This is a genomic window from Stenotrophomonas sp. STEN008 (assembly GCF_056760435.1).
The window spans coordinates 1-57101 of the sequence record NZ_JBRRET010000005.1; the positions used below are offsets into that span (position 1 = coordinate 1).

Annotated in this window: 50 protein-coding genes and 1 riboswitch (1 of these 51 running past the window's edge); of the genes, 26 read left to right on the plus strand and 24 right to left on the minus strand. The window is 67.6% G+C overall.

All coding sequences use genetic code 11. From position 1 onward, the window contains the following. Nucleotides 1-389: 389 nt before the first annotated feature. Nucleotides 390-3122 (plus strand): preprotein translocase subunit SecA, encoded by a 2733-nt coding sequence (gene secA, locus ACVOME_RS03775; RefSeq protein WP_481504756.1) that lies wholly within the window; start codon nt 390-392, stop codon nt 3120-3122. 102 nt (nt 3123-3224) lie between these two features. Further along, on the plus strand, nt 3225-4178 hold the full coding sequence (locus ACVOME_RS03780) for a Nudix family hydrolase (protein WP_053516444.1): 954 nt from the start codon (nt 3225-3227) through the stop codon (nt 4176-4178). Nucleotides 4179-4248: 70 nt separating this feature from the next. Here ACVOME_RS03780 and ACVOME_RS03785 read toward each other — a convergent pair whose 3' ends face one another. Both ACVOME_RS03785 and metF read right to left on the minus strand, forming a co-directional pair. Beyond that, complete coding sequence (locus ACVOME_RS03785) at nt 4249-4827, minus strand: DUF4124 domain-containing protein (protein WP_111186308.1); 579 nt, start codon at nt 4825-4827, stop codon at nt 4249-4251. A gap of 40 nt (nt 4828-4867) precedes the next feature. Then, the gene (gene metF / locus ACVOME_RS03790; RefSeq protein ID WP_461288018.1) at nt 4868-5695 is read right to left on the minus strand and encodes a methylenetetrahydrofolate reductase [NAD(P)H]; all 828 of its coding nucleotides are present in this window, start codon (nt 5693-5695) and stop codon (nt 4868-4870) included. 138 nt (nt 5696-5833) lie between these two features. Between metF and ACVOME_RS03795 the strand changes: the two genes are divergently transcribed. Further along, nucleotides 5834-6391, plus strand: coding sequence for a DUF3228 family protein (locus ACVOME_RS03795; RefSeq protein WP_065175850.1), 558 nt, complete (start codon nt 5834-5836; stop codon nt 6389-6391). 26 nt (nt 6392-6417) lie between these two features. On the opposite strand, the gene ACVOME_RS03800 is transcribed toward ACVOME_RS03795, so the two are convergent. From ACVOME_RS03800 to ahcY, 3 genes are all read right to left on the minus strand, one after another. Beyond that, nucleotides 6418-6903 (minus strand): hypothetical protein, encoded by a 486-nt coding sequence (locus tag ACVOME_RS03800; RefSeq protein WP_481504757.1) that lies wholly within the window; start codon nt 6901-6903, stop codon nt 6418-6420. Further along, complete coding sequence (gene ybaK, locus ACVOME_RS03805; RefSeq protein ID WP_481504758.1) at nt 6903-7376, minus strand: Cys-tRNA(Pro) deacylase; 474 nt, start codon at nt 7374-7376, stop codon at nt 6903-6905. The genes ACVOME_RS03800 and ybaK overlap by 1 nt, the downstream gene beginning before the upstream one ends. 286 nt (nt 7377-7662) lie before the next feature. Next, nucleotides 7663-9108, minus strand: coding sequence for an adenosylhomocysteinase (gene ahcY, locus ACVOME_RS03810; protein ID WP_053516439.1), 1446 nt, complete (start codon nt 9106-9108; stop codon nt 7663-7665). 36 nt (nt 9109-9144) lie between these two features. Then, nucleotides 9145-9228: riboswitch (S-adenosyl-L-homocysteine riboswitch) on the minus strand. Between the two features lie 118 nt (nt 9229-9346). On the opposite strand from ahcY, the gene ACVOME_RS03815 reads away from it, so the two are divergent. After that, nucleotides 9347-11863: a S9 family peptidase gene (locus ACVOME_RS03815; protein WP_481504759.1), complete on the plus strand. Its 2517-nt coding sequence runs from the start codon at nt 9347-9349 to the stop codon at nt 11861-11863. 169 nt (nt 11864-12032) lie between these two features. Further along, nucleotides 12033-14744, plus strand: a complete 2712-nt coding sequence (ppc, locus tag ACVOME_RS03820; RefSeq protein WP_481504783.1) for a phosphoenolpyruvate carboxylase — start codon at nt 12033-12035, stop codon at nt 14742-14744. Between the two features lie 67 nt (nt 14745-14811). Here the strand turns inward: ppc and ACVOME_RS03825 are convergent, their stop codons facing one another. Then, nucleotides 14812-15318: an acyl-CoA thioesterase gene (locus tag ACVOME_RS03825; RefSeq protein ID WP_053516435.1), complete on the minus strand. Its 507-nt coding sequence runs from the start codon at nt 15316-15318 to the stop codon at nt 14812-14814. A 139-nt stretch (nt 15319-15457) separates the two neighbouring features. Then, nucleotides 15458-16669, minus strand: a complete 1212-nt coding sequence (gene metK, locus ACVOME_RS03830) for a methionine adenosyltransferase (RefSeq protein ID WP_053516433.1) — start codon at nt 16667-16669, stop codon at nt 15458-15460. Nucleotides 16670-17005: 336 nt separating this feature from the next. On the opposite strand from metK, the gene olsF reads away from it, so the two are divergent. The 3 genes from olsF (at nt 17006) to ACVOME_RS03845 (ending at nt 20656) form a co-directional block, all read left to right on the plus strand. Further along, complete coding sequence (olsF, locus tag ACVOME_RS03835; RefSeq protein ID WP_253119391.1) at nt 17006-18715, plus strand: bifunctional ornithine lipid synthase OlsF; 1710 nt, start codon at nt 17006-17008, stop codon at nt 18713-18715. After that, entirely contained in the window at nt 18712-19515 is an 804-nt protein-coding gene (locus ACVOME_RS03840; protein WP_053516431.1) for a UDP-2,3-diacylglucosamine diphosphatase, read from the plus strand. The genes olsF and ACVOME_RS03840 overlap by 4 nt, the downstream gene beginning before the upstream one ends. Nucleotides 19516-19579: 64 nt before the next feature. Next, complete coding sequence (locus ACVOME_RS03845) at nt 19580-20656, plus strand: metal-dependent hydrolase (protein ID WP_481504760.1); 1077 nt, start codon at nt 19580-19582, stop codon at nt 20654-20656. Between the two features lie 27 nt (nt 20657-20683). On the opposite strand, the gene ACVOME_RS03850 is transcribed toward ACVOME_RS03845, so the two are convergent. The 6 genes from ACVOME_RS03850 to ACVOME_RS03875 all read right to left on the minus strand — a co-directional run bounded on the left by ACVOME_RS03850 (nt 20684) and on the right by ACVOME_RS03875 (nt 28128). Then, complete coding sequence (locus tag ACVOME_RS03850) at nt 20684-21688, minus strand: glycosyltransferase (RefSeq protein WP_111186341.1); 1005 nt, start codon at nt 21686-21688, stop codon at nt 20684-20686. An 11-nt stretch (nt 21689-21699) separates the two neighbouring features. Next, nucleotides 21700-23559, minus strand: coding sequence for a DUF7657 domain-containing protein (locus tag ACVOME_RS03855; RefSeq protein ID WP_481504761.1), 1860 nt, complete (start codon nt 23557-23559; stop codon nt 21700-21702). A gap of 163 nt (nt 23560-23722) precedes the next feature. After that, nucleotides 23723-24550, minus strand: coding sequence for a methyltransferase domain-containing protein (locus ACVOME_RS03860; RefSeq protein WP_053516428.1), 828 nt, complete (start codon nt 24548-24550; stop codon nt 23723-23725). 51 nt (nt 24551-24601) lie between these two features. Further along, entirely contained in the window at nt 24602-25597 is a 996-nt protein-coding gene (gene dusB / locus ACVOME_RS03865) for a tRNA dihydrouridine synthase DusB (RefSeq protein ID WP_053516426.1), read from the minus strand. A gap of 241 nt (nt 25598-25838) precedes the next feature. Then, nucleotides 25839-26804, minus strand: coding sequence for a ribokinase (locus ACVOME_RS03870; protein WP_053516425.1), 966 nt, complete (start codon nt 26802-26804; stop codon nt 25839-25841). 25 nt (nt 26805-26829) lie between these two features. Beyond that, entirely contained in the window at nt 26830-28128 is a 1299-nt protein-coding gene (locus ACVOME_RS03875) for a NupC/NupG family nucleoside CNT transporter (RefSeq protein WP_053516424.1), read from the minus strand. A 192-nt stretch (nt 28129-28320) separates the two neighbouring features. On the opposite strand from ACVOME_RS03875, the gene ACVOME_RS03880 reads away from it, so the two are divergent. The 5 genes from ACVOME_RS03880 to ACVOME_RS03900 all read left to right on the plus strand — a co-directional run bounded on the left by ACVOME_RS03880 (nt 28321) and on the right by ACVOME_RS03900 (nt 33627). Further along, entirely contained in the window at nt 28321-29292 is a 972-nt protein-coding gene (locus ACVOME_RS03880; RefSeq protein ID WP_053516475.1) for a potassium channel beta subunit family protein, read from the plus strand. Between the two features lie 193 nt (nt 29293-29485). After that, a complete protein-coding gene (gene hemP / locus ACVOME_RS03885; protein WP_005412278.1) occupies nt 29486-29680 on the plus strand; it encodes a hemin uptake protein HemP in 195 nt (64 codons plus the stop codon). Between the two features lie 150 nt (nt 29681-29830). Continuing rightward, on the plus strand, nt 29831-32023 hold the full coding sequence (locus ACVOME_RS03890) for a TonB-dependent hemoglobin/transferrin/lactoferrin family receptor (protein WP_481504762.1): 2193 nt from the start codon (nt 29831-29833) through the stop codon (nt 32021-32023). A 4-nt stretch (nt 32024-32027) separates the two neighbouring features. Further along, on the plus strand, nt 32028-32627 hold the full coding sequence (locus tag ACVOME_RS03895; RefSeq protein ID WP_065175798.1) for a ChuX/HutX family heme-like substrate-binding protein: 600 nt from the start codon (nt 32028-32030) through the stop codon (nt 32625-32627). Between the two features lie 73 nt (nt 32628-32700). Further along, entirely contained in the window at nt 32701-33627 is a 927-nt protein-coding gene (locus ACVOME_RS03900) for a DUF6607 family protein (protein ID WP_065182789.1), read from the plus strand. Between the two features lie 104 nt (nt 33628-33731). Here the strand turns inward: ACVOME_RS03900 and ACVOME_RS03905 are convergent, their stop codons facing one another. Together ACVOME_RS03905 and ACVOME_RS03910 are read right to left on the minus strand one after the other, a co-directional pair. Beyond that, a complete protein-coding gene (locus tag ACVOME_RS03905; protein WP_481504763.1) occupies nt 33732-36239 on the minus strand; it encodes an ABC transporter permease in 2508 nt (835 codons plus the stop codon). Further along, entirely contained in the window at nt 36236-36883 is a 648-nt protein-coding gene (locus tag ACVOME_RS03910) for an ABC transporter ATP-binding protein (RefSeq protein ID WP_080375229.1), read from the minus strand. Before ACVOME_RS03910 ends, ACVOME_RS03905 begins: the two co-directional genes overlap by 4 nt. Nucleotides 36884-36958: 75 nt before the next feature. On the opposite strand from ACVOME_RS03910, the gene ACVOME_RS03915 reads away from it, so the two are divergent. The 3 genes from ACVOME_RS03915 (at nt 36959) to ACVOME_RS03925 (ending at nt 39833) form a co-directional block, all read left to right on the plus strand. Next, nucleotides 36959-37603, plus strand: a complete 645-nt coding sequence (locus tag ACVOME_RS03915; RefSeq protein ID WP_053516417.1) for an arylesterase — start codon at nt 36959-36961, stop codon at nt 37601-37603. Between the two features lie 88 nt (nt 37604-37691). Continuing rightward, entirely contained in the window at nt 37692-38405 is a 714-nt protein-coding gene (locus ACVOME_RS03920; protein ID WP_002811889.1) for a response regulator transcription factor, read from the plus strand. Between the two features lie 156 nt (nt 38406-38561). Then, nucleotides 38562-39833, plus strand: coding sequence for a sensor histidine kinase (locus tag ACVOME_RS03925; protein WP_053516416.1), 1272 nt, complete (start codon nt 38562-38564; stop codon nt 39831-39833). An 80-nt stretch (nt 39834-39913) separates the two neighbouring features. Here the strand turns inward: ACVOME_RS03925 and ACVOME_RS03930 are convergent, their stop codons facing one another. Further along, nucleotides 39914-40615: an SGNH/GDSL hydrolase family protein gene (locus ACVOME_RS03930; RefSeq protein ID WP_065182787.1), complete on the minus strand. Its 702-nt coding sequence runs from the start codon at nt 40613-40615 to the stop codon at nt 39914-39916. A gap of 212 nt (nt 40616-40827) precedes the next feature. On the opposite strand from ACVOME_RS03930, the gene ACVOME_RS03935 reads away from it, so the two are divergent. From ACVOME_RS03935 to ACVOME_RS03980, 10 genes are all read left to right on the plus strand, one after another. Next, nucleotides 40828-41223 carry a diacylglycerol kinase gene (locus ACVOME_RS03935; protein WP_053516413.1) on the plus strand — a complete coding sequence of 132 codons (396 nt, stop codon included), beginning with the start codon at nt 40828-40830 and terminating at the stop codon, nt 41221-41223. Between the two features lie 33 nt (nt 41224-41256). Continuing rightward, a complete protein-coding gene (locus tag ACVOME_RS03940) occupies nt 41257-42006 on the plus strand; it encodes a TerC family protein (protein WP_481504764.1) in 750 nt (249 codons plus the stop codon). Between the two features lie 264 nt (nt 42007-42270). After that, nucleotides 42271-43431, plus strand: coding sequence for an MFS transporter (locus tag ACVOME_RS03945; protein WP_481504765.1), 1161 nt, complete (start codon nt 42271-42273; stop codon nt 43429-43431). Between the two features lie 508 nt (nt 43432-43939). Further along, nucleotides 43940-44560 (plus strand): LemA family protein, encoded by a 621-nt coding sequence (locus ACVOME_RS03950; RefSeq protein WP_100471327.1) that lies wholly within the window; start codon nt 43940-43942, stop codon nt 44558-44560. Nucleotides 44561-44563: 3 nt separating this feature from the next. Further along, nucleotides 44564-45451, plus strand: a complete 888-nt coding sequence (locus ACVOME_RS03955; RefSeq protein ID WP_414488135.1) for a TPM domain-containing protein — start codon at nt 44564-44566, stop codon at nt 45449-45451. Then, on the plus strand, nt 45451-45945 hold the full coding sequence (locus tag ACVOME_RS03960; protein WP_065182836.1) for a TPM domain-containing protein: 495 nt from the start codon (nt 45451-45453) through the stop codon (nt 45943-45945). Before ACVOME_RS03955 ends, ACVOME_RS03960 begins: the two co-directional genes overlap by 1 nt. A gap of 60 nt (nt 45946-46005) precedes the next feature. Next, a complete protein-coding gene (lgt, locus tag ACVOME_RS03965; protein WP_065182837.1) occupies nt 46006-46890 on the plus strand; it encodes a prolipoprotein diacylglyceryl transferase in 885 nt (294 codons plus the stop codon). Then, a complete protein-coding gene (locus tag ACVOME_RS03970) occupies nt 46887-47681 on the plus strand; it encodes a thymidylate synthase (protein ID WP_065182838.1) in 795 nt (264 codons plus the stop codon). Before lgt ends, ACVOME_RS03970 begins: the two co-directional genes overlap by 4 nt. Beyond that, nucleotides 47678-48241 carry a hypothetical protein gene (locus ACVOME_RS03975; protein ID WP_241686021.1) on the plus strand — a complete coding sequence of 188 codons (564 nt, stop codon included), beginning with the start codon at nt 47678-47680 and terminating at the stop codon, nt 48239-48241. Before ACVOME_RS03970 ends, ACVOME_RS03975 begins: the two co-directional genes overlap by 4 nt. A 13-nt stretch (nt 48242-48254) precedes the next feature. After that, a complete protein-coding gene (locus tag ACVOME_RS03980) occupies nt 48255-48746 on the plus strand; it encodes a dihydrofolate reductase (protein WP_481504766.1) in 492 nt (163 codons plus the stop codon). Nucleotides 48747-48805: 59 nt separating this feature from the next. Here ACVOME_RS03980 and ACVOME_RS03985 read toward each other — a convergent pair whose 3' ends face one another. From ACVOME_RS03985 to ACVOME_RS04020, 8 genes are all read right to left on the minus strand, one after another. After that, nucleotides 48806-49453 (minus strand): DUF1287 domain-containing protein, encoded by a 648-nt coding sequence (locus ACVOME_RS03985; RefSeq protein ID WP_164153075.1) that lies wholly within the window; start codon nt 49451-49453, stop codon nt 48806-48808. Beyond that, nucleotides 49450-50472, minus strand: a complete 1023-nt coding sequence (locus ACVOME_RS03990; protein WP_128990584.1) for a symmetrical bis(5'-nucleosyl)-tetraphosphatase — start codon at nt 50470-50472, stop codon at nt 49450-49452. The genes ACVOME_RS03985 and ACVOME_RS03990 overlap by 4 nt, the downstream gene beginning before the upstream one ends. 15 nt (nt 50473-50487) lie before the next feature. Continuing rightward, nucleotides 50488-50871 (minus strand): Co2+/Mg2+ efflux protein ApaG, encoded by a 384-nt coding sequence (gene apaG / locus ACVOME_RS03995; RefSeq protein WP_481504767.1) that lies wholly within the window; start codon nt 50869-50871, stop codon nt 50488-50490. A 13-nt stretch (nt 50872-50884) separates the two neighbouring features. Beyond that, nucleotides 50885-51688, minus strand: a complete 804-nt coding sequence (gene rsmA / locus ACVOME_RS04000; protein ID WP_065182841.1) for a 16S rRNA (adenine(1518)-N(6)/adenine(1519)-N(6))-dimethyltransferase RsmA — start codon at nt 51686-51688, stop codon at nt 50885-50887. Continuing rightward, a complete protein-coding gene (gene pdxA, locus ACVOME_RS04005) occupies nt 51685-52665 on the minus strand; it encodes a 4-hydroxythreonine-4-phosphate dehydrogenase PdxA (protein ID WP_065176229.1) in 981 nt (326 codons plus the stop codon). Before pdxA ends, rsmA begins: the two co-directional genes overlap by 4 nt. Before the next feature lie 3 nt (nt 52666-52668). After that, a complete protein-coding gene (locus tag ACVOME_RS04010) occupies nt 52669-54012 on the minus strand; it encodes a peptidylprolyl isomerase (protein WP_053519673.1) in 1344 nt (447 codons plus the stop codon). Further along, the gene (gene lptD / locus ACVOME_RS04015) at nt 54009-56465 is read right to left on the minus strand and encodes an LPS-assembly protein LptD (RefSeq protein WP_080375337.1); all 2457 of its coding nucleotides are present in this window, start codon (nt 56463-56465) and stop codon (nt 54009-54011) included. The genes ACVOME_RS04010 and lptD overlap by 4 nt, the downstream gene beginning before the upstream one ends. Nucleotides 56466-56554: 89 nt before the next feature. After that, a protein-coding gene (locus tag ACVOME_RS04020) for a histone deacetylase family protein (RefSeq protein ID WP_065176230.1) crosses the window boundary here: on the minus strand, nt 56555-57101 show its 3' portion. Its footprint extends 392 nt past the window's final position; 547 of the gene's 939 nt are visible here — the last part of the coding sequence; its start codon lies beyond the right edge, outside the window; its stop codon occupies nt 56555-56557.

Sequence of the window (57101 nt, forward strand, 5' to 3'; positions counted from 1 at the left end):
GCATGATGCAGTGGCGTGGGCGGCAGGAAGCGGCGCCGGCGCGCCCGCGCGGCCCCGCCAAACGCGCCCCGGAAAGCCGCCCCCCCAAAATGGATTGGGGGTTAAAGCGCCCGCCGCGGGCCCCCCCCCCCGGGGGGCGCCCCCCCCCCCCCACCCTCCTTGGGGTCAGATCCTTTCGCCACGGCGAAAGGGATCTGACCCCTTTGCTCAACCCCGGTTTGCCGGATCCGGGCCGATCACGCCGCACGGGACGCTTGAAACCCCTCCCGGCCGTCCCAAGCTACAATGGGTGTTGCCATCGACAGGGCGCCAAGCGCCCTGTTTCGTTTGCGGCGGACGGATTCCCCAGGGAAGGCCGGGCGTCGTGTCCATCCAACCCGGTTCCTTCAATGATCAACAGCCTGCTTACCCGCGTATTTGGCAGTCGTAACGAACGACAGCTGCGCCAGTTCAACCGCATCGTCGCCAAGATCAATGCGCTGGAGCCGGAGATCGAGAAGCTTTCCGACGAGCAGCTGCAGGCCAAGACGCCGGAGTTCAAGCAGCGCATCGCCGGCGGTGAGGCCCTGGACAAGGTCCTGCCGGAAGCATTCGCGGTCTGCCGCGAAGCCGGTCGCCGCGTGCTCGGCATGCGCCACTACGACGTGCAGCTGATCGGCGGCATGGTCCTGCACCTGGGCAAGATCGCCGAAATGCGTACCGGTGAAGGCAAGACCCTGGTGGCCACGCTGCCGGTGTACCTCAACGCGCTGGAAGGCAAGGGCGTGCACGTGGTCACCGTGAACGACTACCTGGCCCGCCGCGATGCCGCGCAGATGGGCAAGCTGTACAACTGGCTGGGCCTGAGCGTGGGCGTGGTGTATCCGGGCATGCCGCACAGCGACAAGCGCGAAGCCTATTCCGCCGACATCACCTACGGCACCAACAACGAATTCGGTTTCGACTACCTGCGCGACAACATGGCGCTGTCCAAGGCCGATCGCTACCAGCGCGGCCTGCATTACGCCATCGTCGACGAAGTCGACTCCATCCTGATCGACGAAGCACGCACCCCGCTGATCATCTCCGGCCCGGCCGACGATTCCCCGGAGCTGTACATCCGCGTCAACCGCATCGTGCCGAACCTGGTCAAGCAGGAAGTGGAAGACGGCGAGGGCGACTTCTGGGTCGACGAGAAGGGCAAGCAGGTGCACCTGTCCGAAGCGGGCATGGAGCACGCCGAACAGCTGCTGGTCGAGGCCGGCATCCTCAACGGCGACACCGAAGGCCTGTACGCGGCGCAGAACCTGACCGTGGTCCACCACCTCAACGCCGCCCTGCGCGCGCACGCCATCTACCAGCGTGACGTGGACTACATCGTGCGCGATGGTGAAGTGGTGATCGTGGACGAGTTCACCGGCCGTACCCTGGCCGGTCGCCGCTGGTCCGACGGCCTGCACCAGGCGGTGGAGGCGAAGGAAGGCGTGCCGGTGCAGCGTGAGAACCAGACGCTGGCCAGCATTACCTTCCAGAACCTGTTCCGCATGTACAAGAAGCTGTCCGGCATGACCGGTACGGCCGATACCGAAGCATTCGAGTTCCAGAGCATCTACGGCCTGGAAGTGGTGGTGATCCCGACCAACCGCCCGACCATCCGCAAGGACAGCCCGGACCAGGTGTTCCTCAACCGCAAGGGCAAGTTCAACGCGGTGCTGGCCGACATCGAGGAATGCGCCAAGCGCGGCCAGCCGGTGCTGGTCGGTACCACCTCGATCGAAACCTCGGAAATGCTGTCCGAGCACCTGCGCAAGGCGGGCGTGAAGCACGAAGTGCTCAACGCCAAGCAGCACGACCGCGAAGCGACCATCGTCGCCAATGCCGGTCGTCCCGGCGCGGTGACCATCGCCACCAACATGGCCGGTCGTGGTACCGACATCGTGCTCGGTGGTTCGCTGGAAGCCGAGTTGCATGCGCTGGGCGAAGATGCCACCGATGAACAGAAGGCGGCGATCAAGGCCGACTGGCAGCAGCGCCACGAAGCAGTGAAGGCGGCAGGCGGCCTGCACATCGTCGGCACCGAGCGCCATGAATCGCGTCGTATCGACAACCAGCTGCGTGGCCGTTCGGGCCGCCAGGGCGACCCGGGTTCGTCCCGCTTCTACCTGTCGCTGGAAGACAACCTGATGCGCATCTTCGCCTCCGACTGGGTGCAGAAGGCCATGCGCATGATGGGCATGAAGGAAGACGACGTCATCGAAGACCGCCTGGTCAGCCGCCAGATCGAGAAGGCGCAGCGCAAGGTCGAGGCCCACAACTTCGACATCCGCAAGAACCTGCTGGACTTCGACGACGTCAACAACGACCAGCGCAAGGTCATCTACGCCCAGCGCGATGAACTGCTGGACGCCGAATCGGTGAAGGAGAACGTCGATGGCATCCGCGACGATGTCGTCTTCGACATCGTTGCGCGCTTCGTGCCGCCGAACTCGGTGGACGAGCAGTGGGACCTGCGTGGCCTGGAAGCGACCCTGGAGTCGGAGTTCGGCCTGCAGATGTCGCTGACCGACCTGGTCAAGTCGCACGAGGAACTGGACGCCGAAACCATCGCCGCCAAGGTGCAGGAGCGCGTCAACCAGCACTTCGCCGAGAAGGAAGCCAGCGTCGGCGACGAGACCATGCGCGCGCTGGAAAAGCACGTGATGCTGACTGTGCTGGACCAGAGCTGGAAGGAGCACCTGGCACGCATGGACTACCTGCGCCAGGGCATCTACCTGCGGGGTTACGCGCAGAAGCAGCCGAAGCAGGAGTACAAGAAGGAAGCCTTCGAGCTGTTCTCGGACATGCTGGAGAACGTCAAGCGCGAAGTGGTGACCCTGCTCGCCCGCGTGCGCATCCGCAGCGACGAGGAAGTGCAGGCACTGGAAGCGGCCGAGCGCCAGCAGGTCGAGGCACGCCTGCGCCAGTCGCAGTTCCAGCACCAGGACGCCGGCGGCTACAGCGCCGACGAGGAAGCGGCGCAGGTGCAGGCCGCGCAGCAGGGCGTGGCCCAGGTGCAGCGCGAAGAAGCCAAGATCGGCCGCAACGATCCGTGCCCGTGCGGCAGTGGCAAGAAGTACAAGCACTGCCACGGCCAGCTGAGCTGACCGGCCAGAGAGCCCCGCGAAAGCGGGGCTCTCCCGTTCTGGGGCAGGAAAGTACGCGATCCGCGATTGCGCCGGTCCCCCTGTTGTAGGCATGCTCCCTGCATGCCTTCCCCCACCCGATCGATCCATGTCGTGGCGGCCGTCATCACCGACGCCCGTGGCCGCGTGCTGCTCAACCGTCGTACCGAGAACCGCGACATGGCCGGCCTGTGGGAGTTCCCCGGCGGCAAGCGCGAAGCGGGCGAAACCTCCGCGCAGGCCCTCGTGCGTGAACTGCGCGAGGAACTGGGCATCGAAGCCGAGGTCGGCGACTGGATCATGGACGTGCCACAGCGGTACCCGGACAAGCACCTGACGCTGGAGGTGCGGCACGTCCGCAGTTGGAAGGGCACGCCGCGCGGTCGCGAAGGCCAGGCCATCACCTGGGTCGCGCAGGACAAGCTCGGACGCTACTCGATGCCGCCGGCCGACCTGCCGGTGGTGGCGGCACTGCGCGAGCCCGACTGCTATCTGGTCACCCCTGCGCCGGGTGAGGACGAGGCCGGTCAACGGCAGTGGCAGGAACGGCTGCAGCGCGCGGTCAGTGGCGGCCAGCAGCGCATCCAGCTGCGCCTGCCGCTGCAGCATCCTCGCCGTCAGGCCCTGATCGAGCAGGCGCTGCGCGCGCACCGGCGCGGGGTGCAGTGGCTGCTGAACCGCGATATCGAACTGGCGCGCTCGCTGGGTGTCGGCGTGCATCTGGGCAGCGAACAGCTGTTGTCCCTGCAGGCGCGACCATTGCCGGATGGGCAGCTGGTGGGAGCCTCCTGCCACGATCTTGAGCAGCTGCAGGCCGCACAACGGCTGGGATGCGACTTCGCCGTGCTTGGGCCGGTGCAGGCGACCGCCAGCCATCCCGAGGCAACGCCGCTGGGCTGGGATGCGTTTGCCGCCCTGCGTGCACAGGTATCGCTGCCCATCTACGCACTGGGTGGGATGGCACGCGGCCAGGTCGCTGAGGCGCGCCGCCATGGTGGGCAGGGCATCGCCGCCATCCGCAGCCTGTGGCCGGAGTAGAGCACGCTCGCGGGGTCAGATCCCCGCGCAGCCGGGCTCTGACCCCATTGCCGGGATCGGACCCCACCGGTCACAAGGTGATCCAGAAACAGCCGTACTGACGTCGCAGTCCCAGCACCGTCGCGGCGCGGGTGGCGCTGCCAGGCAGCGTCTGCTCAAGCCGCAGGCCTACGGGATGGCGCGACGTGGAGGGCTCGGTCGCGGATCCGGCCAGTGCAGGATCCTCGTCCTGGAGAAGGGCCTGTGCCTGCTGCGGATAGACCGGCACGACGTCCACCAGTGGCCGCCGCGCCAGCGACTCCAGCTGGCCGAGGATGCGCTGCGCGCCCGCGTCGGACACCGCCCCCCAGAGATAGAGTGAGGACAAGCGGTTCACGTCGTTGCCGGTGATGCCGGTGCGCAGGGCCTGTACCAGCTCGCTCAGGCGGCGCGGGCAGCGCGCCCCCAGCGAGTCCTGCGGCAGGTGGTTGCCGGCAGGAGCGGGAGGTGGCAGCCGTGATCGCGCGCCGATGCTGTCGCAGGGCCGGTCGGTGTAGACGCTCTGGCCTTGTGCATCGGTGCAGCGGTTCAGGCGCGAGGCCTGGCCGTGGGCAACGCCGGGCGCAGCGGACAGCAGCAGCGGCAGCAGCAGGAGTGAAATGGATCTCATCGACGCAGGGTAGCGCCGAATGCACGCGTGCAGCGTGCTTTCAGCCCTGCAGCAGTTTCAACACGGCCGTTGTCGGCTTGGCCAGGTTCAGTGTGTAGAAGTGCAGGCCCGGCGCGCCGCCTTCGATCAGGCGCTGGCACAGCTTGGCCACCACTTCGGCGCCGAATGAACGCACCGATGCCGCGTCATCGCCGTAGGCCTGCATCTTGCGGCCGATCCAGCGCGGGATCTCGGCGCCGCATTGCTCGGAGAAGCGGCGCAGCTGGCTGAAGTTGGCGATCGGCATGATGCCGGGCGTGATCGGCACGTCCACGCCAAGCCGGCGCACTTCATCCACGAAGTGGAAGTAGGCGTCGGGGTTGAAGAAGTACTGGGTGATCGCCGCGTCGGCGCCGGCATCGATCTTGGCCTTGAAGTGCTTCAGGTCGGCCAGGGCATCGGAGGCCTGCGGATGTGTTTCGGGGTAGGCACCGACCTCGATGCGGAAGGCATTGCCATGTTCGGCACGGATGAAGGCGATCAGTTCGGCGGCGTAGCGCAGGTCGCCAGGAAAGCCCATGCCCGAGGGCAGGTCACCCCGCAGTGCGACCAGCCGGCGGCAGCCGATGGCGCGGTACAGCTTGAGCAGCTCGCGGATTTCCTGGCGGGTGCCGCCGACACAGGAGAGATGAGGCGCCGCCTCGAAGCCGTGGTGCTGGTTGAGATGGCGCACGGTCTCGGAGGTGTAGCTCAGGGTCGAGCCACCGGCGCCGAACGTACAGGACACGTACTCGGGCGTGTAGTCCTTCAGCTTCGCCGCGGCACGGTCGAGCTGGCTGCGCTGTTCGTCGGTCTTGGGCGGATAGAACTCGAAGCTGATGGCGGTCATGGCACGGGCGATGGCGGCGGGTGCGAACCAGTATATCGCTTCATCAAGATGGATGTGCAATGAATGTGTGAAGCGCCTGCCGCGAAGGGGGAAGGGCGGGTACCCTGTGCCACTGAATTCCTGATCACGCCGCACACCATGTCCATCGTCCTTACCGATTTCGCCCGTCCCCGCCTGTTCCCGCGCGTGCCGCGCGGCAACACCATTCAGGACTGCACTGCCGAGCAGTTCGAGGCGTATCTCAACGCACACGCACCGCTGAAGGTGCTCGACGGCTACGCGCCGTTCTGCAAGCTGTTCGTCTACGAGAACTGGACCAGCACGCGCTGCCTGACCGTGCCGGTCACCGATGCCAACCGCCACCTGCTGCGCAGCGGCTACGAAGCGCGCAACCGCGATGAGCTGCCGGTGCTGGTGCGTTGGTTCGAAGGCGTCGAATCGCCGCGTGCGAACTACCTGGTGGTGATCCTGTACAGCGCTGAGCAGCTGGCCAAAGAGGGCTCACCGATCGATGCGGACTGGGGCATCGTCGGTTGCATCTACACCGCCGAACCGGAAGAAGTGCCGATGGCGCCGATCACGATGATGCGCAATGCGCTCGGTGTGGAGGAGGGGGGTTCCGGCGTGCCGCTGGACCGTGAGGCCTACCAGCGTTCGGTGGCGTTCTGGGAGAACAACGCCAACTGGCGGCCGTAGGCCCGGTCAGGTGCATCCGGCCGCGCTCAACCGGAAAGCCATTCCCACCACGGGTAATGGTATTCGCGGTCGATTGCCTGCCAGTGCTGGCCGCAGTGTGCACAGGCGACCGTGTGGCAATCGCCCCAACCATCTTCGGCCTCCTGCAACGAGAGCAGCTGCATGTGGCCCTGTTCAATCAGGCGCCGGGGATCGAAGAACGGGTAGGTGGGGTTGAGCGCGCACAGGCAACCCTCGTGCGCCTTCCAGTAGCGCAATCGTCGCAGCGCCGCCTTCAGGTGCGCCTGGTTGCTGACCAGCATGCCGCCGAGTTCGACGGGCTGGCAGTGTCGCTCGATCAGGTCGGCGTGCGATGCCAGAGCTTCCAGCGAGGAGGGGGTGAACAACCGCGCAACCGTGCGCGCGGCGTCGGTGATGCGGCTGGCGTCGCGCGACAGCAGATCCTGCAGCAGCACGTCGGCCTGTGCATCGTCGAGCCGGGGTATCGGCGCTGCGGACCACGGCCAGCGCATCAGCGGGCCGTGCCGATGGCGGCGTAATGTCCGGCAGTAAGGCGCAGCAGGTCGGCCGGCGCCAGTTCCACTTCCAGTCCACGACGCCCGGCGCTGACATGCAGGCTGGGCAATACCTGCGCACTGGCATCCAGGAACGTGCGCAGGCGCTTCTTCTGCCCGAGCGGGCTGATGCCACCGACCACGTAGCCGGTGGCGCGCTGGGCGGCGTCGGCAGCGGCCATCTCACACTTCCGGCAGCCGGCTGCTTCCGCCAACGCCTTCAGGTCCAACTGGCCGGCCACCGGCACGATCGCCACCAGCAGCTCGTGGGTTTCGGTGCTGGCCAGCAGGGTCTTGAATACCTGTGCCGGGTCGAGGCCCAGCTTGTCGATGGCCTCGCCACCATACGATTCGGCGTGGGCATCGTGCACGTAGCTGCGCACGGTGTGGGCGATCTTCTCGCGCTTGAGCAGGGTGATGGCCGGAGTCATGGGCGCATCGTAGCGTGGGGCGACGCGGCTGCCTTGACCGAGGCTGTTGCCATGATCTGGTAGCGCCGGACCATGCCCGGTGGCGTGGAGATCGTATTGCCTGCGTGTCGATGAGCAGGCGCCTTGTACCCGCCGGGCATGGCCCGGCGCTACCGGGATGCTCGTGGGCTGGCGCTAGCGGCGTGCCTGACGCAGAACGGGCGCCCGAAGGCGCCCGTTCTTTCTGCTTCCGCTGCTGGGGCCGGGGCCCTTTCCTGCGGAAAGGGAACCGACCCCGGGCGCGGCATCAGTAGCGGTAGTGGTCCGGCTTGAACGGGCCTTCCACCGGCACGCCGATGTAGTCGGCCTGTTCCTGGGTCAGGGTGGTCAGCTTCACACCGATCTTCTCGAGGTGCAGGCGTGCCACTTCCTCGTCCAGCTTCTTCGGCAGCAGGTAGACCTTCTTCTCGTAGTTGTCCTTGTTCGCCCACAGGTCGATCTGTGCCAGGGTCTGGTTGGCGAAGCTGTTGGACATCACGAAGCTCGGGTGGCCGGTGGCACAGCCCAGGTTCACCAGGCGGCCCTCGGCCAGCAGGAAGATCGCATTGCCGTTCGGGAAGACGTACTTGTCGACCTGCGGCTTGATGTTGACGTGCTTGATGCCCGGGTAGGACACCAGCGCATCGACCTGGATCTCGTTGTCGAAGTGGCCGATGTTGCAGACGATGGCCTGGTCCTTCATCGCGCTCAGGTGCTCGATGCGGATGATGTCCTTGTTGCCGGTGGTGGTGACGTACAGGTCGGCGCGGCCCAGGGTCGATTCGATGGTGTTGACTTCATAGCCTTCCATCGCTGCCTGCAGGGCGCAGATCGGATCGATTTCGGTCACGACCACGCGTGCGCCGTAGGCACGCAGCGAGGCGGCGCAGCCCTTGCCGACGTCACCGTAACCGCAGACCACGGCCAGCTTGCCGGCCAGCATCACGTCCATGGCACGCTTCAGGCCATCGGCCAGCGACTCGCGGCAGCCGTACAGGTTGTCGAACTTGCTCTTGGTGACCGAATCGTTGACGTTGATCGCCGGAATCAGCAGGGTGCCGGCCTGGGCCAGCTGGTACAGGCGGTGCACGCCGGTGGTGGTCTCTTCGGAGACGCCCTTCCAGTCCTTGACCACGCGGCCCCAGTAACCCGGGCGCTCCTTGGCCACACGCTTGAGCAGGTTCTTGATGACCTGTTCCTCGTGCGAGGAGGAGGCGGTGTTGACCCAGTCACTGCCGTTTTCCAGCTCGTAGCCCTTGTGGATCAGCAGGGTGACGTCGCCACCGTCATCGACCACCAGCTCCGGACCGGTCAGGGTGCCGTCGGCCAGGGTGAAGGTGAGCGCGTCCAGGGTGCAGTCCCAGTACTCTTCCAGGGTCTCGCCCTTCCAGGCGAACACCGGGGTGCCGGTGGCGGCGATGGCCGCAGCCGCATGGTCCTGGGTCGAGAAGATGTTGCACGAGGCCCAGCGCACGTCGGCGCCGATGTCCTTCAGCGTTTCGATCAGCACCGCGGTCTGGATGGTCATGTGCAGCGAGCCGGTCACACGCACGCCCTTCAGCGGCAGCTCGGCCTGGTACTTGCGGCGGATCGACATCAGGCCCGGCATTTCATGCTCGGCGATGTCCAGTTCCTTGCGGCCCCAGTCGGCCAGGGTGATGTCGCGGATCTTGTAATCGCCTTCGGTGGAGAAGGTCTTGGCAACAGCGTTCATGCAGTAGCTCCGGTTGTGGGCGAGCGGGTGCTCGCATCTAGCCGGGCGCCGTTGTTACAGAGCCACCTCACCGAGCCTGGCCGGCCTCATGGGGGTCCGGTCGCAGCGCCCCTCGGGAGGGGAGAACGGCCATTATATCGCGCGCCCGGTGTTTCATCGGCGTGACCCAACCATCGGCAGATGGGCGCCTGTGCACGGACTGTTAAGGTCGGGTTTTAACGCACCCTCAGGTGGAACGATGAGCACGCATGTACGCCGCAACCGGCGCTTGACCGGCCTGGTCCTGTCCATGGCCCTGTTGGCGGTGGCCCCGCTGGCCTGGGCGGCAGCGCCGCAGCCTGCGGCGGCCCAGGCCCAGGGGGCAAACGGCTACGAGCTGCCCTCGGCCGAGCTGCAGGCGGTGGTCGACGCCCCGCGTGCGCCCTCGCTGTACCTGTCGCCGCGCCGCGATGTGGCCGCGCTGATGCAGATGCCGTCGCTGCCGTCGATCCAGGTGGTGGCCCAGCCGGAACTGAAGCTGGCAGGGCTGCGCATCAACCCGCGCACGTTCTCCGACAGCCGTTTCAGCTTCGGCGAGAAGCTGTGGCTGATGAGCGTGGCCGACGGCAGGGAGCGGCAGATCAGCGGCCTGCCGGGCACGCTGTCGATTGCCAGCCTGGCATGGTCGCCGGACCAGAAGTGGCTGGCCTTCAATCAGGTCGACGCCGCCAGTGGCGCCAATGAACTGTGGCTGGTGGATGTGGCCGCCGGCAGCGCCCGTCGCCTGGTCGCCGGCCTGAACACGGTGATCGGCAGCGGCTACCAGTGGCTGCCGGACAGCCGTGGTCTGGTGGTGTTCACCCGCCCGGCCAACCTCGGCGCCGCCCCGGCCGCCGACGGCATTCCCACCGGCCCCGCCGTGCAGCAGACCAGCCAGGGCGGCGGCGTGGTGTCGATCCGTACCTATCAGGACCTGCTGAAGAACGAGGCCGACGCGCGCCAGTTCGACTACTACGCCACCACCCAGCCGATGGAAGTCAGCCTGGATGGCCGCACCCGCGCGATCGGCGCGGCGGGCATCTTCATGGGCTTCTCGGTATCGCCGGATGGCCGCTTCGTGCTGCGCCAGCCGGTGCAGCGGCCTTACTCCTATGTGGTGCCGGTCAGCAGCTTCCCGCGCCGCATTGAAGTGATCGACCGTGCCAGCGGCCAACTGGTGCACACCGTGGCCGTGCGCCCGCTGGTGGAAGGCCTGCCGACCGGCAACGACGCCGAAGTGACCGGCGTACGCGACATCATCTGGCGCGGCGATGCCGATGCCACGCTGGTCTGGGCCGAGGCCCAGGACGGTGGTGATCCGAACCGCGACGCCAAGGTGCGCGACGCCGTGCTGATGCAGGCCGCCCCGTTCGACAGGCCGCCGGTGACGCTGGCCCAGCTCGGCAGCCGTCTGGCCGGCATCAGCTGGGGCCGTGGCGACCTGGCCCTGCTCACCGAGTCGTGGTGGAAGACCCGCAGGACCAAGACCTGGTTGATTGCCCCGGACAACGCCGGTACCGAGCCGCGCCTGCTGTGGGATCGTGATGCGCAGGACCGCTATTCCGATCCGGGCCGGCCCCAGCTGTCCAGCGACGATCGCGGCCGCTCGCTGCTGCAGACCAGCCCCGATGGTGGCAGCCTGTATCTGGTCGGTGCCGGTGCTTCGCCGGAAGGTGACCGTCCGTTCGTGGACCGCTTCGACATCGCCAGCGGAAAGGCCTCCCGCCTGTTCCACTCGCAGGCGCCGAACTATTCGGTGCCGGTGGCATTGCTGGACAATCAGGGCAGCTCGCTGCTGCTGAGCCGTGAAAGCCCGGACGAGCCGACCAACTTCCATGTGCAGTCGCTCACCGATGCCGGCGCGGCACCGCGCGCGCTGACCCACTTCCCGCATCCGCTGCCGCAGCTCAAAGGCGTGCAGAAGGAGCAGATCCGCTACAAGCGTGCCGACGGCGTGGACCTCACGGCCACGCTGCTGCTGCCGCCGGGCTACGATCCCACGCGCGACGGCCCGCGCCCGCTGCTGATGTGGGCCTACCCGGGCGAGTTCAAGAGCGCCGCGGCCGCCAGCCAGGTCACCGATTCGCCGTACCGTTTCAACGCGATCAGCTACTGGGGCCCGCAGGCCTTCCTGGCCAAGGGCTATGTGGTGCTGGCAAGTCCTTCGATGCCGATCATCGGCGAGGGCGACAAGGAACCCAACGACACCTATATCGAACAGCTGGTGGCCAATGCCCAGGCTGCGGTGGACGAAGTGGTGCGCCGTGGCGTGACCGACCGCGACCATGTCGCCATCGGCGGCCATTCCTACGGTGCGTTCATGACCGCGAACCTGCTTGCGCATACGCGCCTGTTCAAGGCCGGCATCGCCCGCAGTGGTGCCTACAACCGTACGCTGACGCCGTTCGGCTTCCAGGCCGAAGAGCGCAACTACTGGCAGGCGCAGGACGTGTATCAGAAGATGGCGCCGTTCAACTATGCGGACCGGATCAAGGATCCGATCCTGTTCATTCACGGCGTGGATGACAACAATTCCGGCACCTTCCCGATGCAGAGCGAGCGCATGTTCGCTGCGGTGAAGGGACTCGGAGGGACGGCGCGCCTGGTGATGCTGCCGAACGAATCGCACGCCTATCGTGCACGCGAATCGATCATGACCATGCTGGCCGAGAGCGAGCGCTGGCTGGAGCAGACCATCGGCCCGGCAGCCTCGGGCAAGGCGAAGAAGAAGCGCTGACACGTGCATGCCGGCGGCCCCTGCGAGGGGGCCGCCCCGACGCGGTTGCATTCCACATCGGCAGCGCTGGCGTTGCATGCAGATGAAACCATTTCTGCATCGCAGCACAGCCCCCGATCTGGGATAGGCTTGGATCCAGGATCCGTTGACCGAGGCCCGTGCGTCGCCGATGAACGAGTACCGCAGCAGCATCGAGTTTGCTTCTCCCGATCTTCCGCTCCGCGATGACGTGCGCCGGCTCGGCGCGCTGGTCGGCGACCTGCTGGTCGAGCAGGTTTCGGCAACCTTCCTCGACGATGTCGAGGATGTGCGCACGCGGGCCATCGCCCGCCGCGAAAACCAGGCGCCGCTGTCGGAGCTGGCCAATGGCCTGGCCGGTCGTGCGCCGCAGCAGGCCGAGACGATGGTGCGGGCATTCAGCACCTACTTCCAGGTGGTCAACATTGCCGAGCGCGTGCACCGCATCCGCCGCCGCCGCGACTACCAGCGCGCCGGTACTGCCGCGCCGCAGCCGGATGGCCTGCAGGATGCGCTGCAGCACCTGAAGGCGCAGGGCGTGACGCTGGATGAGTTGGCGCAGTGGCTGCCGCGCATCGATATCGAACCGGTGTTCACTGCGCATCCGACCGAAGCCGTGCGCCGCGCACTGCTGGAGAAAGAGCAGCTGATGGTGGCCAGCCTGGTCGACAACCTCGACGGCCAGCGCACGCCGGGCGAGGCGGCAGCGGATGCTGCACGCTTCCGCATGGCGCTGACCGCTTCCTGGCAGACCACCGACTCCTCGCCGGTGCGGCCGACGGTCGATGACGAGCGCGAGCATGTCGGCTTCTATCTGGTGCAGGTGCTGTACCGGGTGATACCCGTGCTGTACGAATCCCTGCAGCAGGCGCTGCGTGATACCTATGGCGAAGAACTGGCGCTGCCGCGCCTGCTGCGTTTCGGCACATGGGTGGGCGGCGACATGGACGGCAACCCGAACGTGGACGCCCGCACCATCCGCAGCACGCTCGATGCCCAGCGACAGGCAGTGCTGGGGCGCTACCAGAAGGAACTGCTGCAGCTGGCCAGCCTGCTCAGCCAGTCCACCGAGCGGGTGGGCGTGAGCGATGCGCTGCAGGCGCGCGTGTCGCACTACCAGCAGCTGTTGCCGAAGGTGCAGTCGCGCCCGCGGCACGCCGACATGCCGTACCGGCTGCTCAACGACCGCATGCGTGCGCGCCTGCAGGCCACCCTGGACGATGCAGAGGGAGCCTATGCAGGCCCGGACGAGCTGATCGACGATCTGCAGCTGATCCTCGACAGCCTGCGTGCCAACCGTGGCGAGCATGCCGGCGGATTCGCCGTGCAGCGACTGTTGTGGCGGGTGAAGACGTTCGGCTTCCATCTGGCGCGGCTGGACGTGCGGCAGGAATCGAGCGTGCATGCGCGCGCGCTGGCGGCGGTGCTGGGCGGCGAAGCGGCCTGGGAAGGATTGGATCCATTGGCCCGCGCCGGCCTGCTCGGCCCACACGCCAGCGGCGAGCAGCCGCTGCCGGTGGGTGACGACGAGGGCAACCAGCGACTGGATGCGGTGTTCGCGGCGCTGGCCGACGCGCGCGCGCGGCATGGCAGCGAGGCGCTGGGCAGCTACATCATCTCGATGGCACATGATCGCAGCGATGTGCTGGCCGTGCTGGCGCTGGCGCGCCGTGGCGGATTGGCTGACGAGGACGGCGCGGTGCCGCTGGACATCGCACCGCTGTTCGAGACGGTGGACGATCTCAAGCGCGGTACTGCGACGCTGCGTGACCTGCTGGCCGATCCGGTCTATCGCGCTCATCTGCGGGCACGCGGTGATGTGCAGATGGTGATGCTGGGTTATTCCGACAGCAGCAAGGACGGCGGCATCGCCGCTTCGCGCTGGGGCCTGCAGCGTGCGCAGGTGGAACTGCTGGACGTGGCGGCCGAGGCCGGCATCCGCCTGACCTTCTTCCACGGCCGTGGTGGTTCGATCAGCCGGGGCGGTGGCAAGACCACGCACGCGGTGGACGCGTCGCCACGTGGCAGCATCGATGGTCGCCTGCGCGTGACCGAGCAGGGCGAGGTGATCCACCGCAAGTACGGCATCCGCGCGCTGGCGCTGCGATCGCTGGAGCAGGCCACCGGTGCGGTGCTGCGGGCCAGTCTGCGTCCGCGTGCCGCGGAACCTCGCGAGGAGGGCTGGCGACCGGTGATGGACGTGGTCGCCGCCGCCAGCAGCGAGGTCTATCGCGTCTTCGTCGGCCAGGCCGGTTTCATGGATTACTTCCGTACGGCGACGCCGATCGATGTGATCGAGCGGATGACGCTGGGTTCACGGCCGTCGCGTCGTCTCGGCCAGGATGCGGCACTGGGCAATCTGCGTGCGATCCCGTGGGTATTCGCCTGGAGCCAGGCCCGCGCGGTGATTCCCGGCTGGTATGGCGTGGGCAGCGGCCTGCAGGCGGCGGTGGATGCCGGCCATGAACCTGTCCTGCGCGACATGGCGCGCGACTGGCCGTTCTTCCGCACCTTCCTGGACGACATCGCAATGGTGCTGTCCAAGGGCGATATCACCATCGCCGAACAGTTCTCGCGTCTCTCCGGTGACCTGCACGGGCGCTTTTTCCCGCAGATCCAGCACGAACTGGCGCTGACCCGCCGCTGGCTGCTGGCACTGATGGACCAGCAGACCTTGCTGGAGCACGATGCGCGACTGGCGCTGTCGATCCGCCTGCGCAATCCCTACGTCGATCCGATCAGCGTGCTGCAGGTGGACCTGCTGCAGCGCTGGCGCGAAAGCGGGCGGGAGGACGAAGAACTGCTGCGCGCGCTGGTGGCCTGCGTGAATGGTGTTTCGCAGGGCGTGCAGAACACCGGGTGATCCGCATCCGCCGGGCATGGCCCGGCGCTACCCGCCTCGGTGGGTGCGGGGCTTGCCCCGCACGCTCTCACTCTTCAGGCGAAGGCGGATTGGACGCCAGCAGTTCCAGGTGCCGTTGCTCCATTTCCTGCCGCAGCTGGCGCCGGATCAGCGCGGCGGCCTGCCGGCGCTTTTCGTCCGAACTGGCGGGCTGCAGCGGGGGGACAGGCGTTGGCCGCCCCTCTTCGTCCACCGCCACCATGGTGAAGAAACAACTGTTGGCGTGGCGCACGCTGCGCTTGAGGATGTCCTCGGCCACCACCTTGATGCCGATCTCCATCGACGAGGTGCCGGTGTAGTTCACCGAGGCCAGGAACGTCACCAGTTCGCCCACCGCGATCGGCTGGCGGAACATCACCTGGTCCACCGACAGGGTGACCACGTAGCTGCCGGCGTAGCGGCTGGCGCAGGCGTAGGCAACCTGGTCGAGCAGGCGCAGGATGGCGCCGCCGTGGACCTTGCCGGAGAAGTTGGCCATCTCCGGCGACATCAGCACGGTCATGGACAGCTGGTGGGTTTTGAGTTCGGTCGACATGCAGCGATTGTATCGGCGTGGCGCAGCTCGTGTAGAGCCGGGCCGTGCTCGGCTGCTCTCGGCGTAGGCAAAAGAAAGCCGAGCATGGGCTCGGCTCTACAGAAAGCAGAAGGGCCGCTTGCGCGGCCCTTCGTCTGTCTTACTTCAGCTTCGCATCGGCGCGCAGGGCGGCGGCACGATCGGTCTTCTCCCAGGAGAAGGCCGTGGCGTTGACCGTCTCGCCGGCACCGTTGAGGTAGCTGAACTCCTTCGGCTTGCGGCCGAAGTGGCCATAGGCCGCAGTCTGCTGGTACATCGGGTGGATCAGGTCCAGCATCTTGATGATGCCGTACGGGCGCAGGTCGAAGTGCTTGCGGATCAGCTTCTCGATCTTGTCGTCGCTGATCTTGCCCGTGCCGAAGGTGGTGACCGAGATCGAGGTCGGCTCGGCCACGCCGATGGCGTAGGAGACCTGCACTTCGCAGCGGTCGGCCAGGCCGGCGGCGACCACGTTCTTGGCGACGTAGCGGGCAGCGTAGGCGGCCGAGCGGTCAACCTTGGACGGATCCTTGCCGGAGAACGCGCCGCCACCGTGACGGGCCCAGCCGCCGTAGGTGTCGACGATGATCTTGCGGCCGGTCAGGCCGCAGTCGCCCACCGGGCCGCCGATCTCGAACTTGCCGGTCGGGTTGATGTGGAACTTGGTGCCCTTGTGCAGCCACTTGGCCGGCAGCACCGGCTTGATGATCTCTTCGCGGACGGCCTCGATCAGGTCCTTCTGCTTGATGCCCGGGGCGTGCTGGGTGGACAGCACCACCGCGTCGATGGCGGCCACTTCGCCGTTCTCGTAGCGCAGGGTGACCTGGCTCTTGGCGTCCGGGCGCAGCCACGACAGCGGCGAGTTCTTCTTCTTGCGGATCTTGGCCTGCTGCTCGACCAGGCGGTGCGACAGGTGGATCGCGGCCGGCATGTAGCTGTCGGTCTCGTTGGTGGCGTAGCCGAACATCAGGCCCTGGTCGCCCGCGCCCATTTCTTCCGGCTTCTTGCGGTCCACGCCCTGGGCGATGTGCGGCGACTGCTTGCCGATCAGGTTCAGCACGCCGCAGGTGGCGCCGTCGAAGCCGACGTCGGAGCTGTCATAGCCGATGTCCAGGATGACCTTGCGGGTCAGCGCTTCGAGGTCGATCCAGGCGCTGGTGGTGATCTCACCGGCAACAATGGCCACACCGGTCTTGACCATGGTCTCGCAGGCCACGCGGGCGCGCTGGTCCTGGGTCAGGATCGCGTCCAGCACCGCGTCGGAGATCTGGTCGGCAATCTTGTCCGGATGGCCTTCGGAGACCGATTCGGAGGTGAACAGGTAGCTGGACATCAGGCTTAATATCCCTTGATTCGGATGGAAAGATGGGCGCGCATCATACACGGGGTGCGCCGCCTGTGCATTGTGAACCCGTACGGGTTGCCGGTGGTTAAGGTGACGTGCCCTCTGGCACAAGGCCTGGCGGGCGTCTGCAGGACACGGTGCGCAGGCAGTGTTCCACTGGCGTGACCATTGCCGCAAGGCCGTGTTGCGGGGGGGAAGGGGCGGTTCCGGCGTTGCCGGAGCGGGGCCGGCCGTCATCGTTCTGCCCCGAAACCGCCATTTGCTTGCCGCGTGCCAGGCGCAGGCTGTCGGCCAATCCGGCCGCCGGGTATCAGTGAGCACGCCATGCAGGAACTCGAACAGCGTCTGCAGCAACGCTTTCCGGAGTGGTTCCACGGCCGCCGCGGCCAGCTCGCGCGGCCACTGCTGCGCAGTGTCGGTCGCTGGTCGCGGCTGGACCGGGTGGAGGACTTCCTGCGGCGCAACGCTGACGTGCGCGGATTCGGCTTCGTGGCCGCCGGACTGGAGTTCCTGGACGGCCAGTACCAGGTGGATCCGGCCGCCCTGGCTCGCATTCCGGCCACGGGCCGTCTGCTGATCGTGGCCAATCATCCTTCCGGTGCACTCGACGCGCTGGCGCTGCTGGACGCGGTCGGCCGCATCCGCCGCGATGTGCGGATCGTGGCCAACGATCTGCTGGGCGCCATCGGCCCCCTGCAGGACCTGCTGCTGCCGGTCCGCATCCTCGGCGGCAAGGTCCAGCGCGGCAGCCTGCAGGCGGTGGAGCAGGCGCTGGCCGCCGAGCAGTGCGTGATCGTGTTTCCGGCCGGCGAGGTATCCCGGCTGTCGTTGCGCGGCATCCGTGATGGTCGCTGGCAGCGCGGGTTCGTCAGGTTCGCCCGGGCCGCCGGCGCCCCGGTGTTGCCGGTGAGGGTGGAGGCACGCAATTCGGCCCTGTTCTACGGCGCCTCGACCCTGTTCAAGCCAGCCGGCACCGCGCTGCTGGCGCGCGAGATGTTCGCGCGGCGTGGTCGGCCGCTGCGGTTGCGCGTCGGTGAACCGATGCAGCTGGGACAGGGCGACCCGGGCGAACAGCTGCTGGCGGTACGGCGCGCGGTGTATGCGCTGGGCCGCGACCTGCGCCCCGGCGAGACTGCCGGTGCCGGCCCCGAACCACTGGCCGCACCGGTGCCGCCGTCGCAGGTGGCGGCCGCCATCGCTGGCGCTGTCCGGCTTGGACAGACCGCCGACGGCAAGCAGATCCTGCTGGCCAGCTGCAGCGCCGACTCGCCGCTGCTGCTGGAACTGGGACGCCTGCGCGAGCTGACGTTCCGCCAGGTGGGCGAGGGTACCGGCCACAGCCGCGACCTGGACGCCTTCGATCCGCAGTACGAGCACATCGTGATCTGGGACGCTGCCGCGCAGCGCATCGCGGGCGCGTACCGTATCATGCGGGGCGCGCACGCCCTGGCCCGGCGCGGACTGGCAGGGCTCTACAGCGCGTCGCTGTTCCGCTATTCCGACGATGCCATCACCCATATCGCCGAGGGGCTGGAGCTGGGCCGCAGCTTCGTAGTGCCCGATTACTGGGGCAGCCGCAGCCTGGACTACCTGTGGCAGGGAATCGGCGCCTACCTGCAGTGCCGGCCCGGCATCCGCTACCTGTTCGGTGCGGTATCGATCAGTGCGGCGCTGCCGCGCGATGCGCGCGAGCAACTGGTGGCCTACTACCAGCGCTACTACGGCGGCATCGCCGGCCTGGCCGAGTCGAACCGGCCCTTCCAGTACTTCGCGGCACCGCCCAGTTTCGGCGAACTGGATGCGGGCGCAGCCTTCGATGTCCTGAAGGCCAACCTGGCCGCACTCGGGACCGGCGTGCCGACCCTGTACCGCCAGTACACCGACCTGTGCGAGCCCGGTGGCGCGCGCTTCCTTGCGTTCGGCGTCGACCCGGCGTTCAGCGACTCGATCGACGGTCTGATCGAGGTGGACCTGTGCGCGATCCGACCACACAAGCGCAAGCGCTACCTGCGTGATGCCGGAGCGCAGGCATGAGCGCGCTGGCGACGTTGTCGCCACACCGTCGCGCCGTGTTCGTCTCCGACGTGCATCTGGGGTCGCGCCATTGCCATGCGGCCGAACTGGCCGTGTTTCTCACCCAGCTGCGCTGTGAACGGTTGTACCTGGTCGGTGACATCATCGACCTGTGGTGGATGGCGCATCATCGCGCCAACTGGCGGCAGTCGCACAGCGACGTCATCCAGGCGCTGCATGCACTGCGTCGCAACGGTACCGAGATCATCTACATCCCCGGCAATCACGATGCCTCGCTGCGCCATGTCTGCGGGTTGATGCTGCCGGCGATGCAGGTGCGCCGTCGTGCGATCCATGTGACCGCCGATGGGCGACGGTTGCTGGTCGCCCATGGCGACGACTACGACGGTGTCACCCATTTCGGCGGCCTGCAGGAAAAGTTCGGCGATTGGCTGTACTACCGCATCCTGACCGGCAACCAGGCGCTCAACGCCGTACGCCGCCGGCTGGGCATGCGCTACTGGTCGCTGTCGGAATTCCTCAAGAAGCGCAGTGGAGCGGCCGAGCGCTACATCGAGCGCTTCGTGCAGGCCGGGTTGGACGACGTGCGCCGGCGCGGCCTGGACGGCATCATCTGCGGGCACATCCACCGTGCGGCGCTGGTCGAGCGCGACGGCCTGGTCTACGCCAACGACGGCGACTGGGTGGAGAGCCTGACCGCGCTGGCCGAAGATCATGACGGCGCGCTGCGCCTGCTCGATCACCATGGGCGGACGCTGGTGGAGCTGCCCGGCGCAGCCCGGCGCGCGGCGGCTGCCTGACCCCAGCGGCACCGGCCACCGTCCGGGCTCTGCTGTCGCCCGGCAAAGCCGTTAGCATCGGGCCATGGATTCCTTGACCCAGATCGTTCTCGGCGGCGCCGTAGCCGCTGCCATCGCCCCGCCCGGACATCGCCGCGCGGCCCTGCTGGCCGGTGCCGCACTCGGCACCCTGCCGGATCTGGATGCCTTGTGGCTGGGCTTCACTGCCGAGGATCCCGTAGCGGTGATGGTCGACCACCGCAGCTTCAGCCATTCGCTGCTGGTGCTGCCCTGGGTGGCGGCGCTGATCTGGTGGCTGTTCAAGCGCTACGGCGGGGGGCGGGTGGCGCAGTCGCCGCTGCGCTGGTTCTGGGCCATCCAGCTGGCGCTGGTCACCCATCCGCTGCTGGATGCGCTCACCGTCTACGGCACCCAGCTGTGGTGGCCACTGCGGCCACACCCGACCATGGGCTCAAGTGTTTTCATCATCGATCCGGCGTACACGGTATGGCTGCTGCTGGGCTGCGTGGTGGCGTGGTTCGGGCGCGCGCGGCCGTGGGCCGGCAAGGTGCTCGGGCTCGCCCTGGTGCTCAGTACCGGCTACCTGGGATGGGGCCTGCTGGCCAAGGCTCAGGTCGACCGTGCCGCCCAGCAGAGCCTTGCGGCCATGGGGCTGGGCGATGCACCACGATTCTCGGTGCCGATGCCGTTCAACACCCTGCTGTGGCGGGTGGTGGCGATGACCCCGAACGGTTACGTGGTCGGCGATCGCTCGCTGGTGGCCGACCGCGGCCCGATGCAGTTCGAAGGCCACCCGTCCAATGTGCAGGCCCTGCGTGAAGCGCAGTCGATTCCGGCGGTTCAACGCCTGCAGTGGTTCAACCGTGGCTTCATGCGTGCGCAGATAGTGGACGGAATGCTGGTGCTGAGTGATCTGCGCATGGGCCTGGAGCCGGATTACACCTTCAACTTCGCGGTGGCACGGCAGGCCGATGGGCGCTGGCAGGCGATCGTGCCCGAGCAGCGGCGCACGGATTACAGCAGCCCAGCGGCGCGCGCCGATGTCGGCGTCAGGCTGGCCGCGATGTGGCAGCGGATCTGGCATGCGCCGGCAGCGACGGGCGCCACCGGCGGTGGTGCCCCGGTGCACGCGGGCGATTGATCGGCAGGCGGAGATGCTGTGCCGGCGTCAGGCCGGCGGTGCTGTGCGGTTGAGCTGGATCGAGCGATGCAGGACCTGGCGCGGCGCATTGGCGATGTCGAAGCCGACGAATGCCAGCAGGAACTGCAGACCTGAAATCAGCGAAACCATGACGATCATGAGCGTACCGACCGGCGTCGCAACCTCCGCCGATGCCGATGCGATCCAGTGGTACGCGCCGAACACGCCACCGAAGGCAAGCAGTCCCAGCCCGGCGATCAGCTCCAGCGAGGCGATGGTCAGGTCGCGCAGGAAATAGTTGTAGCCGACACGCTTGAGCGTGTTGCGCACGTGCTTGAAGGCGAACTCGCCCAGTACCCGGCTGATGCGCAGGTTGCTGGTCTCGTCGGCATAGCGCGCGTCCATCGCCACGTCCTGCACCACGGCACGCACCGTGTTGAGGCGGAACAGCATGTCGGTCTCGAAGAAGTAGCGGTCGCTGATCGCATCCAGGGGCAGGTGACTGGCAACGCGCGCGTGGATGGCGGTGTAGCCGTTGGTCGGGTCGAACACCTGCCAGTAGCCGGACGACGCCTTGCTCATGAACGACAGCGCGAGGTTGCCGATCCGCCGCAACAGCGGCATGCGACGGATGTGGCTGAGGTTCCAGAAGCGGTTGCCCTTGGTGTAGTCGGCGTTGCCCTCGGCGATGGGAGCGACGAAGTCCATCAGCAGTGTGGGATCCATCTGGCCGTCGCCATCGACCTTCACCAGGATGTCCATGCCCTCGGCGATGGCCGCGCGGTAGCCGGTCTTGATCGCACCACCGACGCCGCGGTTCTGCGCATGGAACAGCACCCTGACCCGGGGATCGCGCGTGCTGTCCTGGACCATCCGGCCGCTGCCATCCGGGCAGGCATCATCAACGCAGTAGATCGCGGTGACCGCATCGTCGATCGCTGCGAGCACGCCGAGCACGTGGCGGGTCACCCGGTAGCAGGGAATGATGACGGCGATCTTCGGTGGCGTGGCCGGGCGCGCGTGGGCGTTCATCTGCATCGTCCTCAGGGCTGCGGCGGTGCCGGCGGCTGCGCGGGCGCGGCCAGCATCGCGGCTGCGGGCACTTCCACCAGGTCGGCGTACATCGAACGGGGTTCGGCGACGTCGCTGACCATCACATGGTGATAGCGGTTGAACGTGGTGTTGAAGCGGTCTTCGGGCATGTCCGGGAAGCGCGCGCGGAAGTACGCCAGCTGCGGGAAATACAGCGTGTGGTTGACTGCCGGGATACCGACGCCGGACAGCAGCGCACCGTAGCGCCCTTCCACCACCAGCGCTCCGTCCGCAGCCTGCCGTGCACCGCGCGCCTGCATCGACGCCAGCACGGCGCTGCGGTCCATGTCGAAGATCGGCCGGGCCGACTGCACAGGATTGAACAGCCCGTTGGTCAGCACGTTGCCGAGCGCGGCCACCGCCAGCACCAGCGCCACCGGATGCGCGGCGAACCGCGGGCGGCGCGCGGCGAAGGCCAGCACGCCCACGCACAGCAGTGGCCATGCATCGGCCCTGGCATGCAGCCGGCTGAAACTGCCCTGGCCGAAGGCGAACTTGAGCAGGCATCCCGCCAGCAGCAGGGCCGCGAGCAGCAGCAGGCGGCCGCGTCCCAGGCGCACCCCGCCGCGCACCAGCACGATCGCGCAGCCGATGTTCAGCAGCAGGCCCAATGCCAGCAACGCACGGGTGGGCGGCACCATCGACAGTCCGGTCAGCTGGCCGATCCGCAGCGGCACCGGCAGGAAGATCCAGCAGGCGACCAGCGCGATGCCGGCGGCCAGCACCCCCAGCGACAGCCGGTGGCCGCGCGCCCAGCGCAGCACCTGCGTCCAGTCGGCGAGGACGGCGGTGAACAGCGGCAGCAGGCTGCTGAACACTGCGATCTCACAGGCGTTGGACGGCTCGAACGCAGGCAGCGGATAGAACCCGCGCGTCATCAGGTTGGGGAACCCGTGGGTGAGCAGCGCGACCGGGCTGACCCCGCCGCCGGCGCTCTCGCGCTGGCCGGGATAGACGGTGTTGCGGACGATCTCGATCGCTTCGTGGAAATAGCCCAGGAACGCCAGCAACGCCAGGCCGCCGGCGACCGCCGCATCGAGCAGGCGTGCCACTGTCAACGCATCGCGGCGGAAGGCCAGCACCAGCACGCCCATGGCCAGCAGCGCTGAAATGATGAAGGGCGGGTAGGCCACGGCCAGCAGCCAGACCACCAGTGCGTAGGCGCTGGCGAGGATGCGCAGCCAGCGTTTGCCGATCCGCAGCCAGGCCACGGCTACCCACGGGGCCAGCGCGAACGCGCCCCAGTTGGTCGTCCACCACACCTGCACGTAGGGCGAGAAGTACAGGGTCAGCGCGACCAGCACGGCCGCCAGCGGCGGAACCCGCAGCTGGCGCAGGAACAGCGCCCAGCCGCACAGGAACGCCATCGCCATGAACATGAAGAAGAACGAGTAGGCGTTGGCCGGTGGCAGGATGAAGAAGGCCCAGTGGTACGGCTTGAACAGCAGGCCCCAGTCCAGCAGCGGAAGCGCCTGGAACGAGCGCAGCGTCTCGTGGTACGGCGAAAACGCGTTGGTCGCGCCGAAGTCGTTGGCCACCGCGATCTGCACGTAAGGGGTGTAGACCATCCACTCGTCCATGCGGATGCCCCGCGCCTTGCCGAGCAGGGGCTCGATCGGCGCCAGCCCCAGGTACTGGCTGGCCATCGCATACGACGAGGGCGTCAGTGCAAATGCGACATACAGCAGGCACAGCACCGCCACGATGCCCAGGCACAGACGGGCCTGGCGGGAGTCGAGGCCATCCAGCAGGCCGCCTTCCCGGGCGGCGAGGGGCAGCGTGCTACCCGGAGTCGTTGCGCGTGCTGTCATCAGGAATCCCTTCAGGCGCGGAGCTCGGTGGTCCCGTTGCCGCGCATGCGGAAGGGGCCGGGTCCAGCGCGCGCCCGTCCTCGACGCCAGCCCGCGACGATTCTAGCGGGTTGCCAGCCATGCGGCGCGTGGCACTGCCGCAGCGCAGCGGTGCAGGCGCCGGTCAATACACCGTCGCGCGGCCCTGCACGAACGAGAAGAAGAACACGGCATTGGGATCGTTCTGCACCAACCGGAACTCGCGACGCATGCCCTCCACCGTATCCTCGTCCACGGTGCCGGCCTGCAGCAGCTGCTCGGCGGCCGACAGCAGCAGCTGCTCCCAGAACGCGATCATCGTCTTGCGCCGCGCCGGCTCGCGGTTGTCCAGGTGGATCGTCTTGATCTCGGTATGCACATCGCGGAAACCACCGGCCAGCAGCAGGTTGCCGAGCTTGGCGCCGACGAAGGGATCGCCGCCGTGGTCGTACTGGAAATCATTGAATGCCATCCAGTAACGCCAGATGTGCGGCGAATACGGATCGAGCAGGAACGATGCGTTCATCACTTCGGTGATGTAGACCGGCGATCCCGGTGCGAGTACGCGGCGCACTTCGCTGAGCACGCGGGCCGGCGAAGGTACATGCTCCAGCACCCAGCACAGGAATGCCGAATCGAAGCTGCGTGCCTCGAACGGCAGCTCGCCTGCATCGGCCTGCTGCAGGGTGTAGCGATCGCTGCACCACGGCGTGCGCGCGAGGTTCTCGCGGGCGGTCGCCAGCTGCGTTTCGCTCAGGTCCACGCCGGTCACGTGCAGGTCCGGGAAGCGGCGCAGCAGGATCTCGGTCTGCGCGCCGACGCCGCTGCCGACTTCCAGCAGGCGTCGTGCGCTGCCGTAGTCGATCTGGCCGAAGATGCTCGATTCCAGCAGGCGGGCCTGGGTCATCAGGCGCTGCTGTTCGGTGCCGGAGAACCCGTGCAGGTAGGTGGGGGAGGAAATCGGCGGTGTCATGGTCGCGGGCTCGTGGTGCGTCGTGCAGGGTCGACTGCGGGGCGTGCGGGGTCAGGCAGCCGACGGCAGCGCCGGTTGCCCGGCGATCAGTCGGTCGAAGTACTCGGTGGTCAGCGTGATCTGGCTCTGCGGATCTTCGGCGCGGTTGACCACGGCGCGGAACGCCGCATTCTCGGGCCGGTCCTTGGCGTACCAGCCCAGGTGCTTGCGCGCGATGCGCACGCCCTGCGGCTCGCCGTAGAAGGCATGCAGGGCGTGCAGGTGGCCAAGCAGGATATCGCGCACTTCGGCCAGTGACGGCGGGGCCAGTTCCTCGCCGGTGGCCAGGTAGTGCGCCACCTCGCGGAAGATCCACGGCCGGCCCTGCGCTGCGCGACCGATCATCACTGCGTCCACGCCGGTCTGCTGCAGGACGAAGGCGGCCTTGCGCGGCGAATCGATGTCTCCATTGGCGATCACCGGAATGCGCAGCGCGGCCTTGATCTCGCCGATCGTGGCGTACTCGGCCTGGCCGGTGTAGTGCTGATCGCGGGTGCGGCCGTGCACGGCCAGGGCGGCGATGCCGCTGTCCTCGGCGATGCGCGCGATCAGCGGCCCATTGCGGTGGTCGCAGTCCCAGCCGGTGCGGATCTTCAGCGTGACCGGCACATCGACCGCGTTGACCACGGCAGCAAGAATGCGCGCCACCAGCGATTCATCACGCATCAGCGCCGAACCCGCCCAGGCATTGCAGACCTTCTTGGCCGGGCAGCCCATGTTGATGTCGATGATCTGCGCACCATGGTCGACGTTGTAACGCGCCGCCTCGGCCAGCTGCTGCGGCTCGGTGCCGGCGATCTGCACGCTGATCGGTGCCGGTTCACCCTCATGGTCCATGCGGTGGATCGACTTGCGCGTGTTCCAGAAGCGCGGGTCGCTGATGGTCATCTCGGAGGCGGCCAGGCCCGCGCCCAGCCGTTTGCACAGCAGGCGGAACGGCTTGTCGGTGACGCCGGCCATGGGCGCCAGCACGACGTTGGGAGCAATGGTGTAGGGGCCGATCTGCATGCGCCCATTGTAGGCCGCAGGCGGTCACATGGCCGGGTCGGCGAGGCGCCGGTTCAGGCCGATCCGGACCGACCTCATGCCGTACGGGCATCAGCAGATGCTTGACGGTTGCTTCCGCCGCCCCCCAGTGGCGGGTCATCGTGGGCGGCTGGGGCAGGGCTGCGTGCCCTGCATGGGCGCAGGCAGAAAAAGGCCCGGGCACCTGCGCGCCCGGGCCGGTTCATGCAGCTGCGGCGTGGACCTACCGGATTTCCACGTCGGCCGGGGTCAGCCGTGGCATCGCCGCTGCGGCGCCTTCCTTCTCGGTCGAGCGGCCCGCGAACTGGTTGGCGAAGCGCACATGGCGTGCGAACGGCGCCTCCGGCAGCTGGGCAAGGGAGGCGGCCAGCGCGCCGTTGAAGGCGTCGCCGGCACCGGTGGTATCGATCGCCTGCACCTGCTCGGCACCCACGCGGTAGTACGGCTGGGTGTCGCCGCGCAGGTTCTCATCGGCATGCGAAACGAACACGCCCACCGAGCCCAGGGTCACCACCACGGTACCGTTGCCGACCAGCTTGCGGCACAGCGCATGCAGGCTGGCACCATCCAGCGCGGCCACGTCGTTGGCATCCACGCGCTCGCCGACATGGCGGCCCAGCAGGGCGGCGAACTCGGTCTCGTTCGGGGTGATCACATCGGCCAGCTTGAGCAGGCCGATGGTCGAGGGGGCGTCGGCCGGTGCGGTGTTGAGCACGGTGGTGACACCGGCCTCGCGGGCGGCAGCCAGTGCCGCCTCGATGGTCTGCACCGGCGACTCCAGCTGCACCAGCACCACCCGGGCACCGGTCAGCAGCGCCTGTTGCTGCTGCAGGAAATCGGTGCTCAGGGCGGCATTGGCGCCCGGGCCGATCACGATGGTGTTACGACCCCGTGCATCGACATAGATGCCGGCGGTGCCGGTCGGTTCGCTGCTGGCTTCGGCGATCAGCGCGAAACCGTCCTGGCCGGCGAGGTCGCGGGCGGTGGCACCGCCGGCGTCATCACCCAGGGCGCACACGAAGTGGGTGTCGGCGCCCGCGCGGCATGCGGCCACGGCCTGGTTGAAGCCCTTGCCACCGGGGCCGGTGCTGTAGCGGCCGGCAATGGTCGCGCCCGGTGCCGGCAGCGACTCGCACCGCCACACGTGATCGACATTGAAGGAACCGACGACAACGACACTGCTGCTCATAGGGAATCTTTTCTCGAACTAGGGTTCAACTGAAATGCGTCAGCACGCCGGCGATGGTCGCCGTCATGAAGGTGGCGATGGTACCGCCCAGTACCGCGCGCAGGCCGAACTTGGCCAGGTCGTGGCGACGTTCCGGGGCCAGGCCACCGATGCCGCCGATCTGGATCGCGATCGAGCTGAAGTTGGCGAAGCCGCACAGCGCATAGGTGGCGATCAGGCGACCTTCATTGGACAGGGTCACGCCGGCGACCTGGCCGTTCACGATCTGCGACAGCTCGGTATAGGCGACGAATTCGTTGATCACGACCTTCTGTCCGATCAGCGACCCCACGGTGGTGGCGTCGGCCCACGGAGTGCCGATCACCCAGGCGATCGGTGCCAGCAGGTAGCCGAAGATGGTCGACAGGTTGGTCGGCTTGCCGATCTGTGCGGCCAGGCCGGTCACTTCGCCGAGCCAGGTCAGCGGGGCGTTCAGCAGGGCGATCAGGGCGATGAAGGCCAGCAGCATCGCGCCGATGTTCAGCGCCAGCTTCAGGCCGTCGCCGGCGCCGGCCGCCGCCGCGTCGATGATGTTGCTGGAGGTCTTCTCCACTTCCATCTTCACCGTGCCGCGGGTCAGCGGGGTGCCGGTTTCCGGGATCAGCAGCTTGGCCACCACCAGCGTGGCCGGTGCGGCCATGATGCTGGCCGCCAGCAGATGCTTGGCGTAGAACGCCTGCTGGGTCGGGTCGCCCCCGCCGAGCATGCCCACGTAGGCCGCCAGCACGCCGCCAGCGATGTGGGCCATGCCACCGATCATCATGGTCAGCAGCTCGGACTGGGTCATCTTGGCGATGTACGGGCGCACGGTCAGCGGCGCCTCGGTCTGGCCAATGAAGACGCTGGCGCAGACGCTGGTGGTTTCGGCACCGGACACGCGCATCACCTTGGTGATCGCCCACGCCATCACCCGGACGATCGCCTGCATGACGTTCAGGTGGTACATCACGCCCATCAGCGCGGAGAAGAAGATGATGGTCGGCAGCACCTGGAAGGCGAAGATGAAGCCGTAGTTCTGGACGTCCATCAGCGAGCCGAAGATGAACTTCGAGCCCTCGTTGACGAAGCTCAGGACCTTCACGAAGCCGTGGCCGAGCGCATCGAACACGTCGCGGCCGCCGGGGACCAGGATCACCAGCGCCGCAAAGGCGATCTGCAGGGTGATGCCGGTGGCGACGAGCTTCCAGTCCACCGCGCGCTTGTTGTTGGAAAACAACCAGGTGATGCCGATCAGCACCGCCAACCCGAACAGGCCGAAGCCGATCCTGCCCAAACCTTCGACCATGTGAGTGACTCCCCTGGGGCGTCGCGAAAAACGGGAAGCCTAGTGCAGGGCAGGGGCCGGGGCAAGGAAAAGCAGCGTGCGCGCGGCCATCGGCACTGATCGGGCCAGCAACGGCAAGGGGTTGCGGTCGGCACGACGGGTAGAATGGGGCTCGATTCCGGCCCGGATGCGGGCCCGCAGCAGGAGATTCGCATGCACTACCGCCGCCTGGGCTCCACCGGCCTGCCGATATCCGCCCTGTCCTTCGGCGCCTGGGTGACCTTCGGTGACCAGATTCCGCGCGACGAGGCCCGCAACCTGGTTGCCGCGGCCTGGGACCATGGCATCAACTTCTTCGACAATGCCGAGGGGTATGCCAATGGCCGCGCCGAGCAGGTGATGGGCGATGTGATCGCCGACCTGCGCCTGCCGCGCGATGGGTTCTGCGTGTCCAGCAAGGTGTTCTTCGGCAGTGCCAAGGATCCGCGACCGACCCAGCGCGGCCTGTCGCGCAAGCACGTCACCGATGCCTGCCATGCCGCGCTCAAGCGCCTGCGGGTGGACTATCTGGACCTTTATTACTGCCACCGCCCGGATCCCGACGCGCCGATCGCCGAGACCGTGCACGCGATGGATACCCTGATCCGGCAGGGCAAGGTGCTCTACTGGGGCACGTCCGAGTGGTCGGCGGCACAGATCCAGCAGGCGCTGGACATCGCCGCGCGACACAACCTGCAGGGGCCATCGATGGAGCAGCCGCAGTACAACCTGCTGCACCGCGAGCGGGTGGAAACCGAGTACGCCCCGCTGTACGCGGGGGCCGGCCTGGGCACCACCATCTTCTCGCCGTTGGCGTCCGGCCTGCTCAGTGGCAAGTACGACCGTGGCATTCCGGCCGACGCCCGGCTGGGCCGCGAGGGCATGGAGTGGCTGCAGGATCTGGTTCTGGGCGCCGATGCACAGGCACGCCTGGCCCAGGTCCGTCATTTCAGCGCGGTGGCACGCGAGCTTGGCCACGCCCCGGCCAGCGTGGCCATCGCCTGGTGCCTGCGCAATCCACAGGTGTCCAGCGTGATCCTGGGCGCCAGCCGGGTCGAGCAGCTGCTGCAGAACCTGCAGGCCCTGGAAGTGCTGGAGCAGATCGACGCCGCCGGCTGGGCCCGGATCGAAGCCGCCTTCGTCTGACCTGCAGCATTTTCCCGCCGGGAGTCGAGCCGTGCTCGACCCCAAGGTCACCGCTGCACGCCATTTGATTCACAAAATCTATCGAATTTCGGATTTCGATCATTAATCTCATCAATCAAATTGAGAATGGTTGTTGATTGTCAACTGAGAATCATTATCATTTAACTCGTCCCTCGCACGAGTCCAGATGCTCATGAACGCTCAACCTGTACTGCTGCGCCCCGAAACACTGACCCTCCGCGATCGTCCGGTCCGCGTCGTTCCGCCGGAAGAGGTCATCGACAGCGAAGCCCTGCTCAAGGGCCGTCGTGAAATCCTGATCCAGCATGGCGATCGCTTCTATCGCCTGCGGCACACCAGCAACGACAAGCTGATCCTGACCAAGTAACGCGGCCTGGTCGCCCGCCTCCCTCCCTCCTGCCGGGCGCTGCCCGCAGGGTGGGCGACCCGACCGCTCCTGCTCTCTCCCCCTCGGTCTACCGCGTACGCTCCGGCGTGCCGGTGGCCGGGGGTTCCTCTGCCTGACCGAACGAACCCGATGACCCGCCATACCGCCCTTTGCCTTGCTGTCTGGATGGCGCTGCCGCTGTCCGCCCACGCTGCCACCGCCGCCAGCGCCGCGCCCGATGCGCGCGAAGTCGATCGCGTGCAGGTCACCGCCACGCGCACCGAACGCGCGGTCAGCGACGTCGCCGCTACGGTCGATGTGATCGACCGCGAGCAGATGGACCGGCACCTGGTGCAGGACATCAAGGATCTGCTGCGCTACGAGCCGGGCCTGTCGGTCAGCCGCAGCGCCGCGCGCTTCGGCCTGGGCAGCATCCGTATCCGTGGCCTGGACGGCAACCGTGTGCGGGTGCAGACCGATGGCATCTCGATGCCGACCAGCTTCAACATTGGTTCGTTCTCCAATGCCAACCGCAACTTCACCGATCTGGACACGCTCAAGCGCGTGGAGATCGTGCGCGGCCCGGCCAGCTCGCTGTACGGTTCCGATGCGCTGGGCGGCGTGGTCGCCTTCGTCACCAAGGATCCGGCCGATTACCTGAAGGATGGCAAGGACAGCTACGTCGGCCTGAAGTTCGGCTACGACGGTGAATGGAAGGGCCTGCTCGGCGGTGTCACCACGGCGTTCGGCGGCGAACACTGGAGCGGCATGGTCAACATCAACCATCGCCAGGGCCAGGAAACCGACAACAAGGGTGACGTGCGCAGCAACGACAACACCCGCACCGCCCCCAACCCGCAGGACCGCGACGGTCGCAGCGGTCTGGCCAAGCTGGTCTATGCACCGAGCGAGGACCAGCGCTTCCGCCTGACCGTGGAAGGCAACGAAGACAAGACCGAGACCAACGTGCTGTCTTCGATCGACCGTACCACCACCACCGGCATGAAGGCGCGCGACAAGCAGAACCGCACCCGCGTGTCGTTCGCGCATGAAATGGATGCGCTGGACAAAGGCTTCGCCGACAGCCTGCACTGGCAGCTGTATACCCAGCACAGCGAAACCACCCAGATCACCGATGAGGACCGTGCCAACCGCAGCCGTCGCCACCGCGAGTTCAACTTCGACCAGCGTGTGTACGGCCTGCAGGCGCAGTTCAACAAAGCCTTCAGCACCGGCAGCGTCGAGCACGCGCTGACCTATGGCTTCGAGGGTGCACGCACCGAGATCCGCCAGAAGCGCGATGGTTTCCAGGTACTGGCCAACGGCCAGACCAGCACCACCATCCTGCCCGATGCGTTCCCGGTACGCGATTTCCCGATCAGCAAGACCACCGAGCTGGGCCTGTATGCGCAGGATGAAATGCGCATGGCTGGCGGCAAGCTGTCGCTGGTGCCGGGCGTGCGCGTGGACCGCTACGAGCTGAAGCCGGAAGTGGACAACATCTTCGCCGAGGACAATCCCGGCGTGGCGGTGGCGAAGCTGACCAAGACCAGCGTCTCGCCCAAGCTCGGCATGGTCTATCGCTTCACCGACGAATGGTCGCTGTTTGCCGGTTACTCGCACGGCTTCCGCTCGCCGCCGTACAACGACGTCAATCTCGGCTTCACCAACTTCGCCTTCGGCTACACGGCCATTCCCAATCCGGACCTGAAGCCGGAAACCAGTGATGGCATGGAACTGGGCCTGCGCTTCCTGTCGCCGGCTGCCTACGTCAGCGTCAGCGGCTACTACAACGAGTACAAGGACTTCATCGAGTCGCAGTCGCTGGTCGGCACCAATGCGCAGGGCCTGATGGTGTTCCAGTCGCGCAACATCGCCGACGCCCGCATCTACGGCGCTGAACTGAAGGCCGGCGTCGACTTCGGCCAGATCAGCCCGACCCTGCAGGGCTGGGCACTGCGCAGTTCCGTGGCCTGGTCGCGCGGCGACAACAAGACCGAGGACACCCCGCTGGATTCGGTCGACCCGCTGCGCGGCACCGTCGGCCTGATGTACGACACCGATGCCTGGGGTGTCGAACTGGCCGGCACGTTCGTCAAGCGCAAGGACCGCGTCGCCTCGGCCACGGTGTACCGCCCGGCCGGCTATGGCGTGGCCGACCTGATGGCACATTGGAACTTCGCCCCGGGTGCGACCTTCAACGTAGGCGTGTTCAACCTGGGCGACAAACGCTACATCGATTGGTCCAACGTGGGTACGACGCTGTCGCCGACCAGCCGCGTGCTGGATCGCTACACCAGCCTGGGTCGTACCTTCTCCGCCAGCCTTGCCGTGTCCTGGTGACCTCATGAGCCGAGCCTTGTCCGCACGCAGGAATGACTCCATCGCCGCGCCACACCGCGCGGCATGGCCGACCCCGGCACAGCTGGCCACGCTTGGCACCGTGTTGTGTCTCTACCACGCCGACGGCAACGAGCTTGGCGGCTGGCGCCAGGCGGTGCGCGTGCATGCCTGCCAGGGCGTGGACAGCGAGGGCCTGCGCGAAAGCCTGTGCTTCCTTGACGGCCGTGGCCGCTGCGTGTGGCGCCTGTACCTGCTGCCGGACAGCGATTTCCTGGCCTGGGACCGGTTGGTGGCCGCGCTGCCGCCGGGCCCACAGCACGACAGCGACGGCAGTGTCGGTGAACGCCTGTGGCGGCGCCTGGCCGGTCATCTCGGCGGCCAGCGTTGGCGCCTGTGTGCGCTGCGCCTGCATGCCGCCGATGACGGCCGCACCCTGGCGGCCAGCCTGTCGACGCTGTCGTCGCTGGGCGCGGCCACCGCACGCCGCATCGCGCGCCTGGAAGGCGCAGAGGGCGAGCTGGCCATCGACGACTGCTGCTGTGCCGACGCCGCGCGCCGGCCGCCACCACGGATTCCCGGCGACCAGCCGCTGATCCGCCTCTGATCTGTTCCTGATGGAACGCCCGACGGCCACGGATGGCCTCTCAACGAACCTGCAACCCCGAAGGAAGACCCCGATGAAATTCCAGACAGCCAGCGTCCTGCTGTTGCTCGCCGGCAGCGGCGTGGCCAGCGCGCAGCCCTCCGACATCGCCCGCGACCACGACAGCATCCTGGCCATGCAGGGCGAGTACACCGTGGATTTCGCCTTCGACGAAACCGTGCTGCTGAAGCCGGGCTACGAGCGCGCGCCGGCGATGCGCAGCGGCGGCAATGAAATGGTCATCGTGGTCGAGGACACCCCGAAGCGCATCGTGCTGCAACACCTGCTGCTGGACGAGAAGAGCGGCCACATCACCAAGCACTGGCGCCAGGACTGGGTCTACGAGGCCCCGAACCGCTTCGAGTTCAGTGCCGACCAGACCTGGCGGGTACGCAGCATCCCGGCGGCGGTGAACCAGGGCGCCTGGACCCAGTGCGTGTATGAAGTAAGCGATGCACCGCGCTACTGCGGCACCGGCAAATGGACCTACACCAACAACGTGCCGAGCTGGACCAGCGACCTGAGCTGGCGCCCGCTGCCGCGCCGTGAGTACACCAAGCGCAGCGACTACAACGCGCTGGCGGTGGTCAACCGCCACACCCTGACCCCGAACGGCTGGACCCACGAGCAGTTCAACACCAAGGTGCAGCGCAACACCGACGGCAGCCAAGTGGAGATCGCGCGCGAGTTCGGCTTCAACGACTACGTGAAGACCACCGAGATCGACTTCACCCCGGCGCGCGATTACTGGAAGGCCACCGCCGGCTACTGGGCCAAGGTCCGCCAGCGCTGGGACGGTTTCCTGACCCAGGCTCCGGGCGTGCACCTGAAGACCAAGCTGGATGGGATGGCGATGATCATTCCGCTGTTCACCCAGGCGCAGGACCTGCAGGACGGCAAGCAGGTGAAGGACGCGCAGATCGACGAAGTGTTCGCCAGGTACGTGGAAAAGGCCCAGTAGGGTCGAGCCCTGCTCGAGGCCACAGCCGGATCCACGCATGGCGTGGATCTACCGCAAGGAAGGGTGCCGGGCTTGCCCGGCACGCCTCCCGGCGCGCGCCTGCGTCAGGCTTCGCGCAGGGCCAGGGCGGGCGGGGTATGCAGGATGCGCCGGGTGCCCCACCAGCCCGCCAGCAGGCTCAGCCCGATGCCGACCACGCCGCCCAGCAGCAGGCCCAGCCACGGCGGCAGCAGCGGCAGTTCGAACACCTTCTGCGACACCACCAGCCCGATCACGGCCGTGGCGCCCACCGCCAGCAGCGCGGCGAGCGTGCCCAGTGCCCCGAACTCGACCAGTACCGCACCGCGCAGCTGGCGCCGGGTCGCGCCCAGCGTGCGCAGTACCGCGCTGTCGTAGCGGCGCTCGCCGGCCGTGGCCTGCAGGGCAGCCAGCAGGACCAGCACGCCGGCCAGCAGGCTGAACACCATCACCAGCTGCACCGCCTGCGCCACCCGTTCCATCACGTCGCGCACCTGCGAGATCACCGCATCCACGTCCAGCAGCGACAGGTTCGGCTGTGCACGCACCAGTTCGCCCAGCCCGGCTGCCTGGCCGGCCGGCAGGTGGAATGCCGAGAGCAGGTTGTGCGGGGTGTCGCCCACGGCGTTCGGATTCAACAGCACGAAGAAGTTCGGCCGGAACGTGTTCCAGTCCGCCTTGCGCACGCTGGTCACGGTGAACTCGCGCTGCTGCTCGCCCACGGAAATGCCGATACGGTCGCCGGTCGAGACGCCGTAGCGTTTGGCCCAGCCGGTTTCCACCGAGGCTTCGGGCGCAGTGCTGTCCGCCTTCCAGAAGTGGCCCTCAAGCAGCGTATTGGCCGGCGGGAAAGTGCTGCGCCAGCTGAAGTTCAGTGGCCGGTTCTCGTCGTCGTCCTCGCGCGGGCCGTTTTCCCGCCCCTGGCCGTCCTGCGCCTGGTCCACGCGGACCGGCGGCTTGCCGTTGATCGCGATCAGGCGGCCGGTGGCCATCGGTTCGATGCTGGCATCGGCCGCACCCAGCGCGCGCAATGCTGCCAGCACGCCGTCGCGTTGTTCGGGCTGGATGTTGATCAGGAAGTAGTTCGGCGTGTTCTCCGGCAGGCGCTCGCGCCACTGCTGCAGCAGCCCCGGCCCGGTCACGGCCAGCAGCAGCAGCGCGCACAGCGACAGCGACAGGCCCACCAGTTGCATCACCGCCAGCATCCGGCGGCGGGTCAGGGCGGCCAATCCCAGCCGCCAGTTGCCGTGCAGGCGGTGCTGCAGGCTGCGCAGCACCTGCAGCAGCACGAAGCCGCCCAGGCCCGCCGCTGCGGCGAGAGCGGCCAGGCCACCCAGCACCCACAGGGCCAGTTTCAGGTCGCCGGTCACCTGCACGGCCAGCACCAGGCTGGCCAGCAGGGCGGCGACGTAGGCCAGCAGCGAGGCGGGCGGCAGAGCAGCGAAGGAGCGGTTGAGCACGCGCATCGGCGGCACGCCGCGCAGGCGCAGCAGCGGCGGCAGGCCGAAGCCGAACAGCAGCAACAGACCGATGCCTGCACCGGTCAGCGCCGGTGTTGCCTGTGGCAGCGGCAGGCGCTGCGGTATCAGGCTGCCCAGCACCTGTACCAGGCTTTCCTGCGCGGCCATGCCCAAGCCGATGCCGAGCAGGCAGGCCGGAACGGCCAGCATCAGCAGCTGCAGTGCCAGGCCCAGCAGGATGTCGCGCTGGCGTGCTCCCAGGCAGCGCAGGATCGCCACCTGGTCGATGCGGCGCAGGGCGAAGCGGTTGGCGGCCAGCGCGGTGGCAACGCCGGCCAGCAGCACCGCCAGCAGCGCGCTCAGGCCGAGGAAGCGCCCGGCCAGATCGAAGGCCTGGCGCACGCCGCGCTGGGTGTCATCCACGCTGAGCAGGCGCATGCCCTTCACCTGTGGCTGCAGCCATTGCCGGAACGCCGCGATCCGGTCGGCCGGCCCGGCGAACATCAGCCGGTAGCTGATGCGGCTGCCGGGACCGAGCAGGCCGGTGCCGTCGACATCAGCGCGATTGACCAGCAACGTCGGCGACAGCGTGAGGAGGTCGCCGCCGGCATCCGGTTCGGCCTCGATGATGCCGGCGATGCGCAGCGTACCAGCGCCGAACTCGAGGTCATCGCCGGCCTTCAACCCCAGCGCCTGCAGCAGGCGGGGATCGGCATAGGCCTGGCCCTGCGGCGGCATGCCGGCATCGTCGATCAGCGCACCACCGGGCGTGCTGCGTACCCGCAGCGTCCCCCGCAGCGGATAGCCGGCCTGTACCGCCTTGATGCTGGCCATCTGGCTGGCATCGCCCTGGAACAGCACGGTGCCGAAACTGGCCATGCGGGTGGATGCCAGTCCCCGCTGCCTGGCCTCTTCGGCGAAGGCGGCCGGCGGGTCGTCACGACCGGCGACGCCGAGGTCGCCGCCGAGCATCTCCGCAGCGCTGCCGGTCAGTGCCAGGTTGACCCGGTTCACCAGCGTGCCGACCGCGGTCATCACCGCCACGCCCAGCACCAGCGCGGCGAACACGGTCAGCAGGTCGCCGGCCAGGGCTTCGCGGCGCAGCGCGCGCCACGCATGCCGCAGCAGGTTCATGCGCGGGCCTCGTGCGCGACCGCCTGCAGGCGGCCGTTGTCGATGCGGTGGATGTGCTGGCAGCGCTGGGCCAGGCGCAGATCGTGGGTGACCAGCACCAGCGTGGTGCCGCTGCCGGCGTTGAGCTCGAACAGCAGGTCGCTGATGTGCTGGCCGGTGCTCTGGTCCAGCGAGCCGGTCGGCTCGTCGGCGAACAGGATGCGCGGCCGGGTGACGAAGGCACGCGCCAATGCCACGCGCTGCTGTTCGCCGCCGGACAGCTGGCGCGGGTAATGGCGGGCGCGATGGGCCAGCCCGACCTGGTCCAGCACGGCGTCCACCCGCGCGCGATCCTCGCGCCCGCCCAGCTCCAGCGGCAGGGCGACGTTCTCGGCGGCGGTCAGCGCCGGGAGCAGGTGGAAGCTCTGGAAGACGAAGCCGACCTCGCGAGCACGCAGCTGCGCGCGGGCTTCCTCATCCAGGCTGGACAGTTCGTGCCCGGCCAGAGCGATGCGACCGCGGCTGGGCAGGTCCAGCCCGGCGAGCAGGCCGAGCAGGGTGGTCTTGCCGGAGCCGGAGGCGCCGACGATGGCCACGCTGGTGCCTTCATGGACCGTCAAAGTGATGTTGTCCAGTATGTGGACTTCACCCTCCGGGCCATGCACGGATTTGCCGACCTGGTCGACGGCGATGGCGACGGGCGCGCTGCGGGGGGACAGGCTGTCGATGAGGAGACTCCAATGCGCAAGACGGGATGGAGCCGGCGAGCCGGCATGATGATGGTGCTGTTGCTAGGGTTCCTGCTGTTGCCCGGGCTGGCCTGTGCCAAAGGTCCGGCCGGTACCGTCCTGGTGCTCGGCGACAGCCTCAGTGCTGCCCACAATATCCCTGCCGATGCCGGCTGGGTCAGCCTGCTGCAGCAGCGGGTCAGGCAGCAGTCGAAAACGCCGGCGCGGATCGTCAACGCCAGCATGAGCGGCGAGACCACCGCCGGCGCCCTGACCCGGCTGCCGGGCCTGCTGGCGAAGGAGAAGCCGGACGTGGTGGTGATCGCTCTGGGGGGCAACGACGCCCTGCGCGGGCTGACCCCGGCGCAGGTGCAGGGCAATCTGGAAAAGATGGTGCAGGCCAGCCAGAAGGCGGGCGCCAAGGTGCTGCTGCTGGGCATCGATGTGCCACCGAATTACGGCCCTGCGTACCGCCAGCGGCTGGCGGCCGCCTACCGCGCGCTGGCCGACCGCTACGCTGTGCCGCTGCTGCCGTTCCTGCTGGAGGGGGTGGCCCTGCAGCCGGGGATGATGCAGGCCGACGGTCTGCACCCCACCGCCCAGGCCCAGCCGAAGGTGCTCGACAACGTCTGGCCCCTGCTCAAGCCGCTGCTCTGAGCAGCGGATCGGACCTCTTGACGGAACTTCACATTGCCTCCACCGTCGATCCGGCATGTTTCACAAAGCTGAAGTTAGAGGGAATCACATGCGTCAGACGAAGGAGACTTCCGGCTTGGTGCTGGTGGTCGAAGACAACCGCAACATCTCCGAGATGATCGGCGAATACCTGGAAGGTCGTGGCTTCGAAGTCGACTATGCACAGGATGGCCTGGACGGCTACCGGCTTGCGGCGGAGAACAGCTATGACGTGGTGGTGCTGGACCTGATGCTGCCGCGGCTGGATGGCATCGAAGTCTGCCGGCGGCTGCGCAACGATGCGCGCAAATCGACGCCGGTGCTGATGCTGACCGCGCGCGATACGCTGGACGACAAGCTCACCGGCCTGGGGTTCGGTGCCGATGACTACCTGACCAAGCCGTTCGCGATCCAGGAACTGGAAGCACGCCTGCGCGCGCTGATCCGCCGCGAACGCCGCCAGGTGGGTTCGGAAGTGCTCAAGGTCGCCGACCTGGTGCTCGATCCGGTCAGCATGCGTGCCACCCGCGCCGGCACCGAACTGCAGCTGTCGCCGATCGGCCTGCGCCTGTTGACGATTCTGATGCGCGAATCGCCGCGGGTTGTCACCCGCCAGGAAATCGAGCGCGAGATCTGGGGCAACGGGTTGCCGGATTCGGACACCCTGCGCAGCCATCTGTACAACCTGCGCAAGATCATCGACAAGCCGTTCGATCGCCCGCTGCTGCATACCGTGCAGAGCGCTGGCTATCGCATTGCCGACATCGCCCAGCCGATGGCCTGAGCAGGGACCGTGCCGGTGCAGCTGCAGGCCCGGTGCGGTAGCGGACGGGCAACAGGGCAGGGGATGACCGACCGGCAGTGTCGGCGGTCATCATCCCTGCACGACCACGGCGCGGTGCGCTGCCTATAATCGCAGCGCTCTGACCGGGACCCCGCAATGCCGCACGGCCTGCCGCGCAAGATCCGTATCGCCTTCATCCTGCAGGCAGTGCTGGCCAGCCTGGGCATCCTGCTGGGCGCATGGCTGGTGTCGCTGGTCATCAAGCACAGCCTGGTCGGTGCAGCGCTGCGCGAGGAAGCGGCGTATTACTGGACGCTGCACGACGCGTCCCCCGCACAGCCTCCCCCCAATACGCAGAACATCCGCGGCTACCTGCTGGAAAGCGGCCAGTCCGCGTTGTCGCTGCCGGCCAACCTGCGCGACCTGGAGCCCGGTTTCCACGAACTGCCGGCGGATGACCAGCTTGTCCTGGTCGATGTGCGGCCGGCCGGCCGCCTGTATCTGGTATTCCTGCGCTCACGCGCGGAAATGCTGGCGTTCTGGTTCGGCATCGTGCCGGTGCTGCTGACCCTGCTGGCGGTGTATGGCGCCAGCTGGATCACCTATCGCGCGTCCAAGCGTCTGGTATCGCCGGTGAACTGGCTGGCGCGGCGCGTGTCGCGCTGGGATCCCGGTCACCCCGAGGCAGCCGATCTGGAACCGAACAAACTGCCGGCGGACATGCAGGGCGAGACCCGGCAGCTCGCCGCGGCCCTGCATTCGCTGGCCAACCGGGTCAGCGCGCATGTCGCCCGCGAACGCAACTTCACCCGCGATGCCAGCCATGAACTGCGCACGCCGTTGACGGTGATCCGCGTGGCCAGCGACATGGCGCTGGGGGATGATTCCCTGCAGCCGCGCCTGCGCCGCAGCCTGCAGCGCATCCAGCGTGCCGGGCGTGACATGGAAGCGGTGATCGACGCCTTCCTGATCCTTGCCCGCGAGGCGGATGTCGAGCCGCAGGTCGAGCTGTTCGATGTCAACGACATCGTCCGTCACGAGGTGGACAACGCCAACGAACTGCTGGGTACGCGCCCGGTCGTGGTGCACCTGCACAGCGACGGACCGGTGAATCTGCATGCGCCGCCGCGGGTGCTGCAGGTGGTGGTCAGCAACCTGGTGCGCAACGCCTGCAGCTATACCGACGAAGGCCGCATCGACGTGCATGTGCGCGACGACCGGGTGGTGGTGCGCGACACCGGCATCGGCATGTCTGCCGAAGCCCTGTCGCGCGCGTTCGAGCCGTTCTACCGCGCCGAACCCAGTCGCCCGCAGGGCACCGGACTGGGCCTGTCGATCGTGCGCCGGCTGTGCGATCGCTTCGGCTGGAAGGTCAGCCTCTCCAGCGAACCCGGGCAGGGAACCGAAGCCACCGTGATTTTCCGCTAGAGGGCTTTTGCCGGGTCAGAAGCGGGCATTCCGCGGAATGGCAGGGGTAGCGCCGGGCCATGCCCGGCGTGCGCAGAGTCTCAGTCGCAGGTCACCTTCGGTGCCAGCGCGCGGGTCCAGATGGCATATCCGGCGGGCGTCATGTGCAGCATGTCCTCACGGAACAGCGCGCGATCAGGCTGGCCGTCGGCGCCCAGCATCGGCGTGTAGATGTCGGTGAAGCCGGTGTTGGGCAGCCTGGCCAGCGCCGCCTTGACCAGCGTGTTGGCCTCGTTGATCGCCGGCAGCAGGTGCGCCCGTGACGGGCTGGGCTTGATCGACACGTATTCCACCCGGGTCTTGGGCAGGTCGCGATGCACGCGCTGCACGAAGGCGACCACATCGTCGCGCACCTGCACGGCGCTGCGGCCGCTGTTGAGGTCGTTGTCGCCGGCGTACAGGAAGACCTTGCACGGCGCGTACGGGATCACGATCTGTCCGGCATACCAGGTGCTGTCCCGGACTTCCGAGCCGCCGAAGCCCCGGTTGAACACCGGCTGGCCGGCGAAATCGGCCGCCAGGCTGTCCCACATCCGGAATGACGAACTGCCGATGAACTCGATGCCACCACGAGGCGGCGGGGCGACCTTGTCGGCGGCGGCGAAGGCGGCCATGTCGGCGGCCCAGGCCACGTTGGAGACCTGCTCGGGAACGCGGGGCGACGGCGAGGGAACGCGTGCCAGCGCCAGCGGCGCAAGGGTCAGCAGGCCCAGCATCAGCAGAGCGGGACGGCGGTGGGACATCGTGCACTCCAGGCAGGAAGGAGGGAGCCATCATAGGAGGCGGGCGCGGCCCGCGCTTGTCCCCGGCAGGCCATTCGGCCCGACCGCGCGGAGTATGGCCGGCGGCCTTGTGGCAAAATGGCGGCTATCTGCCCATCCCTGTGCACCCATGATTCCCTGCCGTGCGTCTGAGCGGTCGCTGCGCCGCGCCCCTGTTGCTGGATGCTCCACCCGTGGCTGACCAGTTCGGCCACATGCCGCGCGGCCCGCGCCGCATCTTCCAGGCCGCGCGCTGGTCCTGGCAGGGCCTGCGGGCCGCCTGGCTGCATGAGTCCTCGTTCCGGCTGGAGGTCTACCTGCTGGTCCTGCTGACCCCGGTGGCGATCTGGCTCGGCCAGACCCCGGTGGAGCGCGCGCTGCTGATCGGCTCGATGCTGCTGGTGCTGGCGATGGAACTGGCCAACTCCGCCATCGAGGCCGTGATCGAGCGCTACGGCAGCGAGATCCACGAGCTGGCCGGGCGCGCCAAGGACATGGGTTCGGCCGCCGTGTTCGTGCTGATGATGAACGTACTGCTGTGCTGGGCCCTGGTCGTGGTCCCGCATGCACTGGCCGGCCGCTACGGCTGAACCCCCATTCCCCCACTGCCTTGAAGAGTTTCCATGTCCTTTGAGTTCCTCGCCGACCCCAACGCCTGGGTGACCCTGTTCACCCTGAGCGCGCTGGAAATCGTGCTCGGCATCGACAATCTGGTGTTCATCTCCATCGCGGTCAGCAAGCTGCCGGAAGAGCGCCGTCCCTTTGCGCGCAAGCTCGGCATCGCCGTGGCCTGCATCACCCGTATCGCACTGCTGGTGTCGCTGGCCTACCTGGCCCACATGGCCGCCAACCTGTTCACCGTGGCCGGCATGGGCATCTCGATCCGCGACCTGGTGCTGATGGTGGGTGGCCTGTTCCTGATCATCAAGGGTTACATGGAGATCAAGGAACTGATCACCGGTGGCGAAGACGAGAATCCGGCGACCAGCAAGGCGTCGGGCGTGTTCGGCATGGTCATCCTGCAGATCGCCATCATCGATATCGTGTTCTCGCTGGACTCGGTGATCACGGCCGTCGGCATCGCCGACCACATCCCGGTGATGGTCGCTGCCATCCTGCTGTCGGTGCTGGTCATGCTGCTGGCGGCCAATCCGCTGGGGCGCTTCATCGACGCCAACCCGACGGTGAAGATGCTGGCGCTGGCCTTCATCCTGCTGATCGGCGCGGTGCTGATCCTGGACGGCCTCGACGTGCATGTGCCCAAGCCGTACATCTACGCCGCGATGGGCTTCTCGGTGCTGGTGGAATGGTTGAACCTGCTGATGCGCCGTCGCGCGCGCGACCACCACGTGCCGGGTGCCGGCGACTGGTAAAGCGTATGACCTCGAACCCCCGGCCCGGCCGGGGGTTCTGCTTTGCGGGCTACCGCGTCCGCCGAGCATAGCCCGGCGCTAACGGGGTACGCCACGCCTCGGGCAACGCCGGGCCATGCCCGGCGGGGGCTTTTGCCTGCAATGCCGGCGTACGCCTTCACTTGTGAACCCGCATCAACAGTGTTTTCCCCGGGCGAGGCTTAATCCGGTGCGGCAAAGCGCGCAGGCTACGCGCTCCCGATTCCCGCCCCCAGGAAGTCCCCCATGAAGTCCAGAGCCGCATTGCTGGCGCTTGCCGTCGGCGCCTTCGCCATCGGCACCACCGAGTTCGCCCCGATGGGCCTGCTGCCGGTCATCGCCGACGGCGTAGGGGTTGGCATTCCCACCGCCGGCATGCTGATCACGGCCTACGCCATGGGCGTGATGCTGGGCGCGCCGGTGATGACGCTGCTGATGGGACGCTTCGGCAAGCGCACCGCGCTGATGCTGCTGATGTCGATCTTCGTGGTCGGCAACCTGCTGTCGGCACTGGCGCCGAACTATGGCCTGCTGCTGTTGTCGCGGCTGGTCACCAGCCTCAACCACGGTGCCTTCTTCGGTATCGGTGCGGTGGTCGCCGCCAGCCTGGTACCGAAGGACAAGCAGGCGGCGGCGGTGGCCACGATGTTCATGGGCCTGACCATCGCCAACATCGGCGGCGTGCCGCTGGCAACCTGGGTCGGCCAGCAGCTGGGCTGGCGCCTGTCCTTCGCCGGGACTGCGGTGCTGGGCCTGGTCGCGATCACTGCGCTGGGCTTCGCGCTGCCGGCGTCTGCACCGGGCCCGCGCCCGGACGTGCGCCGTGAACTGAAGGCCATCCTGCAGCCGCAGGTGCTGCTGGCCATGGCCACCACGGTGCTGGGCGCCGGTGCCATGTTCACCCTGTACACCTACGTGGCGCCGGTGCTGACCGAGCTGACCGGTGCCTCCAATGCCTTCATCGCGATGTCACTGGCGCTGATCGGTATCGGTTTCACCATCGGCAACGGCATCGGCGGGCGAATGGCCGACTGGTCGCTGGATGGCGCTACGCGGATCCTGCTGGCGGCGCTGGCCGTGTTGATGTTCGTGCTGCCGCTGGCCTTCATGAATCCCGTGACCGCAGCGCTCGGTGTACTGCTGTTCGGCGCGGCGACTTTCGCCATCGTGCCGCCGCTGCAGATCCGGGTGATGGAAGCGGCCACCGAGGCGCCGGGCCTGGCGTCATCGATCAACGTGGGCGCGTTCAACCTGGGCAATGCGCTGGGGGCTGCGCTGGGCGGGGCGGTGATCAGCCTGGGCCTGGGCTATGCGGCCATTCCGGTGGCGGGTGGCCTGCTGGCGGCGGCGGGATTGCTGCTGGCATGGTTGGGGCGTCCCCGCACTGCGGTGGCTGAAGCCTGCTGAGGGGTGTTGGATTCCGGCAGGGCTTGCAGCCCTGCACCCGCCGAATCAACGTCAACGTCAACGTCAACGGCAAAAGCCTGCATTCCGTGGGTTGGCGGGGTGGGTCCGGTTGAGGGGGGCGCTGTAAGTACCCCTGCGGGGCCCGGCCCATTCCCGCGATCTGTCGCAACGGCGTTCCTCTCTGGTAGGTGTCGACCTTGGTCGACACGAATGCCTGAAGAACCGGCTTCTGCTTTTGATTTTTTTCTTTTGATCTTCCCGCGGTGCGCAGGAAACCGTATGAGGCCGGGGGGGGGGGGGGGGGGGGGGGGGGGGGGTGCGCGGGCTGGTTGGGGGGTTTTTATCGCCCGGGGGGTTGTCCCGCCGCCCCCCCCCCCCCCCCCCCCCCCCCCCGGGACTACTCAGGCGATCCCTGAGCATGGCCACCGCGGAGGGGGCGGCGCCCGATGGCCGGTCTTTCACCCGAACCATGGCATGCTCGGCGCCAAGCCCACCCGGAACCTCCGCCATGCGCCTGTTCACCCGTGTCCTGCCCCTGATGCTGCTGGCCTCCCTGCTGTCCGGCTGCGGCTACAACGCGATCCAGCAGAAGGATGAAGCGGTCAAGGCCAGCTGGTCCGAAGTGCTCAACCAGTACAAGCGCCGTGCCGACCTCGTGCCCAACCTGGTACAGACCGTGAAGGGCTTCGCCAGCCAGGAAGAGCGCGTGCTGACCGAAGTCACCAACGCCCGCTCGCGTGTCGGCCAGATCAACGTCAACGCCGATGACGAAGCCTCGCTCAAGCAGTTCCAGCAGGCCCAGGGCGAACTGGGTAGCGCGCTGTCGCGGCTGCTGGTGGTGACCGAGAACTATCCGGTACTGAAGTCCGACCAGAACTTCCGCGACCTGCAGGCCCAGCTGGAAGGCACCGAAAACCGGATCACGGTTGCGCGTGGTCGTTACATCCAGCAGGTGCAGGACTACAACACCTACATCCGCTCGTTCCCGCAGGTGATCACCGCAAAGCTGTTCGGCTACAAGACCAAGCCGAACTTCACCGTGGACAACGAAGCGCAGATCTCCAACGCACCGGCCGTCGATTTCGGCAACGCGCCGCAGCAGCAGCCGGCACCGCAGCCGGGCCATTGAGCCATGCGTCTGGCGACGGCACTGCTGGTCATGCTGCTGTGGCTGCCGCTGGCCGGCCACGCACAGTCGCTGGCGCCCATCCCCGCGCTGGACTCGCCGGTGGTCGACACCACCGGCACGCTGGACGCCGCGCAGAAGCAGGCGCTGGTGCAGCAGGCGCTGGACCTGCAACAGCGCAAGGGCAGCCAGCTGCAGGTGCTGGTGGTGCCCACGACGCAGCCGGAGGACATCGCGCAGTACACGACGCGGGTCTTCGACCAGTGGCAGATCGGCCGCAAGGGTGTGGATGACGGCGTGCTGCTGGTGGTGGCCAAGGATGACCGGCGTGTGCGCATCGAGCCGGGCTATGGTCTTGAAGGCGCCATCCCCGATGCCATCGCCAACCGCGTCATCCAGGAATATCTGGTGCCACGCTTCCGCAGTGGCGACTACGCCGGCGGCATCACCGATGCCACCGCCGTACTGGTCGGGCTGATCGACGGCGAGTCGCTGCCGGCGCCGGTCAGTGGCCAGCGCGGGCGGGAGGCCGACGGCGGTGGCGATACCTGGATCCTGGCGTTGTTCATCGGCGTGTTCGCAGGCACGGTGCTGCGGGGCGTGTTCTCGCGGGTGCCGCGGCCGGTGCGCGGGCTGCTCGGAGGTGCGGGTGCGGCGGTTGCTGCCTTCCTGTTCACCTCCACCCTGCTGGCCAGTGGCCTGGCCGGCGTTGTCGGGCTGGTGGTGGCGATGCTGTCCGGCCATCCCGGCCGCTTTGCCGGCGGCAGTGGCTGGGGCGGCGGCAGCTGGGGCGGCGGTGGTGGTTTCGGGGGCGGCGGCGGTTTCGGCGGTGGTGGCGGCTGGGGCGGCGGCGGCGGCCGTTCCGGCGGCGGTGGTGCTTCGGGAGGTTGGTGATGATCCGTCGTCTTTGCCGTCATCTGTTCTCGCCCTCGGTACGACGGGCGTTTCCCCCCGCCACGCTGCAGGCGATCACCGCGGCCATCGCTGCCGGTGAGCAGCGCCACGGCGGCCAGGTGATGTTCGCTGTCGAAGCCGACCTGCCGCTGCACGCGGTCTGGCGCGGAATCACGCCGCGCCAGGCGGCGGAGCAGGCATTCGCCCACCTGCGCACCTGGGATACCCGGCACAACAACGGCGTACTGATCTACCTGCTGCTGGCCGACCACGCCATCGAGATCGTCGCCGACCGGGGCCTGAGCGACCGGGTCAGCGCGGCGCAGTGGCAGCGGGTGTGCACCCACCTGCGCGAAGGCCTGCGCGGCGCCAGTCCGGTGGATGCGCTGCGCGATGCGATCGACGAAGTCTCCAGCCTGGTGGAAGGGCACTTTCCGGCCTCGACGCGGTCGGAGGATGACGCGCTCCCGAATGCGCCGCAGATCCTGGGCTGAGCCCCGGTCCCGGGCCGGGTCGGGGCGCTAAAATACCCGTACTCCTGCCAGGCGTCTTCCATGATCTATTTCCACGACATCGACCCCATCGCCCTCTCGCTGGGGCCGATCAAGGTGCATTGGTACGGCATCATGTACCTGCTGGGTTTCACCGCCGCCTGGCTGCTCGGTCGTCGCCGGATCGCCGCCGGGCGCCTGCCCGGCGTCGATGCCAACGGATTCTCCGACCTGTTGTTCTACGCCATGCTGGGCGTCGTGCTGGGCGGGCGCATCGGTTACATGCTGTTCTACGCGCTGGGCGATTTCCTGCACAACCCGCTGCTGCTGTTCAAGGTATGGGACGGCGGCATGAGCTTCCACGGTGGCCTGCTGGGCGTGCTCGGCGCCTGCTGGTGGTGGTCGCGCAAGCACAGGCTGCACTTCTTCGACACCATGGACTTCATGGCGCCGCTGGTGCCACTGGGCCTGGGTTTTGGCCGCATCGGCAACTTCATCGGCGCAGAGCTGTGGGGCAAGTACACCGACGGCAGCTGGGGCGTGGTGTTTCCGTCCGGCCTGCCGGCGCCGCTGAACCAGCTTGACCACGCGACCCTGCAGGCGCAGTTCGCGACCGGCGCGCTGAACCAGTACGCACGCCACCCCTCGCAGCTGTATGAAGCCTTCCTGGAGGGGCTGGTGATGTTCGTGGTGCTGTGGGCGGTGTCGGCCAAGCCACGCCATCGCTATCTGGTGGGGGGGCTGTTCGCGCTGATGTACGGTGTCTTCCGCTTCGCGGTGGAATTCGTGCGCATGCCCGACAACGGCATCTACGTAGCGTTCGACTGGCTCACCCGCGGCCAGATCCTCAGCCTGCCGCTGATCGCGCTGGGCCTGGTGCTGCTGGCGATGTCGCGCCGCGCACCGGTACTGCAGCCGCAGCCGCTGGCGGTGGAGGGCAAGGCATGAAGGCCTACCTGGACCTGCTCTCGCACGTGCTGGAGCACGGGACGGAGAAGAGCGACCGCACCGGTACCGGCACCCGCAGCGTGTTCGGCTGGCAGATGCGCTTCGACCTCAACGAAGGTTTCCCGCTGGTCACCACCAAGAAACTGCACCTGCGCTCGATCATCCACGAGCTGCTGTGGTTCCTGAAAGGCGATACCAACATCGGCTACCTGAAGGACAACCAGGTACGGATCTGGGACGAATGGGCCGACGGCAACGGTGATCTTGGCCCGGTGTACGGCAAGCAGTGGCGCAGCTGGGCCACCGCCGATGGTCGCGAGATCGACCAGATGCAGTGGCTGGTGGACGAGATCAAGCGCAACCCCGATTCGCGGCGGCTGGTGGTCAGCGCCTGGAACGTGGGCGAGCTCTCGCAGATGGCGCTGATGCCCTGCCACAACCTGTTCCAGTTCTACGTGGCCGATGGCAGGCTCAGTTGCCAGTTGTACCAGCGCAGCGGCGACATCTTCCTCGGCGTGCCGTTCAACATCGCCAGCTATGCGCTGCTGACCCACATGGTTGCGCAGGCCACCGGCCTGGGCGTGGGCGACTTCGTGCATACGCTGGGCGATGCGCACCTGTACTCCAACCATTTCGAGCAGGCCCGCGAGCAGCTGGCGCGCGAACCGCGCGCGCTGCCGAAGCTGTGGTTGAACCCGGACGTGACCGACCTGTTCGGTTTCCAGTTCGACGACATCCGCATCGACGGCTACGACCCGCATCCGGCGATCAAGGCGCCGGTGGCGGTATGAGTATCCGCCTGATTTCCGGGAGCCTGCTGGCGCTGTGCGGCATGCTGCCGCTGGCCATGGCGCAGGCCGGACCGGCCGATGCGCTGTCGTTGGCCAGGCAGGTCAATGAGCAGATCGTGCACACGCACATGCGCGAGGAAGTGCATGCGTTCGCCGGGGCATTCAACGGCAGCACCATGATGCCCCCGGATGTCCCGGAAGGATGCCGGGCGCAGATGCGTGAGGCGGTAACGGGCATGTACACGGCAATGACCGACCACCTGAAGGCCGGTATTGAGGATCCGGCCTATCAGCGCACGCTCGAGCAGCAGCTTGCCAACGTCTATTCCAGCGACCAGTTGCAGGCGTTTCTGGCACGTCGTGCCAGCACCGATACCGCCGCGCTGTCGGCAGAGATCCTGTCAGGACCGGGCCTGAAGGATATCGAAGAGGCGCAGAAGCAGAAGATCCTGGGTGGCCTGGACGAGCAGTCCACGTCCAGCCCTGCGCTGGCTGCGGCGTTGCAGGCCGCCAGTGCAGCGAACGCTGCCTGCGAACGCCTGCAGATCGATGCCAACTGAGGAGGTCGCAGCATTGAAGCTTTCGATGATCGTGGCGCTGGATCGCAACCGTGGCATCGGCCAGGGCAATGCCATGCCCTGGCACCTGCCGGATGACTTCAAGCACTTCAAGGCGCTCACCCTGGGCAAGCCGATCCTGATGGGGCGCAGGACGGCCGAGTCGATCGGCCGCGTGCTGCCGGGGCGGACCAACCTGGTGCTGACCCGCAGCGGTCAGGTGCCGTTCGAGGGCATGCGCGCGGTGGCCTCGCTGGACGAAGCGAAGGCGATCGCTGAAGGCGAGGGGGCCCGTGAGCTGTGTGTCATCGGAGGCGGCGAGATCTTCCGCCAGCTGCTGGAGCAGGCCAGTGACCTGTACCTGACCTGGGTCGATGCCGAAGTGCCGGCCGACACCCATTTCCCGCAGGTGGACCCGCAGCTGTGGCGGGAAACAAGCAGTGAGCCCCATCCGGCCGACGAACGCCACGCTTATGCGTTCCGCTTCGCGCATTACGTGCGCCGCTGATCGCCGCACCTGTGGAGCCGAGCCATGCTCGGCCTCGTTCCTCAAGGCTACAGGATCGTTTACGGCATCCGGTAATGCCCGATGATGGCGTGCTGGAACAGCAGGTTCTCTTCCCGGGTCCCGCGCGCGATGTTGTGCAGTACCAGCGGTGTCCCGTCGGCCAGCTGCCGGTCGGAGACGATGCCCACGTGCAGCAGGCCGTTGCCATTGAGCTTCCAGGCGACGATGTCGCCTGCCGCGTAGTCGGCGGCGAGGGCCGTGATGGGCTGCTGCCAACCCTGCCGCTCGAACCAGCGCATCAGGTTCGGTACGCGGCGATGATCGATGTTGCGATCCGGCCGTGACAGGCCCCATATCGCGGGATAGGCGCCGAAACTGCTGCGCATGTCTTCATGCACGCGCGCCTGCAGATCCAGTCCCAGATCGCGCAGGGCGCGCACCACCACGTCGGTACACACACCGCGATCAATCGGGACGTCCCCGCCGGGATAGGCCAGCACCCGATAGGCCGGGTCGTAGCGGGTGGTGACGCCGATCTGTGCGCGCGCCGCGGTCACCAGCGGCGGCGAAGATGCCTGCGGTTGCGATGGTGCGTGGCCGGCGTTTTCGCCGCCGGAGGGAACCGGGGCCGGACCGGGCTGGCAGCCGCTGGCCAGGGCCAGCGTCAGCAGCAGCACCGTCCATGGTGCCCGACCGCGCGCGGTCATGCCTGCGGAGGCGTGCCGGTGCTGTTGCCGCCACCCGTACCGCCACCACCACCACCACCGCGCCGACGGCGGCGACGTGGGCCGCGGTTGCCCGGGTTGGCAGCGGTGTTTCCGCCGCCCTGTTCCTTGCCCTGTGCCGCAGCGGTAGACCGCTCGTGGGCCGGTCGCGCCGGCGGCCGGGCATTCGGAACCGGAGCAGGTACATCGCGGCCGGGCACCTGCACCACGCGCAGCTCATCGGTATCGAGCTGGATCGCGGTCAGCTTGCCGCCCCACACCGCGCCGGTGTCGATGGCGTGCACGCCCTGGGTGATGGTCAGGCCCAGCGCCGACCAATGGCCACATACGACCTTCAGGTCGCGCTCGACCCGGCCGGGCACTTCAAACCACGGATACAGTCCCTGTTCCTGCGTGCCCGGCGTGCCCTTGTCCTCGATGCCGATGCGTCCGCGCGGAGTGCAGTAGCGCATGCGGGTGAGCACGTTGATGATCGCCCGCGAACGGTCGTAGCCGGACAGGTTCGGTGCCCAGCTTGGCTTGTCGCCATACATGTTGCGGAACAGCTTGCGGTAGCCCGCGCCGTGCAGTTGCACTTCGACTTCGGCCGCATGCTTTTCGGCCATCTGCGTGGTCCATTTCGGCGCAAGGCCGGCGTGCACCATCATCCAGCCCATCTCGCGGTCCACATGCACCAGCTTCTGCAGGCGCAGCCAGTCCAGAAGTTCGTCGCGGTCCTCGGCCTGCACGATGCGCAGCAGGTCCGGATTGACCTTGCGCTGCTCTTCCTCGGTGCGTGCACCGACCGCCAGCAGCGAAAGATCGTGATTGCCCAGTACGACCACGCTGTGCTCGCGCAGCGAATGCACCAGCCGCAGCGTTTCCAGGGATTGACCACCGCGGTTGACCAGGTCGCCGCAGAACCACAGGGTGTCCTGCGCGGGGTCGAAGCGGAGCTTCTCCAGCAGTCGCTGGGTCACGTCATAGCAGCCCTGCAGGTCGCCGATCGCCCACACACTCATCGTCCGGCCTCCGTGTCAGTGCAGGGTACGTGGGATGGCCAGCACGAACGGTGCGACCGGCGCGGCGAATTCGGTGCCGTCATCGGCGACCATGTCGTAGTGGCCCTGCATGGTCCCGTGATCGGTCGCCAGCATGACACCGGACGTGTAGTGGAAGTCTTCACCGGGACGCAGCCGCGGCTGCTCACCGATCACACCTTCGCCATCGACGTGCTCGACGCGGCCGTTGGCATCGGTGATGCGCCAGTGGCGCGCGACCACCCGCGCGGCCACCCGGCCCTGGTTGTGGATGCGGATCGTATAGGCGAACGCATAGCGGCCGTCCTCCGGCACGGACTGGTCATCGAGGAATCGCGGTGCGACCTCGACGGAAATGGCGTAAACGTCAGCGTCTTCCATACCGGCAGTGTAATCAGGAGGCATTGGCCAAGGCGATGAATTCGGCCACGTCCAGCTGTTCGGCACGGGCATCGGGGCGCACGCCGGCAGCGGCGAACTGGTCGGCCGACACCACGTTGTTCAGTGCGTTGCGCAGGGTCTTGCGGCGCTGGCCGAAGGCGGCCTTGACCACTTCGGCGAAGCGGGCATGGTCACGGATGCCGACCGTGGCCGGATCATGCGGCACCAGCCGCACCACGGCCGAATCGACCTTCGGCGGTGGCCGGAACGCACCCGGCGGCACCACGAACAGCGAGGTGACGGTGCAGTAGGCCTGCAGCATCACGCTGAGGCGGCCGTAGACCTTGCTGCCGGGGCCGGCTGCCATGCGGTCGACCACTTCCTTCTGCAGCATGAAGTGCATGTCGCGGACCACGGCGGCATGCTCGAGCGCATGGAACAGGATAGGCGAGGAGATGTTGTACGGCAGGTTGCCGACCAGACGGATCGGCTGTCCGGCCGCCAGTTCGGTGAAGTCCACGCGCAGCACGTCGCGGTGGACGATGGTCAGCTCGCCCAGCGGCTCGGCGGCGGCGGTCAGCGGCGCGATCAGGTCGCGGTCGAACTCGATCACCGTCAGTGCCGGATGCACGCGCAGCAGCGGCAGCGTGATCGCTCCCTGGCCGGGGCCGATTTCGACCAGGCGGTCACCGTCCTTGGGATTGACCGCCATCACGATCTTGTCGATGTAGTGGCGATCGGCCAGGAAATGCTGGCCAAGCTGCTTCTTGGCCGGGGCGGTGAACACCGGGCCGGAGGGGGAATGCGGGGAATTCATGCGCTCAGTGTACGTTGCCGCGCAAGCTGCGCACACAGCGTCGTTGCCGCCTGCAGGCTGGATGGATCGGCAATGCCGCGGCCGGCCAGGTCCAGCGCGGTACCGTGATCGACAGCGACGCGCGGGTAGGGCAGGCCCAAGGTCAGGTTCACGGCCTGCTCGAAGCCGGAGTACTTCAGCACCGGCAGGCCCTGGTCGTGGTACATGGCCAGGACCGTATCGAAACCTGCCAGCTTGCCTGGCAGGAACGCGGTGTCGGCCGGCAGCGGCCCGACCAGATCCATGCCTTCAGCGCGCAGGCGCTGCAGCAGCGGGATGACCAGATCCAGTTCCTCGCGGCCGAGGTGACCGTCTTCACCGGCGTGCGGGTTCAGGCCGAGCACGGCGATGCGCGGCGATGCCAGCCCGAACTCGCGGCGCAGCGCGGCGTGCACGGTGCGCAGGGTGTGCTCCAGGCCGGGTGCGGTGATCGCATCGGCGACCTCACGCAGCGGCAGGTGGGTGGTGGCCAGGGCCACGCGCACGATGTGATTGGCCAGCATCATCACCACCTTCACCCCGGCCTGGTCGGCCAGCAGTTCGGTGGTGCCGCTGTAGGCGATGCCGCCCTCGTTGATGACCGCCTTGTGCACCGGGCCGGTGACCACGCCGTGCAGTTCGCCCGACAGGCAGGCCTGGCCGGCGCCGAGCAGGGCGCCGATGACCGCGCCGGCATTGGCCGGATCGGCTTGGCCGAAGCGGCTCGGGACGGCATTGGCCACGACGCGCAGACGCAGGTCGCCCGGGAAGCGGGCTTCCGCTTCCTCGGGCAGCAGTTGCAGGGGCAGGTCCAGCGCGGCGGCGGCTGCGCGCAGGGTATCCGGGTCGGCGAAAGCCAGCAGCCGGCAATCATCGCGCGGCTGCTGGATCAGGCGGATGCACAGCTCCGGGCCGATCCCGGCGGGCTCGCCCGGTACCAGAGCGAGCTCGGGGCGCATCGGTCAGGACTGCGGCGGCGTCGCGGTGTTTTCCGCGCGGTCACCGCTGCGGAAGCTGACGTAGGCTTCGCCACGCAGCTCCTGCAGGAAACGGTTGTATTCGTCTTCCAGCTTGCGGCGGCCGATGGTCTCGCGGACCTGCGCACGCTGGTTGTCGTTGGTCACGTCGGTCTGGCGGGTCGCCACGCGCTGCACGATGTGCCAACCGGCGTCGGTGCGGAACGGCTGGCTGACACCGCCGTCCTGCACGCTCTGGACCTGCTGGCCGAAGGCCGGACCGAACGCATCGGCCGGGAACCAGCCCAGATCGCCGCCCTGGCCCTTGCTGTTGTTGTCCTCGGACGACTCCCTGGCCACCGTCTGGAAGTCGGCGCCGCCGGCAATGCGGGCACGCAGGGTGTCGATCTTGGCCTTGGCGGCCGCATCGGTCTGGTTGTCGTCCACGCGCACCAGGATGTGGCGGCCGTGGAACTCGGTGACGGTATGGGTGCCGGCGGCGGCGCTGGAATCGCGCACTTCCACCAGCTTCAGCAGCTGGAAGCCGCTCGGACCACGGATCGGGCCAACCACGTCACCGGCATTCATCTTTTCCATCAGCTGCGCGAACGCGGCCGGGATCTCGTCCATGCTGCGCCAGCCCAGGTCGCCGCCTTCCAGTGCATTGGGGCTGTCCGAGTAACGTACGGCGGCGGCATTGAAGTCCAGCTCACCCTTGTCCAGCAGGGCCTTCACGCCGTCGGCCTTCTTCTGGCCGGTGGCGATCTGCTCGGCATTGGCGCCGTCGGGCAGGGCGATCAGGATGTGCGCCAGGTGGTACTGGTTGCCGGCGGTGGCCTGCTGCTTCAACGCGGCATCGACTTCGCCCTCGCTGACGCTGATGCGGCTCTGCGCGAAGCTCTGGCGCAGGCGCTGCACGGTGATCTCGTCACGCACCGAGGCGCGGAAGTCGTTGAAATCGATGCCGTCACTTGCCAGGCGCTGGCGCAGCGCGTCCAGATTGGAACCATTCTGCTGGGCGATGGCATTCATCGCCTGGTTCAGCTCCTGGTCGCTGACGCGGATGCCGCTGCCCTGCGCACGGGCCACCTGCAGCTTGACCAGCACCAGGCGCTCGAGCACCTGCCGGCTGAGTACGTCATCCGGCGGCAGCTGGGCCTCGCGGCCGGCGTACTGCGCCTTGATGTTGGCGATGGCGCGCTGGAGTTCGCTCTGCAGGATCACGTCCTCATCGACGACAGCGGCGATGCGGTCCAGCGGCTGCGCCTCCTGGGCAAGTACCTGCAGGGGGGCGGACACGCTGGACACCGCCAGCAGCGAGGCGAGAAGAACGGGGAAGCGCTTGGTCATGGGATCAGATTCGGATCGTAGTCGTCCCGGGTCGTCCCGGTATTGCTGGGGGGCACGAGATAGAGGTCGTCGCGGTTGTAGCCGAGGATAGCACGGCGCAGGGTGCGGTCCGTGTCCTGGCCCAGGGAGCTGAGGCCCTTCAGCACGAACTCCAGCTGGATGGAATTGTTCAGCTCGCCCTCGCGGTTGCGCACGTAGCGGCGGGCCACCGCGCGCACGGCCAGACAGCAGCTGTCCCACTGGACGCCACCGATGATTTCCAGCGGCTTCTTGTCTTCCAGCGAGTAGTAGTAGCGGCCGACCAGGCTCCAGCGGGGGTTCAGCGGGTACAGGAACGACAGGTCGGCCTGCTTCAGCAGGTCGGTGCCGTCCGGGTTGATGCGGTGGCGGTAGGTCAGGTTGACCACGCCATCGTTGGGCATCAGGTAACGGGCGCGGAAGCTGGCCAGGTCCTCACGCTTGTATTTGGGGTCCCACTGGTAGGTCGCGCTGAGGGTCCAGCGGTCGTTGACCATGTAGTTGGCATCGGCGATCCAGGCCGACTTGCCCTTTTCCACCGGCGGGCCACCCGGCACGGCGGTCACCCGCGATTCGTCGAAGTACTGGATCTGGCCGATGGCCGCCGAGAACCGCTCGCGGCCGGTGGTCTGGTCGATGAAGCGGGTGCCCAGCGCCATGGTCAGCTGGTTGGCGTCGTTCTGGCGGTCGGCGCCGGTATAGCGCGAGTCGCGGAACAGCTGGCCCCAGCTGAAGGTGAAGTCGCGGGTATCGAAGATCGGCAGCTCGTCCTGGTTGCGGTAGGGCGTGCGCAGGTAGAACAGGCGCGGTTCCAGGGTGTGCAGGAACGAGCGGCCGCCGATGGTGGTCTCGCGGTCGAAGAACAGGCCGGCATCGATGCTGCCGATCGGCAGGCTGCGGCTGGGGGAGGTGTTGCCGCGCAGCTGCTCGGGGGTAGCGGTGGCCGGATCAACGCCCTGCGAAACCAGCACGTTGCGGCGGATGCTGTCGGCCAGCTGCCGGTCCAGGTCGTAGGCGGTGTAGCGGTAGGCCAGGGTCGGGGTCACGTACCAGGCCGCACCGCTGAACGGCAGCGACACATAGGGTTTCAGGTCCAGGCGTGCGCCGCCGTACATCCGCTGGGTCTGGCCGGTACGGGTGTACTCGAGGTCCGGTCCGGCCTCGGGGCCGTACTTGAAGTTGATGTCTTCATGGGTGAAGCGCACGGCTTCGGCGTACACGCCGGTTTCCAGCCACGACAGGACCGGCTTGTCCCAGTTGAAGTACAGGCGCGGCTGGCGGTTGTAGGCCAGCGCGCTCTCGTTGAGCGTGTAGTCGGTCAGCTGCCAGCGGTCGGCCATGATTCCGGCCGTCCAGTTCTGGCCGGTGCCGTACAGGCCAACGGTGCTCTGCAGGTTCGAAGCGGTCACGCCCACCAGGCGGTTGGCGAAGTCCTCGACGTAGCGCTCGTCGCTGACCCAGGCCAGGTTGGCACGTGCCTGCCAGTGGCTGTCCACGTTGTGGTAGCCGCTGAACATGACACGGCCGCGATCGCGGTCGCGCAGCTTGTCGTTGGGGATGTAGGCGGTCAGCAGTTCGCCGCGGCCGCCGTTGTAGAGGTAGCGGAACTCGTTGTCGAGCATCAGGCCGCGCCGGCTCATGTAGCGCGGCATCAGCGTGTCGTCGTAGTTCGGTGCCAGGTTCAGGTAGATCGGCTGGGTGTAGTCGAACCCGTTGCGCCCGGACATGCCCAGCTGCGGGAACAGCAGGCCGGTCTTGCGCCGGTCGTCGATCGGGAACTTGAAGTACGGTGCCCACAGCACCGGCACCTTGCCGATGCGCAGCACGGCATTGCGCGCCGTGCCGAAGCCCTCGTCGTTGTCCACTTCGATCTGCGGCGCCGACAGCTTCCACACCGGCTGCGACGGGTCGCAGGTGGTGTAGGTGGAGCGGTGCATCTGCCCGACCGCGCCCTGCAGGTCGACCGATTCGGCGTCGCCGTTGCCACGGCGGGACACCAGCTGGTACTGGATGTCGGTGATCTTGTGGGTGTCGCTTTCCTGGTTGCCCTCGGCGCGCTTGGCGACCATGCGGATCGACGCGTCCTGGTAGCGGACATTGCCATCGGCGATGTAGTTGCCGGACTCGGTGTCGAAGCTGAGCTTGTCGGTGCCGACGAACTGGTCGCCGCGACGCAGGGCGACGTTGCCCTCGTACTGCGGCACCGTGGTGGTACCCAGCAGCTGATCGCCCTCGATATCGGTCGGCTGCTGCTCGCGCGCGGCGCTGGCGGCGGCCTTGTCCTGGCCCGGAACCGGGGTCGGGGCGTCGGTGAACGCGGGAATGACGTCGGTTGCCGGGCACAGGCCCCAGTTGAGCGGCTTATCATCGGCCATCGCCGGCAGGCAGACGGCGATGCTCAGAGGCAGGGGAAGCAGGCGGAGGGCTCGGCGCACGCGGTTCGGATTCGGGCGAAAACGGACGGTAGCTTGCCCCATCCCTTGCATAGGGGCAATGAAGGCGGCCCGGTCGCACCGGTTCGGGTTCATCCAGCCGGGGGGGACGCCGCCGGCGACATCAGGGCCTGCACGTGGGCCACGCTGCATTCGGCCAGGGCCTGCAGGTCGTAGCCGCCCTCCAGCATCGACACCACCCGGCCGGCCGCATGGCGACGCGCCAGCGCATGCAGTTCGCGGGTGATCCAGGCGAAATCCTCGGTCTCCAGCATCAGATCCGCCTGCGGGTCGCGCAGATGGGCGTCGAAGCCTGCCGAGATCAGCATCAGCTGCGGGCGGAAGTCGTCGATGGCCGGCAGCATCTCGTCGGCCCAGACATTGCGGAAGCGGAATCCGCCACTGCCCGGCGGCAGCAGGATGTTCATCAGATTGCCCGCGCCACGGTCACGGCGCAGGCCGGAGTTGGGGAACAGGCCGGCCTGGTGGGTGCTGTAATACGACACCCGTGCGTCGTGCTGGAAGATGTCCTGGGTGCCGTTGCCATGGTGGACGTCGAAGTCGACCACCGCGATCCGCTCCAGCCCGTGGCGGTCGCGCGCGTAGGCTGCGGCGATGGCGATGTTGTTGAGCAGGCAG

Excerpts from the sequence above, each read along its gene's own strand:
- ybaK (WP_481504758.1), bottom strand. The coding sequence starts at position 7,376 with ATGACTCCGGCCATCACCCTGCTCAAGCGCGAGAAGATCGCCCACACC.
- ACVOME_RS03990 (WP_128990584.1), bottom strand. The coding sequence starts at position 50,472 with ATGAGTGTGTGGGCGATCGGCGACCTGCAGGGCTGCTATGACGTGACC.
- pdxA (WP_065176229.1), bottom strand. The coding sequence starts at position 52,665 with ATGCGCCCCGAGCTCGCTCTGGTACCGGGCGAGCCCGCCGGGATCGGC.
- ACVOME_RS03960 (WP_065182836.1), top strand. The coding sequence starts at position 45,451 with ATGATCCGTCGTCTTTGCCGTCATCTGTTCTCGCCCTCGGTACGACGG.
- ACVOME_RS03940 (WP_481504764.1), top strand. The coding sequence starts at position 41,257 with ATGTCCTTTGAGTTCCTCGCCGACCCCAACGCCTGGGTGACCCTGTTC.
- ACVOME_RS03880 (WP_053516475.1), top strand. The coding sequence starts at position 28,321 with ATGCACTACCGCCGCCTGGGCTCCACCGGCCTGCCGATATCCGCCCTG.
- ACVOME_RS03970 (WP_065182838.1), top strand. The coding sequence starts at position 46,887 with ATGAAGGCCTACCTGGACCTGCTCTCGCACGTGCTGGAGCACGGGACG.
- ACVOME_RS03850 (WP_111186341.1), bottom strand. The coding sequence starts at position 21,688 with ATGAACGCCCACGCGCGCCCGGCCACGCCACCGAAGATCGCCGTCATC.
- ACVOME_RS03860 (WP_053516428.1), bottom strand. The coding sequence starts at position 24,550 with ATGACACCGCCGATTTCCTCCCCCACCTACCTGCACGGGTTCTCCGGC.
- ACVOME_RS03845 (WP_481504760.1), top strand. The coding sequence starts at position 19,580 with ATGGATTCCTTGACCCAGATCGTTCTCGGCGGCGCCGTAGCCGCTGCC.
- ppc (WP_481504783.1), top strand. The coding sequence starts at position 12,033 with ATGAACGAGTACCGCAGCAGCATCGAGTTTGCTTCTCCCGATCTTCCG.
- ACVOME_RS03855 (WP_481504761.1), bottom strand. The coding sequence starts at position 23,559 with ATGACAGCACGCGCAACGACTCCGGGTAGCACGCTGCCCCTCGCCGCC.
- ACVOME_RS03945 (WP_481504765.1), top strand. The coding sequence starts at position 42,271 with ATGAAGTCCAGAGCCGCATTGCTGGCGCTTGCCGTCGGCGCCTTCGCC.
- hemP (WP_005412278.1), top strand. The coding sequence starts at position 29,486 with ATGAACGCTCAACCTGTACTGCTGCGCCCCGAAACACTGACCCTCCGC.
- ACVOME_RS03920 (WP_002811889.1), top strand. The coding sequence starts at position 37,692 with ATGCGTCAGACGAAGGAGACTTCCGGCTTGGTGCTGGTGGTCGAAGAC.
- ACVOME_RS03915 (WP_053516417.1), top strand. The coding sequence starts at position 36,959 with ATGCGCAAGACGGGATGGAGCCGGCGAGCCGGCATGATGATGGTGCTG.
- ACVOME_RS03840 (WP_053516431.1), top strand. The coding sequence starts at position 18,712 with ATGAGCGCGCTGGCGACGTTGTCGCCACACCGTCGCGCCGTGTTCGTC.
- ACVOME_RS03925 (WP_053516416.1), top strand. The coding sequence starts at position 38,562 with ATGCCGCACGGCCTGCCGCGCAAGATCCGTATCGCCTTCATCCTGCAG.
- lgt (WP_065182837.1), top strand. The coding sequence starts at position 46,006 with ATGATCTATTTCCACGACATCGACCCCATCGCCCTCTCGCTGGGGCCG.
- dusB (WP_053516426.1), bottom strand. The coding sequence starts at position 25,597 with ATGCAGATCGGCCCCTACACCATTGCTCCCAACGTCGTGCTGGCGCCC.
- ACVOME_RS03815 (WP_481504759.1), top strand. The coding sequence starts at position 9,347 with ATGAGCACGCATGTACGCCGCAACCGGCGCTTGACCGGCCTGGTCCTG.
- ACVOME_RS03780 (WP_053516444.1), top strand. The coding sequence starts at position 3,225 with ATGCCTTCCCCCACCCGATCGATCCATGTCGTGGCGGCCGTCATCACC.
- ACVOME_RS03950 (WP_100471327.1), top strand. The coding sequence starts at position 43,940 with ATGCGCCTGTTCACCCGTGTCCTGCCCCTGATGCTGCTGGCCTCCCTG.
- ACVOME_RS03800 (WP_481504757.1), bottom strand. The coding sequence starts at position 6,903 with ATGCGCTGGCCGTGGTCCGCAGCGCCGATACCCCGGCTCGACGATGCA.
- ACVOME_RS03905 (WP_481504763.1), bottom strand. The coding sequence starts at position 36,239 with ATGAACCTGCTGCGGCATGCGTGGCGCGCGCTGCGCCGCGAAGCCCTG.
- ACVOME_RS04010 (WP_053519673.1), bottom strand. The coding sequence starts at position 54,012 with ATGACCAAGCGCTTCCCCGTTCTTCTCGCCTCGCTGCTGGCGGTGTCC.
- ACVOME_RS03875 (WP_053516424.1), bottom strand. The coding sequence starts at position 28,128 with ATGGTCGAAGGTTTGGGCAGGATCGGCTTCGGCCTGTTCGGGTTGGCG.
- ACVOME_RS03930 (WP_065182787.1), bottom strand. The coding sequence starts at position 40,615 with ATGTCCCACCGCCGTCCCGCTCTGCTGATGCTGGGCCTGCTGACCCTT.
- ACVOME_RS03825 (WP_053516435.1), bottom strand. The coding sequence starts at position 15,318 with ATGTCGACCGAACTCAAAACCCACCAGCTGTCCATGACCGTGCTGATG.
- metK (WP_053516433.1), bottom strand. The coding sequence starts at position 16,669 with ATGTCCAGCTACCTGTTCACCTCCGAATCGGTCTCCGAAGGCCATCCG.
- olsF (WP_253119391.1), top strand. The coding sequence starts at position 17,006 with ATGCAGGAACTCGAACAGCGTCTGCAGCAACGCTTTCCGGAGTGGTTC.
- metF (WP_461288018.1), bottom strand. The coding sequence starts at position 5,695 with ATGACCGCCATCAGCTTCGAGTTCTATCCGCCCAAGACCGACGAACAG.
- ahcY (WP_053516439.1), bottom strand. The coding sequence starts at position 9,108 with ATGAACGCTGTTGCCAAGACCTTCTCCACCGAAGGCGATTACAAGATC.
- ACVOME_RS03890 (WP_481504762.1), top strand. The coding sequence starts at position 29,831 with ATGACCCGCCATACCGCCCTTTGCCTTGCTGTCTGGATGGCGCTGCCG.
- ACVOME_RS03870 (WP_053516425.1), bottom strand. The coding sequence starts at position 26,804 with ATGAGCAGCAGTGTCGTTGTCGTCGGTTCCTTCAATGTCGATCACGTG.
- ACVOME_RS03895 (WP_065175798.1), top strand. The coding sequence starts at position 32,028 with ATGAGCCGAGCCTTGTCCGCACGCAGGAATGACTCCATCGCCGCGCCA.
- rsmA (WP_065182841.1), bottom strand. The coding sequence starts at position 51,688 with ATGAATTCCCCGCATTCCCCCTCCGGCCCGGTGTTCACCGCCCCGGCC.
- ACVOME_RS03955 (WP_414488135.1), top strand. The coding sequence starts at position 44,564 with ATGCGTCTGGCGACGGCACTGCTGGTCATGCTGCTGTGGCTGCCGCTG.
- ACVOME_RS03795 (WP_065175850.1), top strand. The coding sequence starts at position 5,834 with ATGTCCATCGTCCTTACCGATTTCGCCCGTCCCCGCCTGTTCCCGCGC.
- ACVOME_RS03985 (WP_164153075.1), bottom strand. The coding sequence starts at position 49,453 with ATGACCGCGCGCGGTCGGGCACCATGGACGGTGCTGCTGCTGACGCTG.
- ACVOME_RS03900 (WP_065182789.1), top strand. The coding sequence starts at position 32,701 with ATGAAATTCCAGACAGCCAGCGTCCTGCTGTTGCTCGCCGGCAGCGGC.
- apaG (WP_481504767.1), bottom strand. The coding sequence starts at position 50,871 with ATGGAAGACGCTGACGTTTACGCCATTTCCGTCGAGGTCGCACCGCGA.
- ACVOME_RS03975 (WP_241686021.1), top strand. The coding sequence starts at position 47,678 with ATGAGTATCCGCCTGATTTCCGGGAGCCTGCTGGCGCTGTGCGGCATG.
- secA (WP_481504756.1), top strand. The coding sequence starts at position 390 with ATGATCAACAGCCTGCTTACCCGCGTATTTGGCAGTCGTAACGAACGA.
- ACVOME_RS03785 (WP_111186308.1), bottom strand. The coding sequence starts at position 4,827 with ATGAGATCCATTTCACTCCTGCTGCTGCCGCTGCTGCTGTCCGCTGCG.